Source organism: Zwartia lucis (assembly GCF_965234455.1).
In the GTDB taxonomy this organism is placed as follows: domain Bacteria; phylum Pseudomonadota; class Gammaproteobacteria; order Burkholderiales; family Burkholderiaceae_B; genus Zwartia; species Zwartia lucis.
Genome location: NZ_OZ248473.1, coordinates 1 through 57,162 on the forward strand (window position 1 = coordinate 1; position 57,162 = coordinate 57,162).

General features: G+C 51.7%; 58 protein-coding genes and 1 other RNA gene (1 of these 59 only partly in view). 22 read left to right on the top strand and 37 right to left on the bottom strand.

The window, feature by feature from the left end:
* Nucleotides 1-180: 180 nt before the first annotated feature.
* Together AC8GE9_RS06385 and AC8GE9_RS06390 are read right to left on the bottom strand one after the other, a co-directional pair.
* Nucleotides 181-537 (bottom strand): DUF6641 family protein, encoded by a 357-nt coding sequence (locus AC8GE9_RS06385; protein WP_506676327.1) that lies wholly within the window; start codon nt 535-537, stop codon nt 181-183.
* A 619-nt stretch (nt 538-1,156) separates the two neighbouring features.
* A complete protein-coding gene (locus AC8GE9_RS06390) occupies nt 1,157-2,308 on the bottom strand; it encodes an IS4 family transposase (RefSeq protein ID WP_506676328.1) in 1,152 nt (383 codons plus the stop codon).
* 237 nt (nt 2,309-2,545) lie between these two features.
* On the opposite strand from AC8GE9_RS06390, the gene queF reads away from it, so the two are divergent.
* Nucleotides 2,546-3,397 (top strand): NADPH-dependent 7-cyano-7-deazaguanine reductase QueF, encoded by an 852-nt coding sequence (queF, locus tag AC8GE9_RS06395; protein WP_506676329.1) that lies wholly within the window; start codon nt 2,546-2,548, stop codon nt 3,395-3,397.
* A gap of 1 nt (nt 3,398) precedes the next feature.
* Here the strand turns inward: queF and pgsA are convergent, their stop codons facing one another.
* The 7 genes from pgsA to AC8GE9_RS06430 form a co-directional block, all read right to left on the bottom strand.
* The gene (gene pgsA, locus AC8GE9_RS06400) at nt 3,399-3,977 is read right to left on the bottom strand and encodes a CDP-diacylglycerol--glycerol-3-phosphate 3-phosphatidyltransferase (protein WP_506676330.1); all 579 of its coding nucleotides are present in this window, start codon (nt 3,975-3,977) and stop codon (nt 3,399-3,401) included.
* A 17-nt stretch (nt 3,978-3,994) separates the two neighbouring features.
* Nucleotides 3,995-5,830: an excinuclease ABC subunit UvrC gene (uvrC, locus tag AC8GE9_RS06405; protein WP_506676331.1), complete on the bottom strand. Its 1,836-nt coding sequence runs from the start codon at nt 5,828-5,830 to the stop codon at nt 3,995-3,997.
* Entirely contained in the window at nt 5,817-6,890 is a 1,074-nt protein-coding gene (gene nagZ, locus AC8GE9_RS06410; protein ID WP_506676332.1) for a beta-N-acetylhexosaminidase, read from the bottom strand. Before nagZ ends, uvrC begins: the two co-directional genes overlap by 14 nt.
* Before the next feature lie 2 nt (nt 6,891-6,892).
* Nucleotides 6,893-7,330: a holo-ACP synthase gene (acpS, locus tag AC8GE9_RS06415; protein ID WP_506676333.1), complete on the bottom strand. Its 438-nt coding sequence runs from the start codon at nt 7,328-7,330 to the stop codon at nt 6,893-6,895.
* Between the two features lie 12 nt (nt 7,331-7,342).
* Nucleotides 7,343-8,107, bottom strand: coding sequence for a pyridoxine 5'-phosphate synthase (locus AC8GE9_RS06420; RefSeq protein ID WP_506676334.1), 765 nt, complete (start codon nt 8,105-8,107; stop codon nt 7,343-7,345).
* Between the two features lie 103 nt (nt 8,108-8,210).
* The gene (locus AC8GE9_RS06425; RefSeq protein WP_506676335.1) at nt 8,211-9,212 is read right to left on the bottom strand and encodes an ABC transporter substrate-binding protein; all 1,002 of its coding nucleotides are present in this window, start codon (nt 9,210-9,212) and stop codon (nt 8,211-8,213) included.
* A gap of 17 nt (nt 9,213-9,229) precedes the next feature.
* Complete coding sequence (locus AC8GE9_RS06430) at nt 9,230-10,006, bottom strand: class I SAM-dependent methyltransferase (protein ID WP_506676336.1); 777 nt, start codon at nt 10,004-10,006, stop codon at nt 9,230-9,232.
* 152 nt (nt 10,007-10,158) lie between these two features.
* Between AC8GE9_RS06430 and AC8GE9_RS06435 the strand changes: the two genes are divergently transcribed.
* The 3 genes from AC8GE9_RS06435 to AC8GE9_RS06445 all read left to right on the top strand — a co-directional run bounded on the left by AC8GE9_RS06435 (nt 10,159) and on the right by AC8GE9_RS06445 (nt 13,687).
* A complete protein-coding gene (locus AC8GE9_RS06435; RefSeq protein ID WP_312853732.1) occupies nt 10,159-10,425 on the top strand; it encodes a type B 50S ribosomal protein L31 in 267 nt (88 codons plus the stop codon).
* Nucleotides 10,426-10,532: 107 nt separating this feature from the next.
* A complete protein-coding gene (locus AC8GE9_RS06440; protein ID WP_506676337.1) occupies nt 10,533-12,272 on the top strand; it encodes an ArnT family glycosyltransferase in 1,740 nt (579 codons plus the stop codon).
* A complete protein-coding gene (locus AC8GE9_RS06445; RefSeq protein ID WP_506676338.1) occupies nt 12,269-13,687 on the top strand; it encodes an MATE family efflux transporter in 1,419 nt (472 codons plus the stop codon). Before AC8GE9_RS06440 ends, AC8GE9_RS06445 begins: the two co-directional genes overlap by 4 nt.
* Here the strand turns inward: AC8GE9_RS06445 and orn are convergent.
* The gene (orn, locus tag AC8GE9_RS06450) at nt 13,674-14,222 is read right to left on the bottom strand and encodes an oligoribonuclease (RefSeq protein ID WP_506677126.1); all 549 of its coding nucleotides are present in this window, start codon (nt 14,220-14,222) and stop codon (nt 13,674-13,676) included. The genes AC8GE9_RS06445 and orn overlap by 14 nt on opposite strands.
* A 104-nt stretch (nt 14,223-14,326) precedes the next feature.
* Between orn and AC8GE9_RS06455 the strand changes: the two genes are divergently transcribed.
* Together AC8GE9_RS06455 and rsgA are read left to right on the top strand one after the other, a co-directional pair.
* Entirely contained in the window at nt 14,327-15,571 is a 1,245-nt protein-coding gene (locus AC8GE9_RS06455; protein WP_506676339.1) for a M48 family metallopeptidase, read from the top strand.
* Entirely contained in the window at nt 15,568-16,467 is a 900-nt protein-coding gene (gene rsgA, locus AC8GE9_RS06460) for a ribosome small subunit-dependent GTPase A (RefSeq protein WP_506676340.1), read from the top strand. Before AC8GE9_RS06455 ends, rsgA begins: the two co-directional genes overlap by 4 nt.
* 13 nt (nt 16,468-16,480) lie before the next feature.
* Here rsgA and AC8GE9_RS06465 read toward each other — a convergent pair whose 3' ends face one another.
* Nucleotides 16,481-17,221 (bottom strand): CoA pyrophosphatase, encoded by a 741-nt coding sequence (locus tag AC8GE9_RS06465; RefSeq protein ID WP_506676341.1) that lies wholly within the window; start codon nt 17,219-17,221, stop codon nt 16,481-16,483.
* Nucleotides 17,222-17,340: 119 nt separating this feature from the next.
* On the bottom strand, nt 17,341-17,718 hold the full coding sequence (gene rplS / locus AC8GE9_RS06470) for a 50S ribosomal protein L19 (RefSeq protein ID WP_506676342.1): 378 nt from the start codon (nt 17,716-17,718) through the stop codon (nt 17,341-17,343).
* A gap of 228 nt (nt 17,719-17,946) precedes the next feature.
* On the opposite strand from rplS, the gene AC8GE9_RS06475 reads away from it, so the two are divergent.
* Nucleotides 17,947-18,819, top strand: coding sequence for an EamA family transporter (locus tag AC8GE9_RS06475; RefSeq protein WP_506676343.1), 873 nt, complete (start codon nt 17,947-17,949; stop codon nt 18,817-18,819).
* Here AC8GE9_RS06475 and AC8GE9_RS06480 read toward each other — a convergent pair.
* Entirely contained in the window at nt 18,816-18,980 is a 165-nt protein-coding gene (locus tag AC8GE9_RS06480) for a hypothetical protein (protein WP_506676344.1), read from the bottom strand. The genes AC8GE9_RS06475 and AC8GE9_RS06480 overlap by 4 nt on opposite strands.
* A gap of 182 nt (nt 18,981-19,162) precedes the next feature.
* Between AC8GE9_RS06480 and AC8GE9_RS06485 the strand changes: the two genes are divergently transcribed.
* Complete coding sequence (locus AC8GE9_RS06485; protein ID WP_506676345.1) at nt 19,163-20,794, top strand: thiamine pyrophosphate-dependent enzyme; 1,632 nt, start codon at nt 19,163-19,165, stop codon at nt 20,792-20,794.
* A 10-nt stretch (nt 20,795-20,804) separates the two neighbouring features.
* On the opposite strand, the gene AC8GE9_RS06490 is transcribed toward AC8GE9_RS06485, so the two are convergent.
* The 3 genes from AC8GE9_RS06490 to AC8GE9_RS06500 all read right to left on the bottom strand — a co-directional run bounded on the left by AC8GE9_RS06490 (nt 20,805) and on the right by AC8GE9_RS06500 (nt 24,457).
* The gene (locus AC8GE9_RS06490; protein ID WP_506676346.1) at nt 20,805-22,646 is read right to left on the bottom strand and encodes an acyl-CoA dehydrogenase family protein; all 1,842 of its coding nucleotides are present in this window, start codon (nt 22,644-22,646) and stop codon (nt 20,805-20,807) included.
* A 132-nt stretch (nt 22,647-22,778) separates the two neighbouring features.
* A complete protein-coding gene (locus tag AC8GE9_RS06495) occupies nt 22,779-23,705 on the bottom strand; it encodes an electron transfer flavoprotein subunit alpha/FixB family protein (protein ID WP_506676347.1) in 927 nt (308 codons plus the stop codon).
* A 2-nt stretch (nt 23,706-23,707) separates the two neighbouring features.
* On the bottom strand, nt 23,708-24,457 hold the full coding sequence (locus AC8GE9_RS06500) for an electron transfer flavoprotein subunit beta/FixA family protein (RefSeq protein WP_506676348.1): 750 nt from the start codon (nt 24,455-24,457) through the stop codon (nt 23,708-23,710).
* A 192-nt stretch (nt 24,458-24,649) separates the two neighbouring features.
* Between AC8GE9_RS06500 and mltB the strand changes: the two genes are divergently transcribed.
* Nucleotides 24,650-25,795: a lytic murein transglycosylase B gene (gene mltB / locus AC8GE9_RS06505; protein WP_506676349.1), complete on the top strand. Its 1,146-nt coding sequence runs from the start codon at nt 24,650-24,652 to the stop codon at nt 25,793-25,795.
* A gap of 33 nt (nt 25,796-25,828) precedes the next feature.
* Here the strand turns inward: mltB and cysM are convergent, their stop codons facing one another.
* From cysM to gyrA, 15 genes are all read right to left on the bottom strand, one after another.
* Nucleotides 25,829-26,743, bottom strand: a complete 915-nt coding sequence (gene cysM, locus AC8GE9_RS06510; protein ID WP_506676350.1) for a cysteine synthase CysM — start codon at nt 26,741-26,743, stop codon at nt 25,829-25,831.
* A 57-nt stretch (nt 26,744-26,800) separates the two neighbouring features.
* Nucleotides 26,801-27,292, bottom strand: a complete 492-nt coding sequence (locus tag AC8GE9_RS06515) for a ComEA family DNA-binding protein (protein WP_506676351.1) — start codon at nt 27,290-27,292, stop codon at nt 26,801-26,803.
* A gap of 159 nt (nt 27,293-27,451) precedes the next feature.
* Nucleotides 27,452-28,444 (bottom strand): ADP-glyceromanno-heptose 6-epimerase, encoded by a 993-nt coding sequence (rfaD, locus tag AC8GE9_RS06520; RefSeq protein ID WP_506676352.1) that lies wholly within the window; start codon nt 28,442-28,444, stop codon nt 27,452-27,454.
* The gene (rfaE1, locus tag AC8GE9_RS06525) at nt 28,441-29,370 is read right to left on the bottom strand and encodes a D-glycero-beta-D-manno-heptose-7-phosphate kinase (protein WP_506676353.1); all 930 of its coding nucleotides are present in this window, start codon (nt 29,368-29,370) and stop codon (nt 28,441-28,443) included. The genes rfaD and rfaE1 overlap by 4 nt, the downstream gene beginning before the upstream one ends.
* Nucleotides 29,367-30,590 (bottom strand): lipopolysaccharide assembly protein LapB, encoded by a 1,224-nt coding sequence (gene lapB / locus AC8GE9_RS06530; protein ID WP_506676354.1) that lies wholly within the window; start codon nt 30,588-30,590, stop codon nt 29,367-29,369. Before lapB ends, rfaE1 begins: the two co-directional genes overlap by 4 nt.
* Nucleotides 30,591-30,643: 53 nt before the next feature.
* Nucleotides 30,644-30,961, bottom strand: coding sequence for a LapA family protein (locus tag AC8GE9_RS06535; RefSeq protein WP_506676355.1), 318 nt, complete (start codon nt 30,959-30,961; stop codon nt 30,644-30,646).
* 86 nt (nt 30,962-31,047) lie between these two features.
* Nucleotides 31,048-31,356, bottom strand: coding sequence for an integration host factor subunit beta (locus AC8GE9_RS06540; protein ID WP_506676356.1), 309 nt, complete (start codon nt 31,354-31,356; stop codon nt 31,048-31,050).
* 5 nt (nt 31,357-31,361) lie between these two features.
* Nucleotides 31,362-33,074 (bottom strand): 30S ribosomal protein S1, encoded by a 1,713-nt coding sequence (rpsA, locus tag AC8GE9_RS06545; RefSeq protein ID WP_506676357.1) that lies wholly within the window; start codon nt 33,072-33,074, stop codon nt 31,362-31,364.
* Between the two features lie 59 nt (nt 33,075-33,133).
* On the bottom strand, nt 33,134-33,793 hold the full coding sequence (gene cmk, locus AC8GE9_RS06550; protein ID WP_506676358.1) for a (d)CMP kinase: 660 nt from the start codon (nt 33,791-33,793) through the stop codon (nt 33,134-33,136).
* Nucleotides 33,790-35,106 carry a 3-phosphoshikimate 1-carboxyvinyltransferase gene (gene aroA / locus AC8GE9_RS06555; protein WP_506676359.1) on the bottom strand — a complete coding sequence of 439 codons (1,317 nt, stop codon included), beginning with the start codon at nt 35,104-35,106 and terminating at the stop codon, nt 33,790-33,792. Before aroA ends, cmk begins: the two co-directional genes overlap by 4 nt.
* Nucleotides 35,103-35,978 carry a prephenate dehydrogenase gene (locus AC8GE9_RS06560; RefSeq protein ID WP_506676360.1) on the bottom strand — a complete coding sequence of 292 codons (876 nt, stop codon included), beginning with the start codon at nt 35,976-35,978 and terminating at the stop codon, nt 35,103-35,105. Before AC8GE9_RS06560 ends, aroA begins: the two co-directional genes overlap by 4 nt.
* Nucleotides 35,975-37,105 (bottom strand): histidinol-phosphate transaminase, encoded by a 1,131-nt coding sequence (gene hisC / locus AC8GE9_RS06565; protein WP_506676361.1) that lies wholly within the window; start codon nt 37,103-37,105, stop codon nt 35,975-35,977. The genes AC8GE9_RS06560 and hisC overlap by 4 nt, the downstream gene beginning before the upstream one ends.
* Nucleotides 37,106-37,194: 89 nt before the next feature.
* Nucleotides 37,195-38,280 (bottom strand): prephenate dehydratase, encoded by a 1,086-nt coding sequence (pheA, locus tag AC8GE9_RS06570; RefSeq protein ID WP_506676363.1) that lies wholly within the window; start codon nt 38,278-38,280, stop codon nt 37,195-37,197.
* Nucleotides 38,273-39,403, bottom strand: coding sequence for a 3-phosphoserine/phosphohydroxythreonine transaminase (serC, locus tag AC8GE9_RS06575; RefSeq protein ID WP_506676364.1), 1,131 nt, complete (start codon nt 39,401-39,403; stop codon nt 38,273-38,275). The genes pheA and serC overlap by 8 nt, the downstream gene beginning before the upstream one ends.
* Nucleotide 39,404: 1 nt before the next feature.
* Entirely contained in the window at nt 39,405-42,068 is a 2,664-nt protein-coding gene (gyrA, locus tag AC8GE9_RS06580; RefSeq protein WP_506676365.1) for a DNA gyrase subunit A, read from the bottom strand.
* Between the two features lie 619 nt (nt 42,069-42,687).
* Between gyrA and ompA the strand changes: the two genes are divergently transcribed.
* The 6 genes from ompA (at nt 42,688) to AC8GE9_RS06610 (ending at nt 46,508) form a co-directional block, all read left to right on the top strand.
* A complete protein-coding gene (gene ompA, locus AC8GE9_RS06585) occupies nt 42,688-43,251 on the top strand; it encodes an outer membrane protein OmpA (RefSeq protein WP_506676366.1) in 564 nt (187 codons plus the stop codon).
* 189 nt (nt 43,252-43,440) lie between these two features.
* A complete protein-coding gene (ubiG, locus tag AC8GE9_RS06590) occupies nt 43,441-44,169 on the top strand; it encodes a bifunctional 2-polyprenyl-6-hydroxyphenol methylase/3-demethylubiquinol 3-O-methyltransferase UbiG (RefSeq protein ID WP_506676367.1) in 729 nt (242 codons plus the stop codon).
* Nucleotides 44,170-44,835, top strand: a complete 666-nt coding sequence (gene gph / locus AC8GE9_RS06595) for a phosphoglycolate phosphatase (protein ID WP_506676368.1) — start codon at nt 44,170-44,172, stop codon at nt 44,833-44,835.
* Nucleotides 44,836-44,915: 80 nt separating this feature from the next.
* Nucleotides 44,916-45,278, top strand: a transfer-messenger RNA (tmRNA) gene (gene ssrA, locus AC8GE9_RS06600).
* A gap of 390 nt (nt 45,279-45,668) precedes the next feature.
* Entirely contained in the window at nt 45,669-46,049 is a 381-nt protein-coding gene (locus tag AC8GE9_RS06605) for a dihydroneopterin aldolase (RefSeq protein ID WP_506676369.1), read from the top strand.
* Between the two features lie 39 nt (nt 46,050-46,088).
* Nucleotides 46,089-46,508 carry a phosphate-starvation-inducible protein PsiE gene (locus AC8GE9_RS06610; RefSeq protein ID WP_482294748.1) on the top strand — a complete coding sequence of 140 codons (420 nt, stop codon included), beginning with the start codon at nt 46,089-46,091 and terminating at the stop codon, nt 46,506-46,508.
* On the opposite strand, the gene AC8GE9_RS06615 is transcribed toward AC8GE9_RS06610, so the two are convergent.
* The 4 genes from AC8GE9_RS06615 to AC8GE9_RS06630 form a co-directional block, all read right to left on the bottom strand.
* Nucleotides 46,509-46,658 (bottom strand): hypothetical protein, encoded by a 150-nt coding sequence (locus AC8GE9_RS06615; protein ID WP_506676370.1) that lies wholly within the window; start codon nt 46,656-46,658, stop codon nt 46,509-46,511.
* Nucleotides 46,659-47,340: 682 nt separating this feature from the next.
* Complete coding sequence (locus tag AC8GE9_RS06620) at nt 47,341-47,778, bottom strand: LacI family transcriptional regulator (RefSeq protein WP_506676371.1); 438 nt, start codon at nt 47,776-47,778, stop codon at nt 47,341-47,343.
* Entirely contained in the window at nt 47,775-48,107 is a 333-nt protein-coding gene (locus AC8GE9_RS06625) for a hypothetical protein (protein ID WP_506676372.1), read from the bottom strand. The genes AC8GE9_RS06620 and AC8GE9_RS06625 overlap by 4 nt, the downstream gene beginning before the upstream one ends.
* A gap of 233 nt (nt 48,108-48,340) precedes the next feature.
* On the bottom strand, nt 48,341-50,011 hold the full coding sequence (locus AC8GE9_RS06630) for a di-heme-cytochrome C peroxidase (protein WP_506676373.1): 1,671 nt from the start codon (nt 50,009-50,011) through the stop codon (nt 48,341-48,343).
* 575 nt (nt 50,012-50,586) lie between these two features.
* On the opposite strand from AC8GE9_RS06630, the gene AC8GE9_RS06635 reads away from it, so the two are divergent.
* The 5 genes from AC8GE9_RS06635 (at nt 50,587) to AC8GE9_RS06655 (ending at nt 53,956) form a co-directional block, all read left to right on the top strand.
* Nucleotides 50,587-50,925: a type II toxin-antitoxin system RelE/ParE family toxin gene (locus AC8GE9_RS06635; protein WP_506676374.1), complete on the top strand. Its 339-nt coding sequence runs from the start codon at nt 50,587-50,589 to the stop codon at nt 50,923-50,925.
* On the top strand, nt 50,915-51,238 hold the full coding sequence (locus AC8GE9_RS06640) for a helix-turn-helix domain-containing protein (RefSeq protein WP_506676375.1): 324 nt from the start codon (nt 50,915-50,917) through the stop codon (nt 51,236-51,238). The genes AC8GE9_RS06635 and AC8GE9_RS06640 overlap by 11 nt, the downstream gene beginning before the upstream one ends.
* 116 nt (nt 51,239-51,354) lie before the next feature.
* Nucleotides 51,355-52,011, top strand: a complete 657-nt coding sequence (locus AC8GE9_RS06645; RefSeq protein ID WP_506676376.1) for a 2-hydroxychromene-2-carboxylate isomerase — start codon at nt 51,355-51,357, stop codon at nt 52,009-52,011.
* Between the two features lie 155 nt (nt 52,012-52,166).
* Complete coding sequence (locus tag AC8GE9_RS06650; protein WP_506676377.1) at nt 52,167-53,216, top strand: Fic family protein; 1,050 nt, start codon at nt 52,167-52,169, stop codon at nt 53,214-53,216.
* Nucleotides 53,217-53,608: 392 nt separating this feature from the next.
* Complete coding sequence (locus AC8GE9_RS06655; protein ID WP_506676378.1) at nt 53,609-53,956, top strand: DsbA family protein; 348 nt, start codon at nt 53,609-53,611, stop codon at nt 53,954-53,956.
* Here AC8GE9_RS06655 and AC8GE9_RS06660 read toward each other — a convergent pair.
* Nucleotides 53,946-54,710 (bottom strand): enoyl-CoA hydratase/isomerase family protein, encoded by a 765-nt coding sequence (locus AC8GE9_RS06660; protein ID WP_506676379.1) that lies wholly within the window; start codon nt 54,708-54,710, stop codon nt 53,946-53,948. The two genes, AC8GE9_RS06655 and AC8GE9_RS06660, sit on opposite strands and share 11 nt — an antisense overlap.
* 96 nt (nt 54,711-54,806) lie before the next feature.
* Between AC8GE9_RS06660 and AC8GE9_RS06665 the strand changes: the two genes are divergently transcribed.
* Together AC8GE9_RS06665 and AC8GE9_RS06670 are read left to right on the top strand one after the other, a co-directional pair.
* Complete coding sequence (locus AC8GE9_RS06665) at nt 54,807-56,009, top strand: CaiB/BaiF CoA transferase family protein (protein WP_506676380.1); 1,203 nt, start codon at nt 54,807-54,809, stop codon at nt 56,007-56,009.
* Between the two features lie 26 nt (nt 56,010-56,035).
* The gene (locus tag AC8GE9_RS06670) at nt 56,036-56,500 is read left to right on the top strand and encodes a MaoC family dehydratase (RefSeq protein ID WP_506676381.1); all 465 of its coding nucleotides are present in this window, start codon (nt 56,036-56,038) and stop codon (nt 56,498-56,500) included.
* A gap of 63 nt (nt 56,501-56,563) precedes the next feature.
* Here AC8GE9_RS06670 and AC8GE9_RS06675 read toward each other — a convergent pair whose 3' ends face one another.
* A protein-coding gene (locus AC8GE9_RS06675) for an acetolactate decarboxylase (protein WP_506676382.1) crosses the window boundary here: on the bottom strand, nt 56,564-57,162 show its 3' portion. It continues 178 nt past the right edge of the window; the window shows 599 of its 777 coding nt (coding positions 179-777); its start codon lies beyond the right edge, outside the window; it ends in the stop codon at nt 56,564-56,566.

The following is a 57,162-nucleotide window of genomic DNA, read 5'->3' on the forward strand; positions in this document are numbered from 1 at the left end:
AACATATGGGTTTAATTATTCAAGACTTTAGGGCGAGACCTAATGTCAGTTTATGAACCAGCATTGCGATCTCCTTTCGTGTATTTAACAAGATCTCAATGCCCACTGCTGGCTTTCAGTGGTGTCCTTTCGAAAGGACAAAACCGGATGAGTGAGCGTCCCGTTACAGGACGCTTGCACTCAACGCTTAAAGCCCGATCGTAGTGCGCCGCTGGCAGCTTCGATTTGCGCATCAAGTTCGCCGGCTTCCACAGCTTGCTTGATCACTTGCAAAGTGCCTACAAGATGATCTGCAGCACCAACTTCCACGGTGCTTTTGCCCTTAGCTAATTCAAACTGTTTTGCACCATAGCGAACTGTTAGGCAAATCCTCCCATCTACATTCGTCCACCACATGGGGCGTACACGCCGTTGAATCTCAACGGTCTTGCGACTGCCATCTTCACTGGCAACAGTTTTGAAACGGTTGGTCGTGTATTGCTCAACTTCAAGTTTGCGAGTGCGCTCATTTTGATCTCCTGTAGGTGGATGGGGCACGCACAAACTGTATTTTCTGATGGTGATGAAGGTCGATCAATTTTGCCAAAATGCCATAGAAAACTAAGAAATCAGGCTGGATTTTGTACAGAAATATTTGGTCAGGGATAAATAATTGCGAGTTGCTTAGTGAGTTGCATTAGGTTGCTTGAAGAAAGAAGTTGCTTGTTGAAGGTTACTTGTTACATGTTGCTTGTTACTGCTTTGGGACAAATGAGTAGCTCTGACCGCAACACAGCGAATCCTGTAACCCCCGTAACCCAGATACTCAGTGACAGGCAACCAGCTACAAGCGACTTCTTTTGATCTCTGTGACTTCTCGCAACTAATGCAACTACTGCGACCCATCCATATTCTTAAAGGAGAAACTAAATGGAAAAGGAAATTGCAGTTCGCTTGTTCGAAAAAAAAAGTTAGGTACCACATACGATCGAGGTCTTTATCGCACAGCTGTCTTCAATGCCAGTGCTGAAATAAAAGATCCACACGTGAAATATTTATTGGATTTCTATCAATATGATCGCTGGGAGCACACAGCCAACACGGATCAACAAATCGCCATGCTGAATCAAGTCGCTGGGTACTGTTCGGCAGACGACCTGACCAGTTGGGTCACACGCTACGATCTTGTAAGCAAAACAAAAACACATGTACAAGGTGTAGCCATACTGGATGAGAAATCCAATACTCTTAGGATTTCGTAAAGCGAATATTTCAAATTCAATCGCTTCTTCATAATTGCAATCGAGACGTAGGTCGCAATCGCGATCCATATTTGCGTCTTCACGGCATTTTCCGTGTTGCCATAAAAGGCTTTGATTCGAAGGTGCTGTTTGATCCATTTGAAGAACAATTCGACTTGCCAACGCTGTTTGTAAAGTTCGCAAATAGTGTTGGCTGGCAGGGTGAGATTGTTTGTCAGAAACTCGAAGGTATTGCCTGTTTCGCGGTCGAAGAACGTTACAAGTCGAATTGGCTCTGGATACCGCGCAGCGGTCAGCACCCCAGCCAATCGAACATGATGATCGCTGATCAAACCAGTATTTGTCGCGACGGGAAACGATTGCACCATCGCGACTTGCATGTTTGTCTTGGCACGAGTCACGAAGAACGCTTTGGCCATGTGCAATGTGTAAAGTCGCGCGAAGTCGACATACGCTTTGTCCATCACGTAAAACGCGCCAGCCTCGATATAACCTTGCTCGCAAAGGATATCGAGCACTTTTATATCGTGCATTTTTCCATCGCTGATATGAATAAAACTCGGGATCGATCCCTTCAAATCTATCAGGGTATGAAGCTTGATCGCTGCCTTCGTAGTTCGAAACGGTGCCCAATTGAAGATGCTCAAACACAAGTCGATCGTAGTCGAATCCAACGCGTAAACGGTCGCACCCATCAGCGACACCAACTCCGAGCTCGACGGTTCGTTGGCGTAAAGCGTACGCGCCGTTCTGATCAAATGATGTGCCAAATCTGCAAAGACTTCCCACGGCCTGACTCGGTTTGCGTTGGCCAAGGTATTGCGAGAAACCGTTTTGCAGCGCAACCCCATGTGATAAAAATGTTTGCGTTGCGCTCGCAAATTGATCTCGATATCGCGCAGCGATTCGCGCGTAGTGAGCTGTGCAAAGGCAAGAACCAAGAACTGATCCAAACAACTGAAATCCTGAACCTTGTGTTGCGCTCGACGAGCTGCAACCATTCGACTGAATGCTTTGAGCGGCAGATAAGCCATGACTTGCGCGAATACCAATTGTCCAGTGTGCATGATCATCCCAGGCAGATAACATCTGCAAATGATGACTCAAGTTGGAAATCGGATTCAAATCGTGGACACCAAAAAATGGGGATTTATCTATGAATATCAATTATTTACAGCGTTTTTATTCTGAAACGTTGGGACACTAGTGAACCTTCATGAATAAATTCTAGGTGTTGTAGGTGTATCTCCGCTTTGATTTAAATCAACTAGGTAAAATTGAGTTTATTTTCTTGTTGCGATTCGATGAAACTTCCCGCGCTTGATCTTCCTCTTGGCAAAGAGGTTGCCTATCCAACTTCCTATGACCCGAGTTTGCTGTTTCCCATTGCGCGTGCACTGGGACGCGAACAGTTCGCTTCTCTAATGTCTCCGCCTTCACTGCCTTTTTCAGGCTGGGATCTCTGGAATGCCTACGAAATGTCGTGGCTGAGCCCGCAAGGCATGCCGCAAGTCGCGATATTGCGTTTCATCGTTGACTGCACCAGCCCCAATATCATCGAATCCAAATCCCTGAAGCTTTATCTCAACAGTTTCAATCAGACCGCCTTTGTTTCAACTGAACTCATGCTTGAAACCTTGCGCAAGGATCTCTCGGCAGCCGCTGGAGAACGAGTCTCGGTCGAGCTCATCCCGACACGTGATTTTGCGAACTTGCAGATCGAGGAATTCAACGGTTTGGACCTTGATGCACAGGTACTCACGATTGATTGTTATGAGCCCAATGCTGACCTGCTTTGTTTAGCGGCCACACAGAATGGCCACACAACAAAAGTGAGTGAGTCTCTTTTTTCGAGGCTCTTAAAATCCAACTGCCCAGTGACCTCTCAGCCCGATTGGGCCTGTGTGCAGATTGACTACACTGGTCCAAAAATCGATCCTGCCGGGCTGCTGAAATATATCGTCTCGTTTCGGATGCACAACGGCTTTCACGAGCAATGCGTTGAAACGATCTTTATGGATATTTTGACGCGGTGTCAACCACACGCCCTGTCCGTATACGCACGCTACACCCGACGTGGTGGCCTAGACATTAACCCTTGGCGTGCAACGCCAGGCATGCCAACACCCTCACTTCACAGAAGTGCGCGTCAATAAGTTAGTTTTTTGAGGTTTTTTCGCGAATGACGGGCATCGCGCGACGTAGGTAATAGAGCATCGACCAGACCGTCAGGATCGCTGCGATAACAATCAGGACTTGCCCGATTTTCGCAAAAGGGATGCCGAACAGCGTGTCGTAGTAAAGCAAGCACGGTATCGCAATCATCTGGGCGGCGGTCTTGAACTTACCGAGCCAGTGTACGGCAACGCTTGCGCTCGCGCCCATCTGCGCCATCCACTCTCGCAGGGCGGAGATCGTAATTTCACGTCCAATAATCACCAGCGCAATCATGACGTCCACACGATCGAGATTGAGCAAAACCAATAAAGCCGCGGACACCATGAGCTTGTCAGCGACGGGATCTAAAAAAGCACCAAAGGACGAAGTCTGATTCCAACGACGGGCCAGCCAACCATCAAACCAATCCGTCAATGCGGCAAAAATAAAGGCCAGACTCGCGGTCAGGTCGCGCGCAGGCACGCTCATCCACGACTCAGGCAGATAATAAAGCCCGACCAAGAGCGGGATCATGGCGATACGAAGCCATGTCAGGACGATGGGGATATTTAACGGCATACGCTATGCTAACCCAGTTAGCGTAGGGAAAAGTAAATACGCTCGGCCAATTCGGGGGAGATTCCTTCGACGGAGGTCAGGTCCTCAATACTCGCATTGGCCACGCCGCTAAAACCGCCAAAGCGTGCGAGCAAGCGTTGACGGCGTTTAGCTCCAATGCCGTCGATGTCCTCGAGACGAGAAACGTTTCTGGCTTTGGCACGCTTGGCGCGCATCCCGGTAATCGCAAAACGGTGCGCCTCGTCCCGAATTTGTGCGATCAGCATCAGCGCGGCGGAGGTTTCGCCCAAGACTAAAGGGGCTCTCTCATCAGGGAAAATCAAGGTTTCCAAACCGACCTTGCGTCGATCTCCTTTTGCCACGCCCACTAAAACCTCAGTTTCTAAGCCAAGTTCGACAAAAACTTGACGGGCGATTTCCACCTGCCCTTTGCCTCCATCAATCAGGACCAGGCCCGGCATCAGCGCCTCTCCATCTGCGACCTTTCCAAAACGTCGGGTCAGCACTTGCCTCATCGCCGCATAATCATCACCCGGAGTAATACCCGCGATGTTGTAGCGACGATACAAGGAAGGCTGCATGGCATTCTGGGCATACACCACGCAAGAAGCCTGAGTCGCCTCTCCTGCGGTATGACTAATATCGAAGCACTCGATATGCAGAGCGTCGAGAGCGACCGGGTCAGTATCAAGATCCAGGGCCTCGGCCAGCGCCAACGTTCGGGCACTTCGCGCCCCCGACTCCAGCAGCGCACTCCCCAGCGCCATTTCCGCATTGCGCGTCGCTTGCTCGAGCCAAGCGCGGCGCACCCCTTGTGGACGACTCATAAAACGTGATTTGGTGGAGGAAGATTCCGCAATCAAATCGATCAACGCAGGATCGGGTAACGCATGCGACCCTACGACAACTGCGGGCAAGGGATGATCCACATAATGCTGAGCGATAAAAATTTCGAGGACCTCTGCACTGGAGTCACCATCGGTATGCGTGGGGAAAAATGCACGGTCTCCAAGATGACGTCCTCCCCGCACCATCGCCAAATTGACACAGACCTTGCCCCCAAGGGAGGCCACCACGATGACATCGGTATCGCTTTGATCCGAATCCTCCATGGTTTGTTGATGCAATACCTTGGCAAGCGCCCCCATTTGATCGCGCAATAGCGCAGCCTGCTCAAACTCAAGGGCCTCGGCGGCACCTTGCATGCGCCGCTCAATATCGCCCATGATTTCCTGCGTTTCACCCTTCAAAAATCGGGCGGCCCGCTCGGCGTCTGCCAAATAGTCCTGCGGGGATATTTCATCGACACATGGCGCGGAACAACGACCAATCTGATGAAGCAAACAAGGTCTGGAACGATTGGCATAAACCGTATCCTCACAGGTTCGTAAACGAAAAACCTTTTGTAAAATCTGTATGGTTTCTCTGACGGCCCAAGCGCTCGGATAAGGACCGAAAAACTGACCTTTTTTTTGTGTCGAGCCACGGTAATACGCAATGCGCGGCGCCACATGGCCAGAAAGCATCAAGTAGGGATAGGACTTGTCGTCGCGAAACAGAATGTTGTAGCGCGGGCGCAGCGTTTTAATCAGGTTGTTTTCAAGAATCAGCGCCTCGGCCTCGGAGCGCGTGACCGTGACCTCGATACGGACTACGCGCGCCACCATATGACCGATACGAGGGCTCGAGGGTGTCTTTTGAAAATAAGAGGACACTCTCTTTTTTAAATCACGCGCCTTACCAACGTACAAAACCTCATCAGCCGAATCGATATGCCGATACACACCCGGCAGATGCGGCAGTTGCGCTAGAAACGCCTTAATATCAAATGCGTTTGGCTCAGACTCGCTCATGGAGTGCTTGGACCGATTTCAACGCCTCAAGATAGGCCAATTGCTTTTGTAAGGATTTCCAGTCTGGCGCAGCAGACTTGGGCATCAAACGCTCGATCCTCTCTTGGGAGCGACGCGAGGATTTCCAAGAAAGTCTCTGCAACAAATCATCCGCCAGATCTGGACGGTTGCATACCAAAGCCATATCACACCCTGCGTTGAGTGCAGCGCGTGCGCGCGCCAAGATGTCCCCTGCGACCGCGGCACCTTCCATGGTGAGATCATCGGAAAACACTACGCCGTCGTAGCTCAATTTTTTGCGCAAAATTTCCTTAATCCAAATAGGTGAAAAACCAGCAGGCAGCGCATCCACTTTCGTGTAGATGACATGGGCGGGCATGACGGATGGAATCACTTGATCACCGAGCCATTGATAAGGTGCGGCATCATGTTCAAGAATTTTTTTCAAAGATCTCGAATCGCGGGGGATCGCATGATGCGAGTCGGCCGAGACTGCGCCATGTCCGGGGAAGTGCTTGCCGCAGGCGCCCATGCCTGCTTGCGCCAGACCTTGCGCCAAGGCGCGCGCCAGCATCGCAACCACGCGAGGATCCCCATCAAAAGCGCGATCTCCGATGACACTGCTTACGCCAAAATCTAGATCTAATACAGGCGTAAAGCTGAGATCGACGCCACAAGCACGCAACTCGGCACCCAGCACAAAGCCTACGTCAGTAGCCATGCGCATCGCACGCATCGGATCTTTGTGCCACTCCGCACCTAAGCGTCGCATCGAGGGTAGCACTGTAAAGCCATCGGTCTTAAATCTTTGCACTCGACCACCTTCGTGATCGACTGCGATGAATAGGCTGGGCGAACGCAACTGGTGTATGCGCTGAGTCAGTGCAAGCAACTGTTTACGGTTGGTGAAATTACGCGCAAACAGAATCACTCCGCCGACCAACGGATGAAGTAAGCGGGCTTCTTCGGCAGGGGTCATTTTTAGACCCGCGACATCGACCATCAAAGGACCACGAGGAATCACAGGGATGGTGACTGGGGCTTGGCTCGGTTCGTGCATGATCATGCTCCTTTATTTATATGTTTAGTAGGCAATGTATCCGAGAGCGTCTCAACCACAACATACGCGGCTCCGTATTCGGATTCGTCGGTCAAGGAAACATGAGCGACACCAAAGCGCGTCTCGTACCATTGCGCCAGTGGACCCGAGAGAACCACGGTGGGACGCCCCCCTTTTAAATTGAGCGTTTGCATGCGCGTCCACCACATCGGCATCCTCATCCCCAAGCCAACCGCTTTAGAAAAGGCTTCTTTTGCGGCAAAACGTGTCGCGAGATATCGCACTCCACGTCCGCGATCGCGGGCAGCACGTGCTTTAAACACGCGCAACTCATCTTCGCCGAGAATTTTTTCCGGAAAGCGCTCAGGATGGCGTTGCCAAGCCCGATCGATGCGCTCCATGTTGACAAGGTCCATACCAATACCAGCGATCGCACCCAAGACAGCCTACCTTTAGTGTTGACGTGGTTGCAACAAGGCGCCTCGCTGCGCCTTGAGCCGGGCCTCGATCATGCAGGCTTTCATGTTACGAATGGTATTTTCCCAGCCATCAAAAATTGCTTGCGCCACGAGTGCATGCCCAATATTGAGCTCAGCGATCCCCTCGAGCGCTGCGATTGGTGCAACGTTTCCGAAATGCAAACCATGTCCGGCATTGGTGCGCAAGCCTTGAGAAACCGCAACGGCGATCGCTGTTTTCAAACGGTTTAATTCAGCGTCTGCTTGAGCTGCAGTGTTTGCTTCAGCATAAGCGCCCGTATGCAACTCAATCACGGTCGCCCCCGTATCGACCGCCGCAGCGATTTGACGCGCGTCGGGATCAATAAACAGAGACACTCGAATGCCGCTCGCCTGCAATTGCTCGACAGCGGCTTTGACCGTCGAAAAACCTCCAATCACATCCAGACCACCCTCGGTCGTGAGTTCCGTACGTTTTTCAGGCACTAAACACACGTCCTGCGGAACCACTTTACAAGCGATTGCCAACATTTCAGGGGTAATGGCACACTCAAGATTCATACGTGTGCGCAACAGAGGACGCAAGGCAAAGACATCCGCATCCTGAATATGACGCCGGTCTTCGCGCAGGTGCAAGGTGATCAGATCAGCACCCGCATCTTCTGCGAGTAATGCCGCTGCAATCGGATCAGGATAAGCCGTATGACGCTGTTGACGCAGCGTTGCGACGTGATCAATATTGACGCCAAGATCAATCATGGTGGGTGCTCTCTGTGGTGTGAATCTATTTGAAACATGGCAGCCCCCATCGCTGAGGGGTTACCTAAAAAGTGAGATTATCACGCAGTGCGTGTCAGATCCCCTATTTGACTGCAGGTTTGGCCGAAGGTTTAACGTGGATCTGTACAAGTGGACGCGCAATTTTCAAGAAGGCTGCGCTAAAAGTCACGGACTGCTTTGTCGCCGCTTGCATATTCACGTAGATAGGCGGATTGGCAATAATTTCTGGTGCAATCGTGCCAGGCTTGGCCCCTCTCAGCACTCTGAGGGTCAACCGGCCCGCTGCAGAACCGAGGTCTTGCGCAGTTAAATCAAGCGCCGCCACAGCACCCGCTCTCACATCTTTGACATCCCACCCAAGCAAAGGTATGCGGGCATCATCGGCCACCTGAACCAACGCGACATAGGATTGATTGACCGTCGGATCCAAAAACGTTTGAAAAACATCGACTTTTTCGATCAAACTCCGGGCGGCAGAGCCCACCTCGAGTGGTCTTAACACCGTCAATTCAATTGCAATAAGACCGGACCCGCTCAAACTTTCCTGAAACGCTTTGACCGCGGCCACCGAACTTGCATCTGTTGGGTTGTAAATCACGCCTACGCGTCGGGCCTGAGGGGAAATTTGTTTAATGAGTGCCACCCTTTTTTGCAAAGGTAGTGCATCGGTCACACCCGTGACATTAGAACCCGATGGCCCCCATCCCGCTAGCACCTCGCTTTCAACCGGATCTGTAATGCCCGCAAATACAACCGGAATCTGTGTCGTGTGCTTCGTCACCGCTTGGACGGCGGGCAGCGACAAAGCAATCACCACGTCCGGTTTTCCTCGGACAGTATCAAGGGCAAGCTGCTGCGCTCGCTCCGAAGAGCCTTGGGCGTCGACGAGACTCAGCTTCAGATTGCGCCCCTCACGAAATCCTGCGGTACGCAGTACCTCGCGGATCCCTTCGGTCATCTCCGCCGTGACTTCATCTTTCTGGTAAGAGAAAATAGCGACTGACTTCGTCTGCGCGGAGACCCCGGCGCTGCCGATTAGCAGTGCAAAGGCAAACAGCCACGCGCCGAATAAGTTTATTTTCATTAAAGAGTCAACACCAATCAAACAGTCAATATGCCATCGTTGGAACGCCCAATCATCGAGCGTACCCATTTTTTAGCGGGCAACCCGTATTGTGACTCAACCACCTCGGCGCGTGCGAGCAATTGCTCGATGTCAATGGCGATCGGCGGTCCTTTAAACGCCAACACAACTTGATTACCCGCATCGATCTGAGGCAAGCTCAATAATCTACCCTCGAATGCCTCGCTTAAACGCCGGATATTCTTTTCAAAACTGGCATGCGCGCCAAATAGATTGACCGTCATGACCCCGATCTCACCCAAAACGTGACGGCAGCTCTGATAGAACGCCAGTGAGTCACGAACGGGCCCGGCGGCCTCGCCGTCGTAAACATCGACCATCAAAACCGCGCATTGGTCATGCTGGCTTGGATCAGCGACCCACACCCCTGCATCCAAGTGCTCAATCTGCATTCTCTCGGGTCTGGGTAATTTGAAATACATCTCGCAGGCCGACGTCACGAGAGGATTCCACTCAATCACGCGAAGTTTGCAAGGCGTCTGTTTTAAGCAAAAACGTGCCAGCGAGCCCGCTCCTAGACCGAGCATGCCGATCGTTTGTTGACGTCCTGGCGCAAGAAAAAGAAGCCAGGCCATCATCTGGGCTGTGTACTCGAGCACGAGCTCGGCGGGCTTGGAGACCCACATCGCACCTTGAACCCATTGCGTCCCGAAATGCAGGTAACGAATACCGCCCCCCTCAGAAATTGTAGGGATTTCATGCTGCGGTCGACACGCATTTTTTTTCCAAGCCATTGTAAAAAAACACCTTTTTTGTCATTTCTTAGGTGCAGGATAGCATTGCAACATTGCGAAATCTCGCTTTTACCTGTAGAATGAAGGGCTTGACTTAGGATACGTGGCTACATTGCTGTGGCTGGCGACCCGACCAACCGAAAGGATTTAATATGAAAGCTGAGATTCATCCAAATTACCGCGACGTCGTGTTTGTTGACCTTCAGACAGGCAACAAATTCATTACGCGCTCGACACTCAATAGCCGCGAAACCATTGAAATGGATGGCAAAACATATCCATTGTTCAAATGTGACGTGACGTCTGAATCTCACCCTTTCTACACCGGCGCTCAAACACGTATCGTTGAGACAGGCCGCGTTGAAAAATTCCGTGCCCGCTTCGCACGTACGTCCGGTACCAAAAAGGCGTCTGCCTGATCAGATTGACTCAGATCAATTTGCGCGCAAAAAGGCGGCCCCCTTGGCCGCCTTTTTTTTGGTAACGTCGCCCATAGCCACCTCATTATGAAGGTTTGAGTCCGAGCGTGTCACCCTCCAACACCCAGTCCACCCCGGCAAGATTAACAGCCAACGCATCCAGCAAGCTTCCACGTCTGGTGCTGCTGGTGTTGGCTCTTGCCTATGTATCCGCAGGGCTGTTCGGCAGAGATCCTTGGAAAACAGATGATGTAGTCGGTCTGGCCACCATGCTTTCTGCCTTGCAATCTCAAGGGGTGGAGTGGCTGGTCCCACAGCTTGGCAATCTTAAGCTCACCGAGGACGGCCCGCTCGTGATGTGGCTGGGTGCCTTGCTAATACATCTTTTCGGACCTTGGATCGGAGAGGTTGCCGCTTCACGTTTGCTCAACTTGCTTTGGTTTGGCATCACGCTAGGATCAGTGTGGTACGGAACCTATTTGCTCGGACGACGAACTGAAGCTCAGCCACTGGCACTGCCCTTCGGTGGCGAGCCCACCGTCAAAGACTACGGGCGACTCCTGGCGGATGTTGCTACATTACTGTTTTTAGCCACGGGAGGCGTGCTGCTACGTTTTCATGAAACCTCAGATGTCCCGGCGAATCTCGCGTTTCAAGCACTAGGTTTTTATGCGCTTGCCCGGATGATGGACAAGCCTAAAATGGGTGCAACGATACTCGTCCTAGCCCTGGTTGGCGCCTTTTTAACCCGCGCCTTGCCGGGTGTCGTTCCCCTCTTGCTGACCTTACCCATTGCCTTTTTCAAGCGCTCAGTTCTATGGTCGGCGCGTTACTATGCCATCGGTTCGGTGTTGATAGCGGCCGTTCTGATCGCCTGCTGGTGGATCCCTACCATTGAACTTCACCCTGAGTGGATGAAGGCCTGGCTTCACTGGAATCGTCTCAGCTTTGGTCTGCCAGAATACGAACATGCCGTGCGACCTTTGCGCGATCTTCCTTGGTTTCTCTGGCCGATTTGGCCGCTAGCCCTCTTGGCCCTTTGGCAATGGCGACGTTGGACGACGGCTCCTCATATTTGGGTGCCTTTCGCCTTTGTGCTAGGCGCTCTTCTGACACTGTTTATTTCACCTCAATCCGGTGAAGCGGAGTATGTACTGCTGATTTGTCCGCTCGCGGTCTTAGCAGCTTTCGCTATTCCCACCATGCGTCGAGGCGTCATCAACACCCTCGACTGGTTTGCGCTGATGTGTTTTTCCGTCACGGCTGCTTGCGTATGGATTGGATGGTTTGCGCTTCATTTTGGGATGCCCAAGCAAATCTCACTCAATATTGCTCGCCTGACTGTGGGGTACGAGCCGACCATTGCCTGGTGGAGCGTGGCCTTAGCCTTTGTCTGCACACTCTGTTGGATCGCCATGATTGTTTGGCGAGTCAAAGCCAATCCTAACGCACTTTGGCGCGGATCTTTACTGGCCGCGGGTGGTCTCACAATTTCTTGGATCCTGCTTGTGCTGCTTTGGATGCCTGCGATCGACTACGTTCGAAGCTACCGCCCAATGTCTGCCGAAATCCGCAAAACGCTCGAGGGTTTGTCTTCAACACCAGGGGAGCTCGCTTGCCTGAGGGCTCAAGGTTTAGCTCTCGGACCACGCGCCTCCTTCTTCGTCTTTGATCATATCGAATTGGTCTACGACTCAGTCTGCCCGTTCGTGTTGCAGCAAACGACGAAAAAGAAACTGGAAAATGGCGAGGCTGGCTTTAGTGATCATGCCGAAGTCCTCTGGCAAGGTTCCCGAGGTGCGGATCGCTTCGATCGTTATAGAATTTTGCGCCTTCCCAACCGATGAATGTTGTCGATACCTCGCCTCGGTCCTTTGGCGCAACACTTCGTGCGATTTTTAAACAGTCTTGGCCTATTTTAATTAGTCAATGGGCCAGCATGGCCTTTGGCGTCTTAGACACAGCGATGACGGGACATGCGGGGCCGATCGATTTGGCCACAATGGCCTTATCGATCTCTATTTACATCACGGTGTTTATTGGTCTGACTGGGGTCATGCACGCATTGATTCCCATACAAGCACAGTACGTCGGTGCTGGTAAGCTCGAACGCGTCGGACAAACTTGGGGACAAGGCATCTGGGTCTCTCTGTTGCTCTCCGTTTTTGGCGGTGCCGTACTTCTTTTTCCCGATGTCTGGCTCAGTTTTTCGGGTGATCTCGATCCCTTGGTTCGCTCCAATGTCAAAAGCTATCTGTTCGCGTTGACTTTCGCCTTACCAGCGGCCCTCATGTTTCGGACTGTTTATTCGCTCGCGAATGCAGTGTCACGTCCCAAAATGATCATGATGATCAATCTTGTGGGCATTGTGCTCAAAATATTCTTTAATTGGCTACTTATTTTTGGAAACTGGGGACTGCCGGCTTTGGGTGCAACCGGAGCGGGCATCGCTTCTGCCATTGTCTTTTGGATCAATCTTGCCATCGGGCTCTGGATCGTCACCCGCAGCCCTTTTTACAAACAATTTCATTTAAAACTCGGTCGTCCGCAGTGGGGCGAATTGTGGAGTATCTTGCGCCTTGGTATTCCTATGGGTGGATCGTACTTAGTCGAGGTCAGTGCTTTTACATTTATGGCGTTATTAGTGGCTCAAGAGGGCACCGCCGTCATTGGCGGTCATCAAATCACTTCAAACTTGGCCGCCCTCGCCTACATGATGCCGATGGCTATTGGTGTCGCCACTGCAGCGCTCACGGCCCAAGCGATTGGGGCAGGACAACTTAACCAAGCGCATCGCACGAGCATGATGGGCTTGGTCATAGGCTTGGGTGGTGCGCTCATCACGGCCTGCGCGCTCTACTTTGGGCGAGACATTATTGTGTCGCTTTACACGAACGACCCTGCTGTGGCTCTGATCGCCTTGTCATTGCTCGCTCTCTTGCCTTTCTTTCATATTGTTGATGCCATGCAATGCATCAACAGTTACCTATTGCGGGCGCACAAAATTGCTGTCGTGCCACTCTGCCTGCAAATTTTCGCACTCATGGTGGTGGGCTTACTAGGTGGTTGGTGGCTGGGTTTTGGACCTGGTCGTGGGCTGATTGAACCGCTGCGCAATCAGCTGTTGGCAGGCTCACCCGTAGGGGCAGGAAGTATGTGGCTGATGGCCACGACCGGCCTAGCCATCTCTGCCGTGTTGCTAAACGGCTGGTACCGCCACATCATCAAGGGTCTAAAGCGCAAGGCCCTCAAACGAGCTTAATAAAGCTATCGCGGTAGTATTTGAGCTCATCAATCGACTCGTAAATATCCGCAAGGGCTTCATGCTTACTACGCTTTTCAAAGCCCTTTAAAAGCTCTGGTTTCCAGCGACGGGCAAGCTCTTTGAGCGTGCTGACATCGATCGTCCGATAGTGAAAAAACTGCTCAAGCTTAGGCATGTAATTAAACATAAAGCGTCGATCCTGACTCACCGTATTGCCACAGAGTGGCGACTTGCCCGCTGGAACGTACTTGGACAGAAATCCAATCAATTCGATTTCAGCTTGTGCCTCGGTTAGGGTCGAGGCCTTGACCTTGTCGATGAGGCCGCTTTTCCCATGGGTAGAACGATTCCAGCTGTCCATCGCGTCAAGCAAGGCATCCTCTTGATGAATCACCAACACAGGCCCTTCTGCCACGACGGTCAAATCAGGCTCAGTGACGACGACGGCCACCTCGATGATGCGTTCCTTTTGTGGGTCTAAGCCCGTCATCTCCATATCCAACCATACCAGACGGAACTCATTAGGAACTATTTTTCCATTTTGTGCAGAAGGTGCCTGAGAGGGGGTCTTGGCCATATAATCAATCCAGTTAAAACGTGATTTTCTCACATGCTGTCATAAGGCTCTTTGGACTCATGCTTACGATACTTTTTATTGCTTTCCTTCTCGCGACGATCGGAACACGTTTGTGGTTGGCGAGTCGCCAGCTTCGTCACGTAGTGAATCATCGCGAAGCCGTCCCGGCCGAGTTTGCTTCGCGCATCGGCTTAGTCAGCCACCAAAGGGCGGCTGACTATACGGCCGCTAAGGTAAGATTAGGAATGATCGAGCTCGTTTTTGACGCCGTTATTCTGGTTGGCTTGACCTTGCTTGGTGGTCTTCAACAGATCGATCTCTGGGTCAGCACGCTCACTTCTCACGACTTATTGCGCCAAGTTCTTTTAATCGTGGCTGTCATGACGCTACTCGGTGCACTTGGCATGCCCTTTTCTCTCTACCGACAGTTCAAGCTCGAGGCAAAGTTTGGTTTTAACCGGATGACGCCTAAGCTTTTTGTGACCGACACCCTCAAGGGTATTTTGATTGGTGCCGCACTCGGACTGCCGCTGATCGCTGCAGTGCTTTGGTTGATGGCCGAGGCTGGAGAATTCTGGTGGGTTTGGGCCTGGGGCTTGTGGTCTGTCTTTAATTTATTAGTACTCTTTATTTTCCCTACATGGATCGCACCACTGTTTAATAAATTCACGCCTCTCGAAGACAAAGCACTTGCTCAACAAATCCAAGAGCTTGCGCAGCGCTGTGGCTTTTCGCTCAATGGTTTGTTCGTGATGGACGGCTCAAAACGTTCAGCGCACGGTAATGCTTATTTCACTGGTTTTGGTCGGGCGCGTCGCATTGTCTTTTTTGATACCTTGCTCGCTCGTCTGAGCACAGAGGAAATCATTGCCGTGCTTGCTCATGAGTTAGGTCATTTCAAACATAACCACATCTTTAAACGCTTGGCGATGAGCTTTGCCGGTGCACTCATTTTCTTTGCAATTTTGGGTTGGCTCGCACAGCAGGTTTGGTTCTACACCGACCTTGGTGTGTTGCCACAACTCGGCGGTCGCAATGACGCTATGGCGCTGATCCTGTTTTTTATGGTGGTGCCTGTCTTTACCTTTGGCCTGACACCGCTGTTTAGCTGGTTTTCGCGCAAAGACGAATTCGAAGCCGATCGTTTCGCCAGCAATCAAAGCTCCGCGGACCAACTCGTTTCGGCCCTCGTCAAGCTCGTCGATGACAATGCCTCCACCTTGACCCCTGACCCGCTTCACTCCGCGTTTTACGATAGTCACCCTCCGGTTGCCATTCGTATTCGCCAACTTCTGGCCTCATGACCGAGCGCCTGCAAGGCCGAGTGATTGCTGCGCACGGAAGGCATTACAGCGTCGAAATTGAAGATGGTACGCTGCTTAAATGCTTTCCGAGAGGCAAAAAAAATGATGCCGCAGTAGGTGACTACGTCATCATTTCTCGACAGGGTCAAGATGAGGGTGCGCTCGAGTCCATCCTCGAGAGAAAAAATCTTTTATTTCGCTCTGACGAGTCCAAAAGTAAACAGTTCGCCGCCAACGTTGATCAACTTTTGATTGTGATTGCTGTCGAACCAGCCTTTTCAGATGACTTGTTAGGTCGCTCACTTGCGGGTGCATGGTCAGCCGACATCGCACCGACTATTTTGCTCAACAAAGTTGATCTGATCGAGGGCATGCCTGCGGCCCAAGCAAGACTCGCGCCCTTTCGCTCTTTAGGTGTACCCATCATTGAAATTTGCGCGCGCGATCCTGTCAGCGTACGCAACCAGGTCTTACCTCTACTCAAAGAGAAAACATCTCTCCTGTTAGGGCAAAGCGCGATGGGTAAATCAACCTTGCTCAATACCCTTGCCCCTTTGGCTCAAGCAGCAACGCAAGCGCATTCTGTCGCACTAGGCGCGGGACGACACACGACAACCAGTACGCGCCTTTATCATTTACCCGAGAGTGGTGGCGATCTGATTGATTCTCCAGGCTTTCAAGGCTTTGGTCTGTTGCATTTAAGCAGAGAGGAAATCGAAAGAGGCTTTCCTGAATTTAGCGCGCACCGTGAGCACTGCCGCTTTTATAACTGTACGCACCAGCATGAACCTGGTTGCGGCGTACTTGCGGCGTTAGCGCGGCAAGACATCGACCCTGCCCGCCACGCTCTCTATGTCAGGCTCATTCAGGCGAAAGACGAGCACGAGAGCTATTAGCTGGCATACGCCTTTAATCACCTCCGGCGACGGCAGCCTCGGACAAAATCTGACACATCCCCAACAACATCGCCGCCGTCGCACCCCAAATAAAAAATTGCTTCCAGGGTATGGAATAGTATTGACGGACACGTCCGTCCGCGAGCTCAGCACGATGAAAGCGATAGTTGGCGGGATCCGTTAAAAAAGACAAAGGGACTTCGAAAATTTCAGCGACCTCAAACGTATCCGGGTTGAGTGTGAAGCCTGGACGCACTAATGCCGTAATCGGACTCACCGCAAAGCCTGTGCCCGTCACATAACGCGGTAAGCCGCCTAGACACTCGATAAATGCTCTGGAGAGTCCTGTTTCCTCCTCCGTCTCTCGCAATGCTGTAGCCTGCACATCGACATCTGTGGACTCGACACGACCGCCAGGAAAACTAATCTGTCCGGCATGATCATTCAGGTGCGCAGTGCGTTGGGTCAGCAAGACCGTTAAACCTTCGGGTCTCTGCACAATGGGCACCAAGACCGCCGCCTCGACAGGCGTGCCTTCGCGCCCAGGCATTCTGATCAAAGACTCATTGGGGATGTCTAAGGGTCGCTGTATGGAACCACGCAGTACGTTGCGCAATGCAGGTGCTGTTAAACAGTGCGCGGGAACGGCACCGAACGGCAACGCAGAGGGACTCCACGGTTGCGTCATGGGATCAAAGGAGGGTCGCACAGGAGGTCGACGAGGGCGAAGGTGATCGGGGGAGTCAGAGGACATAGACAAAAGGTAAAGCATCAGGAGAGACGAAAAAGCTGTGATGACTTTTTAACACCTCATTCAACAAAAAAGCACCCCGAGGGGTGCTTTTACTTGTTGCATCGTGCATTGGCAATGCCTTATGCAGCGACTGTCTTGCGAACAAGCTTTTCCTTGATACGAGCAGACTTGCCCGAACGATCACGCAGGTAATACAGCTTTGCACGGCGGACATCGCCGCGACGCTTGACTTCGATGCCAGCGATCTGGGGCGAATACAACTGGAATGTGCGCTCAACGGCCTCGCCTGAGGAGATCTTGCGAACGATGAAGGCAGAGTTCAAACCGCGGTTGCGGCGAGCAATCACAACACCTTCAAAAGCCTGAGTACGCTTGCGGGTGCCTTCGACCACGTTGACGCTCACAACGACGGTGTCGCCAGGAGCAAACTCAGTCACAGGTTTTCCACCTGTCAAACGAGCGATTTCTTCTTGCTCAATGATTTCGATCAAATTCATAAAAACTCCAAGTCATCATGCTCTCGGTCAATATTATTAGGCTGGGTATCCGACCTATTCAGATAACCGCTACCGGGCAGAGGATGCGATAAAAAGCCCTTGATTCTACTATATTTTTAACGTTTATGTCCTCTGTTTGAGTCAATACATGTCCTCTAAGGACTGATCACGCACGTATTCAGAAAAAATGTTTCAATGTTTTAACCTTTAACCCTATTTTGCCCCTCCATGACCCTTTCCGCCTTGCTGCTTGTCATTGTTGCGGCAATGTGTCATGCCTCTTGGAATTTGCTTGCAAAACGCGCAGCGAAAGTTGGTCCAGCCTTTGTTTTCGCCTATGGCCTCTGCTCTACGATCGTGTTCGCCCCCTGGGTCATTTGGATTTTAGTGTTTGAGGAAAATGACTGGAGTTGGGCAATTTTAGGATGCATTCTCTTATCAGGGATCTTGCATTTGGCCTACAGTCTCAGTCTACAGCGTGGCTACCAAGTGGCAGATCTCTCTGTGGTCTATCCCGTTGCCCGGGGCACAGGTCCATTTTTATCTACCATCGGCGCAATTATCTTTATTAGAGAGCCTGCCACCCTGTTGGGTTTGGCTGGGATGCTGAGTGTTGTGGCAGGCGTTTTAATGATCGCCACGCAAGGACAAATCAAACGTTTACTACAACCTGAAGCGATGATCGGGGTGCGCTGGGGGGCACTCGTTGGCTTGCTGATTGCCGCATATACCTTGGTGGATGCCTATGGAGTCAAGGTCCTTGCGATCGCGCCTGTGTTATTCGACTGGGCAACCTCGGCCTCAAAAACCCTGATGCTGCTGCCCCATGCGGCTCGTCAGCCAAAACGCGCTTGGGAAGCCATGCGCGGCTACTGGCCCTTGGCCTGGGCCATTGGGGTCCTTTCGCCGCTTGGGTATATTTTGGTTTTATACGCGCTACGCGATGGTGCTCCAGTGAGTCTGGTTGCGCCTGCTCGCGAAATGTCCATGCTGTTGGTCACGCTGGGAGGTCTTTACATCCTGCGCGAACCTGTTGGCTGGGGCAGACTGGTAGGATGCGGCTTTATCGCCAGCGGTGTTGTCATGCTCGCGAGCAGTTAGAAACCTGCTGCGCTCCCGACCCACATGGATACCGGTACCATTGCAATCCAAAAAGCCAGTAACAACACATCGGACAACATATTTTTAGCTGTAGGTGTAGAGCGCTCAGAGCTGTAGGCAGCAAATGAAGGTGGGTAATTGTGGCGGACTTCTCGTGTCATGTTGTGACTCCTTGTAGTGATCTATAAACAGTACTGTACATTAAACCAGTACTGTTTGCAAGAACAGTATTTTGCAATTTTGTCTTTTTACAACACCACGCTTTATGCTAATTTCTTTTACCTTACGTCAATAAGAATAAATACTTTCTAAAAATCATAAAATTTGCTTAGTAACATCACACATGAACTCATTTACCTCTAGCCACGCACTGTTTCAAGTTTTTGCCGACAACGGCCTGGATCGTATTTTTCTTGTACCCGGAGAAAGCTATCTCGGCTTGCTCGATGCCGTCATCGACTTCCCACAAATAGATGTCGTGACATGCAGACATGAGGGTGGCGCAGGCTATATGGCGGTTGCCGACGGCCGCTTGACGGGGCGGCCTGGTGTCGCACTGGTAAGTCGTGGACCAGGCGCCTCCAACGCGGCAATTGCAGTGCATACCGCTCAGCAAGACGCAGTCCCCATGATCCTGATTGTGGGACAAATCGCCGCTCGGGATTTGCGCCGCGAAGCCTTCCAAGAAATTGATTATCAAAAAATGTACGGCTCAATCGCCAAATGGGTGTTCGAATGCCAGACCCCCGAGCAACTCGGTGAGACGGCTTTCAAAGCGATCCGGATGGCGACCTCAGGTGTTCCCGGACCTGTCGTGTTGGTCATCCCAGAGGATATTCAACAACAGACCGTCGCCAAGCCAAGTTTCAAAAACCATGCGCAGATTTTTGGACTCCCCGAACAATCCATCATGGATGAGATTGGCAAACGCCTAGCGGATGCCCAAAGACCCGTTGTGATTGCTGGTGGGATGTTTGATTGCCCTGGCGGACGCGAAGCGCTCAGCGCCTTTGTTCACCATTGGCAACTGCCTACGCTGGTGTCCTTTCGCCGTCACGACATCTTTGCCAATGACGATCCTTTTTTCGTCGGTGACCTCGGCTTGTCCAATCCGTCAGCCCAAATGGTCACACTACAAGAAAGTGACTTCATCCTAGCGCTTGGCACCCGTCTAGGAGACATCACGACTCAAAACTTCCAGTTCCCGCGCTACGCTCAAGCACCCCAAACACTGTTGCACTGCTATCCGGATTCACGCATTGTCAATTGGGACACGGTGGCCGACTATCCGCTTGTCTGTGATCCAGTCGCACTGGTGCACGCGCTCACGCAAGCCAACGCGACCCAGCCTGGCACCGCTCGACAGGAGTGGCTCAAGACACTGCGTCAACACGCACTACCCTATGCGGCATGGCCCAATCGCGAAGCCAAACAAGGCGTCAACTTTACGGATATTGTGCGGGCGGTCGCCGACAATGCGACTCGGGACACGACAGTTTGTCTAGATGCGGGGACTTTTGCAGCACCCGTTTATCGACACTTCAACTTCAAGTCTGGTCAACGCTTGATGGCGCCCTTGGCAGGAGCGATGGGTTACGGCACGCCCGCTGCGCTCGCCTGCGCCTTGCGCGACCCCACGCGCACGACCGTCTGCATGGTCGGAGATGGTGGTTTTCTCATGACAGGCAACGAAATGATTCTCGCGGTGGAGCGTAAGCTTCCCATCATTTTCATCGTCTCAAACAACAGCAGCTATGGTTCGATACGTTTGCATCAAGAGCGCGGCTATCCTGGGCGCGTGAGCGGCACCTCATTATTTAACCCCGACTTTTACACGCTCGCGACTAGCTTTGGCATGAAAGCGACGCGCCTAGAAAAGAAGTCCGAGATCGATGCAGTGATCAAGGCTGCGCTGTTATCGCGCGAACCCCTTCTCATCGAGGTCAACACAAGCCTCGATGCAATTTTGCCTTGAGTCTAAGGCCTTAAAGCATCAAGGTAGAGTGATCGACGGCTTGCGTCAACACGACACCTTGATGAATTGCATCCGCAAGCGCTTGCGTGCGAGGCAAGATGGCACCCGCATAAAAAACTGCTGTCGCAACTTTATTTTTCATGAAAGCGGGTGAAAGTCCTGTATCTCCATTTTCTGTATCAGGCTCAGCGCAGACAAGTGCCGCACGCGCCATCAACCAGCCACTCAAGACATATCCCGTGAGCATCAAATAAGGCACGCTCCCTGCATAGACAGCGCGAATATGCTTTTTGGTCTGGGCGAGCACGAAAACAATCACCGAATCATAATGCGTGACCGCACGCGAGAGATTGTCCGCAATCAATAGCATGCCTGCGCGCTCGCTCACATCAACGCGAACGGCAAGATCGCGGACAGCCGCCACGGTTTGTTTCATCTGCTGGCTCAGACGTTGCGCGGCGGCACCCCCATCACGAAGCGTCTTGCGACCAATCAGATCATTCGCCTGTATCGCTGTCGTCCCTTCATAAATCGTCAAAATACGCGCGTCGCGATAAAACTGCGCGGCACCGGTTTCTTCGATAAAGCCCATGCCGCCATGCACTTGCACGCCCAGAGAAGACACCTCAAGAGAGCATTCGGTTGAAAAGCCTTTGACAACTGGCACGAGATAGTCATAAAGCGCCTGATACTCGCGTCGCACCTCGGCATCCGAATGCTCGATACTGAGATCGTCAGCAGCCGCAGCTACGCAAGCGATCGCGCGCGCGCCCTCAGTCAACGCACGCATCGTCATCAGCATACGCTGCACATCAGGGTGCTGAATAATCGGCACAGGACCCGCAGAGCCTTCAACGGCGCGACTCTGGATACGATCACGCGCGTAAGCCGTAGCCTGTTGAGTCGCAGCCTCACTCACCCCAATACCTTGAACGCCCACGGCAAAGCGCGCAGCGTTCATCATAATGAACATGTATTCGAGACCACGATTCTCTTCTCCCACCAGAGTGCCGATCGCGCCTTGCCCAACCTCGCCCTTGTTATCACCAAACAACAACACTGCAGTCGGGCTGCCATGGATACCGAGCTTGTGTTCAAGCGAGGCACACCAGACATCGTTGCGCGCACCGAGTGAGCTGTCGGAATTCACTAAAAATTTTGGCACGACAAACAATGACAAACCTTTTACACCAGCAGGTGCATCCGCGGTGCGCGCTAAAACAAGGTGAACGATATTTTCAGCGAGATCATGTTCACCGAAGGTGATGTAGATTTTCTGACCAAACAAGCGATAGGACCCATCTGCCTGAGCGACCGCTTTAGTCGAGACAAGCGACAAATCCGACCCGGACTGAGACTCGGTCAAGTTCATTGTCCCGGTCCACTTGCCACTCACCAAGGGCTCGATATAGGTCTTTTTCTGAGCCTCTGAACCCGTTAGCAGCAAGGCCTCAATCACACCATCGGTCAACATCGAACATAAAGAAAAAGCAACGTTCGCGGCATACAAATTTTCAGTTGTCGCGGTCGCAAGCAGCTTCGGTAGCCCTTGACCCCCCCACTGCTCCGGATGACGAAGACCCTGCCAGCCACCTTCGACAAAACTTTTAAATGCTAAATGAATAGGTTCAGGCATATGCACATGACCCGCTTGGCAGACAGGAGGTTGCTGATCACTGATCCTGTTGGTCGGGGCGACCACTTCAGCTGTGAACTTTGCATTTTCCTCGAGCACGGCGTTTAACAAATCCATCTCAACCCCTGAAAAAGCGGGCAAACTCAACAGACCAGGCATATCCGCAAGATAGTTGAAGACAAATTTGAAATCATCGACAGGAGCGCTAAACGCCATAAATCACCTAAAAAAGCAAAAGAAAAACACAAGAAAAACCAAACCAGACACAAAAAACCCCCAGTCATTGGATAAAAAATCCAACGCGTGGGGGGCGGTTCTGTCGCCTGGGCGATCAATCGCCCAGCAACATTACAAGGTCGTCACGAGTTCGGGAACCGCAGTGAACAAGTCTGCCACTAAACCGTAATCCGCTACACCAAAAATTGGCGCTTCAGCGTCTTTGTTAACCGCCACGATGACCTTGGAATCCTTCATCCCTGCCAAGTGTTGGATCGCGCCGGAAATACCAATCGCCACATACAGTTGAGGCGCCACGATTTTGCCAGTCTGACCGACCTGCCAATCGTTAGGTGCATAACCCGCGTCGACAGCGGCCCGCGAGGCACCCAGCGCGGCACCAAGCTTATCGGCCAGCGGATCGAGGATCTTGAAGTTTTCAGCGCTGCCCATGCCACGACCACCTGACACGACAACCTTGGCACCCGCGAGCTCTGGACGATCGCTTTTCGCGACTTCGCGCCCAACGAAAGTAGAAAGCCCCGCAGACGCTACCGGAGTCACTGATTCGACTGCTGCACTCCCGCCCTCAGGCGCTGCGTCAAAACCGGTCGTGCGAACTGTCATCACTTTGACTGGATCAGCCGACTGAACAGTCGCCACGGCATTACCCGCATAGATCGCGCGTTCGAACGTATCAGCTGATAGGACAGATTGAATTTCAGAAATCTGCGCCACATCAAGACGGGCCGCCACGCGGGGAGACACGTTTTTGCCAGATGCTGTTGCAGCAAACAAAATATGCGTGTAGCCAGGCGCTAACGCCAAGACTTGCTCGGCGACGTTTTCTGCCAGTCCATCGGCCAATGCAGGGGACTCCGCCAACAACACTTTAGAAACGCCAGCAATCTTGGCGGCGTGCTGTGCGACAGCCGCGGCGTTTACACCAGCGACGAGGACATGAATGTCGCCACCAATTTTGGAAGCAGCGGCCACGACATTATGGGTCGCGGCTTTCAATTGGACATTATCGTGTTCAGCAATGACAAGAATAGACATGATCAAACCACCTTGGCTTCGTTCTTGAGTTTATCGACGAGTGCAGCGACATCGGGGACCTTGACGCCTGCGGAGCGCGCTGAAGGCTCTGTTACCTTGAGCGTCTTGAGGCGAGGCGTGACATCGACACCTAAATCCTGTGGCGTCACCGTATCAAGCTGCTTTTTCTTGGCCTTCATAATGTTGGGCAAAGTCACATAGCGAGGCTCGTTCAAGCGCAAATCCGTCGTCACGATCGCGGGCAATTTGAGCTCCAAGGTTTCTAGACCGCCGTCGACTTCGCGAGTGACCCGCGCGAAACCCTCACCGAGCTCGACCTTGCTGGCGAAAGTCGCCTGTGACCAGCCAAGCAAGGCCGCTAACATTTGACCTGTCTGGTTGGCATCGTCATCGATCGCCTGTTTACCAAGAATCACGAGTTGAGGCTGTTCTTTTTCAACCAGAACCTTGAGAAGCTTGGCGACAGCGAGAGGCTGAAGCTCGACATCGGTCTGTACAAGAATGCCACGATCCGCGCCAATTGCCATCGCTGTGCGAAGTGTTTCCTGACACTGTGCAACACCGCAGGACACGGCGATGATTTCAGTCGCCACACCTTTTTCTTTTAGACGCGTAGCTTCTTCGACGGCGATTTCATCAAAAGGATTCATCGACATCTTGACATTTGCGATATCGACACCCGACTGATCCGATTTGACGCGTACTTTGACGTTGTAGTCAACGACACGCTTTACAGGCACAAGCACCTTCATCCAACGATCTCCAAAGATAAATCAAGCAATTAAAGTACACATACCCAAGATTTTACCGGATATAGGGGGCCGAGCCCCCATCGCCCCCTATGCGATTGTGAAACGATGCCTATGGCATTTTGAAAGAAACACGAAATACATAAAAAAGGGATGTCTGGTTATCATAACGACTCTACCCCATAAGGAAAGTTTATGTCTGTGCCTCGCCGCATTCTGTTCATTAGCTGTCTGACCGCTTTACTAAGTGCCTGTTCAGGGACCGCAGTTTCGCCCAAAGCAGGTGCAGGGGAACGCGCAGAGGGCGCTGCGGCAAATCAGGATAAAACTCAACCGTCGGACACCGTCAAACCAGGCCAAACTCAACCCACTCCAGTTGGAGGCCATACTCCCGCCTCGCGTCGCCAGGCCTTGCAGCAGTTCGGTGTCGAACTCGCTGCTTCTAGACAGCTCCCCGAAGCGAAGGTGCTAGGACTCATCGACGAAGTCCGCTACAACCCCACGGTGGTCCGTATCGTCACGCCACCCGAGGCAGGACAGCCTCGCGTGCCGCGCAGTTGGGCGACCTACCGAGGACGCTTTGTCGAACCCATTCGTATCAATCAAGGTCGCGCATTCATGCAGCAATATGCAAGCGAACTTGATCGGGCCGCAAAGCGCTATGGCGTCCCACAAAACATCATTGCCGCCATTATTGGCGTCGAGACCCTGTATGGCAAAAGCCAGGGCAGTTTTCGCGTTTTAGATGCCTTGGCATCGTTAGGCTTTGATTATCCTGATCCAAAGCGTCCTGACCGCGCCGCCATGTTCCGTGGACAATTCGCCGACCTGATCGAGCTTGATTTGGCTGGGAAACTCGATGCGCGCAATATCAAGGGTTCTTATGCCGGGGCCATTGGCATCCCACAATTTATGCCGGGCAGCATTAAACGGTTTGCGGTGAGTGCGACAGGTTCCAACAGCATCGATCTCTCGAATAACATGTCGGATGCCATCATGTCAGTGGCAAACTTTTTAGTCGAACATGGCTGGCAAAGAGGTCTGCCAGTCTTTGCACCCGTCACGTTACCCGCCTCTGCCGACAAACTCGTTGATGGTGGACTTAAGGCCAACTTGGATTGGCCTCAGCTGAGGGCTGCAGGCGCAACGCTTATAGCAGGAGCAAAAGAAACCGCTTGGGCACGTGCACCTCTGGGCGTGATTGACTTGCCCGAGGAGGCTGCTGGTCGAGTGGAATTACGCACGGCAACCCCAAACTTTTTTGCGATTACTCAATACAACCGCAGCTATTTTTATGCCGCCTCGGTTGCTGACTTAGCGCAAGCCCTGGAAAAACGCTAAGCCCTCAGCCCTGGGGCCTAGGGCCTAGGGCGATTAAACCTGTTCGTCAAATAAGCCTGTCGATAAATAACGATCGCCGCGATCGCACACAATGAAAGCGATTGTGGCATTGCGAGCCGTCTGCGCAACACGCAACGCGGCAATCAAGGCGCCCGCTGCGGACACGCCCGCACAAATGCCTTCTTCAGCAGCGAGTCTGCGGGCCATATTTTCTGCATCCTTTTGTTCAATTTGCTCAAACTGATCCACCAGCGATGGATCATAAATCGAAGGCAAATAGGCCTCGGGCCATTTGCGGATACCCGCGATCTGCGAACCCTCCGCGGGTTGAGCCCCAACAATCGTGATCGCAGGATTACGGCTTTTTAAATAGCGCGAAACACCCATGATCGTGCCCGTTGTCCCCATCGCGCTGACAAAATGGGTGATACGGCCCGCTGTTTGCTCCCACAACTCAGGTCCTGTTGTGTTGAAATGAGCCAGTGGATTGTCAGGATTTGAAAACTGGTCGAGTACCTTACCCTCACCCTGCGCTTGCATCCTTGCGGCAAGGTCCCGAGCATGCTCCATCCCGCCTTGCGCCGCAGGCGTCAAAATCAATTTGGCGCCGTACGCAGCCATCGAGGCACGACGCTCGACAGACAAATTGTCCGGCATGATTAAAATCATCTTGTACCCGCGCATGGCAGCCGTCATGGCCAAGGCAATCCCGGTGTTACCGCTGGTCGCCTCGATCAGGGTATCGCCAGGTTTGATTTCACCGCGCGCCTCGGCCCCTAAGATCATCGATAAAGCCGGACGGTCCTTGACAGAGCCAGCGGGATTATTGCCCTCTAGCTTGCCAAGAACGATATTGCCGCGCTCATGCGCAATGGCGCCCGGCAATCTCTGCAACTGGACCAGGGCAGTGTTGCCAACCGTATTTTCAACCGTAGAATAAGTTTTCATAGGGACTGATCATACTAAAAAGTATGCAAAACCACCCTAAAAGTCACACTCGATGCACTAAAAAGATGAAGGCGAGATAATTTCCGGCTTGGCGATTAAGTCAGGACTCGTTCTGTTCGATGGACGAGTGCCGCTTGATTTTGCCTTGCTTGGGGCCGCACTCTCAACGGTGAGTGGCAATCCCGCCTTGGATGACTTGACTTCAAGACCCGCTTGGCGCAGAGCACTGACGCGCCGCTCACCCAAACCTCTTACGCGATCAGAAAGATCCTCCATCGATTCAAAAGCGCCTGCGCGACTGCGCTCATGAACAATCATTTTTGCAGTACGAGGACCAATACCCCGCAAACTCTCCAGTTGACTGACAGACGCAGTATTCACATCCAGCGCCTGACTCGGCGACACGGCAACAAGGCCCGCGGCGATCATCGCCATACCCGCACGCCGTGAAACCTTTGTAGCTCTGGATCTTTTGGCAGGTGTACGCCAACGTTCCGTGGCTTGAGCACCAAGGGGTTGCGCCACGGGGTCTTTGATAAAAGGATTCATGAAAAGTTTGCTCCAAGAGTGCGGATCGGTCAAACAGGCCCGGAATGGGTCTGTTCGCAGATCGCTATCTTGAATGTCAAACCGAATCAGTGGTCACTCAAAACAAGCCGTCATCCATGCGTACTTCACGTAACCTACATGCGAACGCAATAAAAAGACTTACGTTTGAGCGGCGTGGAGTTGCTGGACATATTCGGAAACGCCTGTTTCCACATCGCGCATCGGAGCGGCAAAGCCCGCGCGTCGCAGCGCCGACACATCGGCTTGGGTATAGCTCTGGTAGCGCCCTTTTAGATCGTCCGGAAAATTGTCATAGCGCAACAATCCCTGCTTGACCAAATCGTCGAGGGGCAAATCCGTCTTGCCCTGGATATGACGCATGGCATTGACGACGGCCGCAGCGACATCATTAAAAGGTTGAGCGCGACCTGTTCCACAGTTAAAAATGCCAGAGGTTTCAGGATGATCGAGGAAATGCAGATTGACATCTACCACATCATGAACCGAGATAAAGTCGCGCATTTGTCCGCCATCGTCATAACCATCCCAACCGCCAAACAAACGCACATATCCCTCGGTGAGGAATTGATTCATATTGTGAAAAGCGACTGAGGCCATTCGCCCCTTGTGCTGCTCTTGCGGTCCATACACATTGAAATAGCGTAAGCCAACAACTTGTGCGGTGAGCGTTTCAAAACGCGCACGAACGACCTGATCAAAAAGAAACTTGGAGTACCCGTAGACATTGAGCGGGCGTTCGTTTTCCAGACTTTCAACATAAACCGGGCCCGCACCATATACGGCCGCAGAGGAGGCATAGATAAACGGCACTTTGTGCGCCTGACAATATTCAAACAGCTCGAGAGTCACCCGGTAATTATTGTCCATCATGAAACGACCATCACGCTCGGTCGTATCGGAGCATGCGCCCTGATGAAAAATGGCACGAATATCCGGCAAACGTCCCTCTACCACCCTAAGGCGAAACTCATCCTTATGCATATAGTCGGCAATATTTCCACCCACCAGGTTCACAAACTTGTCGCCGTCCGTCAGATCATCCACCGCCAAGATATTCGTCATACCTTTGCGATTTAAACCGCGCACAATATTGCTGCCGATGAAACCCGCCGCGCCTGTGACGATGATCATGAAAGTTCTCCTGCTGTGACAATAGAGGTACCAAGTTTACCCACCACGATTCCACCAGCCCGATTGGCCCACAGCATCGCATTAGGCCAATCCACGCCCGCTGCGCGCATCACTGCCAAGGTTGCCAAAACGGTGTCGCCCGCACCTGAAACATCGAACACTTCGTGGGCCTGAGCGTCGACGTGTTCGCGGCCCTGCTCTGTAAAAAGGGTCATGCCTTGCTCTGAGCGTGTCACGAGCAAGGCTTCAAGACTCAGCTCTTGACGCAATGCCTGAGCGCGCTCATTAAGCGTCTGCTCGGAGCTCCACGCACCAACGGCTTGCTGCATCTCACTGCGATTCGGAGTGACCAGCGTCGCCCCACGATAACGCTGATACTCCGTTCCTTTTGGATCAACCAAAATAGGTAAACCTTTTTTTCGAGCAAGCTCAATCAACAACTCAACCTGCGCGAGCGCGCCCTTGGCATAGTCAGAAAGAACAACCACATCATGCATTGCTAAAATTTTTTCGACTTGATCACTCAGTGACTTTAGCAGCGAAGGTGTAGGCTTGTCCTCAAAGTCAATCCGGAGCAATTGCTGCTGCTTGCCCAGCACACGCATCTTGAGTGTAGTCGGATGCGCCGAGTCTGCAATCAAATGCGCCTCGATACCTGCCTCGGTTAAAAGCTCATGTATGCATTGAGCAGCTTCGTCTTGCCCAACCAACCCAACAAGCGTTGCCTTGGCCCCGAGCGCCACGATATTGCGTGCGACGTTCGCAGCACCACCGAGCCGATCTTCGCGCTTGACCACTCGCACGACTGGCACAGGGGCCTCTGGTGAAATACGCTCAACCTCACCAAACCAATAACGGTCCAGCATGACGTCCCCCACAACGAGGACCCGAGCGTGCGCAATAGCTTCTTTAGGAAATGGATTCATTCCAACTCTTCCAATCGGCGTGGTTTATACGTTTCCCACGCATTACAACCTGGGCATTGCCAATAATAGCGACGTGCTTGAAACCCGCATTGACTACACACATAACGATCCAGACGTTGGGTATGTCGGGTAATCAAACGACGTAACAAACTAAGATCTGCGCCGGGAATTGGACTCTCAACGTGCGTCTGATCCGCCGCAGGCTTCTGAGCAAGTTCAGCCTCAAGCAAGCGATCAAGACCTAGCAAGGAAGGGTGTGACTGCAGAGACTGTCTGGCAAAGGTCCAAGCCTGCTCAACACCTTGCTGGGCGCGCAAACCGCGGAACACGACATTAAACAAATCCAATGAAGGATGTTGTTGATAGTGCGCTTGCAAACGTGCCAAGCCCGTCACAGCTAAATCTTGGGCACTGTAGTTATTGAAAAGATCTGAAGCCACCAAGCCTGCGAACTCTGGCGCCTGATTGAGCACAGACTCAAGATAGCGTTGCTCAAGAGCAAAATCTTGCATTGAGGCTGCGATACTGCCATTGAGCATCGCGACACGAACAAAAGCAGGTGTTCCCTCCGTGAACTCAGCCGAGCCTAACGCATCCTGGGCCAAACCTAATGAAAGGCGTGCCTGTTCAATATTCGGGGGTTTCTGAGCTAAAAAAGCTTGAGCTTGTTCGCAGTGGTAGTGCACGATCTGCGGCACAGGTTCATTGACAAGCTTTCGCAATTTTTGCACCGCCTCAATCGCGCGAGGCCAATCATGCTCTGACTCATAGATGCGGACCAAGGCGCGCATGGCCGGCAAGGCAAAACTGGTGTCTTTAAGAATACTAAATGCTTCTTCGGCCCGATCTAGCATACCTGCTTTCAAGTAATCCTGAGCCAACTCATGTTGCGCATGATCACGCTGAACAATAGGCAAGTCCTCTCTAAAGAGCAAGCTTTGATGCACTCGAATTGCACGCTCCATCTCGCCCCGTCGTCTAAAAAGACTCCCTAGCGCAAAATGCAACTCAGTCGTTTCTGGATCTAGCTTAGCAACCTCGACAAAAGCATCAATCGCGCGATCCGGCTCCTCGTTTAAGAGAAAATTTAGACCACGAAAATAAGAATCAGGCAGATTACGTGTCTCGGACAGCATCTGCTTAATATCAAAGCGAGCCGCCATCCACCCTAAAGCAAACAGTAACGGCAAAAAAATCAGCCACCAAGCTTCAAAATCCACGTCTACATTCCAAAGAGATCAACACGACACGCCGCCATTCGGGCGCTAGCCATTTATAAAGGTGATAAAGGAATTAAGGCATCAGGCGATATGCCCGACTGCCCTTGAGGGTTGGCAGCCGCTTGCAACTTTTCCACTTCTTTGCGAAGCCGCGCAAGCTCCCGACGACGCCTAAACGCAGGGGGTATCGTTAATAACAGACCAAAGATCGTCCCCAATACAAACGTGGACAGCATGACCACGATCAAGGGAACATTTGGTAGCGATAAACCATCGAAAAACACCACAGATACAGGATTCGTATTTTTGAGCGCAAATAACAGCACTGCAAGAAAAACGATCAGGCGCAAGGCCCAGACTAAGTAGCGCATGGCTGATCCTCCAATGTGCAAAAGGTGATTGTAAGCGCGCGAAGTGGTTCAAACATAAAAAAACCGCCTTCAGGCGGTTTTTCGTACTAGTCGGCCACAGCTCCAACCTGGTCTTCGTTTAAATCCACACGCTCACGCAACTCCTTGCCCGCCTTGAAATGAGGAACCTGTTTGCCAGGCACCAACACTTGTTCGCCGGATTTGGGATTGCGCCCGACTCTTGGTGCACGTTCAGACAAAGAAAAGCTTCCAAAACCGCGGATCTCGATACGTTGACCTTCGGCCAAGGCCTGGGTCATCGCATCAAGAACCGTTTTGACAGCGTAATCCGTGTCACGTGCGGCCAGCTGTGAATAGCGGGCCGCCAGTGCAGCGATGAGTTCTGACTTAGTCACTGGGTTTATTCAGTGTCGCGAGCTTGATCGAGCTTGGCCTTGAGCAAAGCGCCCAAGTTCGTTGTGCCCGAAGAAGCACTCGATTCAGTCATACGCTGCATCGTGTCAGCCGTTTCAGCAGTATCACGCGCCTTGATCGACAACTGGATCGAACGTGTTTTGCGATCAACGTTGATGATCATCGCCTCGATATTGTCGCCAACTTTTAAGGCTGTTGTTGCGTCTTCGACACGGCCCGTTGCGATCTCGGAGGCGCGAAGGAAGCCCTCAACCTCATGAGACAACGTCACGGTTGCGCCCTTGGGCTCAACGGCTTTGACTGTGCCAGGCACAACAGCGCCTTTGTCGTACGTACCCACGAAGTTGTTGAACGGATCGCCTTCGAGTTGTTTAACACCCAAGGAGATACGCTCCTTGTCTGTGTCGATACCCAACACGATCGCATCAAGCTCGTCGCCCTTCTTGAAGTTGCGAACAGCTTCTTCGCCTGTCTCTGTCCATGACAAATCAGACAAGTGAACCAAACCATCAATGCCACCTGGCAAACCAACGAACACGCCGAAGTCAGTGATGGACTTGATCGCACCGCGAACCTTGTCGCCACGCTTGAAGTTAGAAGCAAACTCTTCCCATGGGTTTTGACGGCACTGCTTCATACCCAAGGAGATCCGGCGACGCTCTTCGTCGATCTCAAGAACCATGACTTCGACTTCTTCGCCTAGCGTCACAACCTTGCGTGGATCGACGTTTTTGTTTGTCCAGTCCATTTCGGACACGTGAACCAGACCTTCGATACCCGCTTCGACTTCAACGAATGAACCATAATCAGTGAGGTTAGTAACCTTGCCGAACAGACGTGTGTGCTGTGGGTAACGACGTGCCAGACCCACCCATGGATCTTCGCCAAGCTGTTTGACGCCGAGTGAAACACGGCTCTTTTCCTGATCGAACTTGAGGACTTTTGCTTCGACTTCCTGACCGACGGTCAACACCTCGGAAGGGTGACGCACACGGCGCCATGCCATGTCGGTGATGTGCAACAGACCATCGATACCGCCGAGGTCCACGAACGCGCCGTAGTCGGTGATGTTTTTGACGACGCCTTTGACAATCGAACCTTCCTGGAGATTTTCGAGGAGTTTCTGACGCTCTTCGCCCATGCTGGCTTCAAGCACGGCACGGCGTGACAACACAACGTTGTTACGCTTGCGATCAAGCTTGATGACCTTGAATTCCATGGTCTTGCCTTCGAATGGCGTTGTGTCCTTGACTGGACGCAAATCAACCAACGAACCTGGCAAGAAGGCACGGATGCCGGCAGTCATGACGGTCAAGCCGCCTTTGACTTTACCTGTGATGGTACCTGTGACCAACTCATTTTTGTCAAGCGAATGCTCGAGCGACAACCAGGCCGACAGGCGCTTAGCGCGATCACGGGACAGTACGGTATCGCCGTAGCCGTTTTCGAGCGAATCAATCGCGACCGACACGAAGTCGCCCGGTTTGACTTCGAGCTCGCCCTGATCATTGAGGAATTCTTCGAGAGGAATGAGTGCTTCTGATTTCAGACCAGCGTTGACCACGACAAAGTTGTGATCAATACGGACGACTTCGGCGGAAATGACTTCGCCGGACTTCATATCCTGTTTTTCGATACTTGCTGCAAACAGCGCGGCAAAACTTTCGCCGGCTTGGGTTGAGGTTTGTTGAGTTGACATTTAAGGAAGATCCAGATGGCCTTTGGGGCCGGTAGCACACCCTTTGGGGGTGGAGTGAGTTAAACCCTTGACCAAAGGTCAAGGATGCTTTGCACAGTTTGTTCAATCGTCAACGTTGACGAGTCAACAACATGTGCGTCCTGCGCAGGTAATAAAGGAGCGACCGCACGTTCGATATCACGAGCATCTCGCTCACGCATATCGGTAAGCAGGTCTTCTAGGTTAGCAGAAATCCCCTTTTCGATCAATTGCTTACATCTCCTCTGGGCGCGCGCACGCACATCGGCAACTAAAAAAATCTTTAAGTCCGCATCCTGAAAAACGATGGTTCCCATGTCCCGGCCATCCGCGACTAAGCCAGGAGGACGCCTAAACGCCCTCTGACGCTCGAGCAAAGCTGCCCTGAGGGCAGGATTTGGCGCCAAACGAGACGCTAAATTGCCCACTTCTTCTTGGCGGATCAGCGCAGAAACCTCTCGCCCCTCTAAAAGAATGCCATTGGCGTGAAACACCACCTCAAGCGACTCAGCAATGCGAGCCACAGCCAGAGGATCGGCCGAGTCCCCGCCACTCTGAAGCACAGACAATGCCGTCAAGCGATACAAGGCACCGCTGTCGAGAACGCCCCAGCCCAAAGCTTGTGCAACGCGATGGGCCACCGTGCCCTTGCCCGAGGCCGTTGGGCCATCGATCGTGATGACAGGGACCGCGTTTTTCATTTCAACAACCCACTCAACACATCAAAATAAGTCGGAAATGTTTTGCTCACACAACCTGGATCCATGATGCGCACCTTGGACTGTCCAAAGCTTGCAAGAGAAAAACACATCGCCACGCGATGATCATCGTAGGTATCGATCGCTGCGTCTTGCCAGAGACCAGGCAAAACGGGATAAACACGCAACCAGTCGGGACCACTCTCTACGCGGGCACCCAACTTGCGTAGTTCGGTTTCCATCGCATGAATGCGATCTGTTTCCTTGACACGCCAGCTTGCAATATTGCGCAAGGTACAGGGGCCATCTGCAAAAAGAGCAAGCGCTGCCGCCGTCATGGCGGCATCCGGAATCAAATTGAAATCCGTATCAAAAGCCTTCAACTTTTGGCCAGCAGCGACATTGAGTCCTGTGACCTCGATCGAAGCCTCCTCCCGACGAACATGCGCCCCCATCGCTTCTATCACATCCGCAAAAGCGACGTCGCCCTGGATGCTTTGGGCGCCAACGCCCATGACTTTGACCGGACCGCCACCTATCGCCCCCAACGCCAGAAAATAGGAGGCCGATGAAGCATCTCCCTCGACAAAGATCGTGCCTGGTGAGCGATATACCGCATCGGCGTGTATGACAAATTGCTGCCAACCATGGCGTTCAACTTTTACCCCAAAGCGCGCCATCAAGTTGAGGGTGATTTCAATATAAGGCTTTGAAATCAGCTCGCCAATGACTTCGACCGTGAGCGCACGTCCGGAGCGCGCCACGGCAAGCGGCGCAGCCATCAACACGGCCGTCAAAAACTGACTGGACACCGAACCCTGAACGCGCACACGGTCATTCAGATGCGCAGGAGCGGAGATTTCGATAGGAGGATAACCTTGCTGATCCAAATAACTGATCCGTGCGCCCATCTCACGCAGACCCTCAACTAAGTCACCGATCGGACGCTCATGCATGCGCGGCACGCCCGAAAGGGTGTACAGCCCCCCCATCACTGCGAGCGCAGCGGTCAAAGGACGGATCGCCGTCCCAGCATTTCCCATAAATAGCGAGGCCTGCATGACCGGAAACCGCGACACGCCTGTCACGCTGACCGACTCCGCAGAATGTATGTCAACCTGTACGCCGAGCTGCTGGAGCGCCGTCAACATCACTGCAGTGTCGTCCGACTCCAACAGACCCTCAATCCGAGTCGTCCCTTGAGCCAGCGCAGACAAAAGCAACACACGATTTGAAATGCTTTTCGACCCAGGCAGCGTCACGACACCTTGTGCGCGCTTAGCAGGAGGAAGATCCAAAAACGCCAAACGGCTCATGACCCAAGATCCTGCCAGTCACGACGTGCTTTAGACGCATGGTCGAGCATCTGCTCGAGCCAAACAGCATCATTGCCACGCAGAGCATGTTCAGCGCGCTCGAAAACAGCTTTGAGCGCCTGCAACTCCGCGAGCATGGCCGATCGATTAGCAATAAAAATATCACGCCACATTTCAGGGGAGCCTTGTGCGACGCGCGTAAAGTCTTTGAAACCAGAGCCCGCGGTTTGTAATTTCAGTGCAGCATCATCACTGTGGGTGATGTACTCCATAAACAAGGCTGCGACCCAATGCGGCAGATGACTGATCGCGGCCACCACGCCATCGTGCTGCGAGGGATCAATCGACACCACATTGGCACCACACGCCAACCAAGCCGACCGAACAGTCTCGACATCCTGAGGGTGATTTTCAACCAAGGGGGTCAACATGACACGTCGTCCCACATAAAGCCGCGCATCGGCTGCCTGAGGACCTTTTTCATGCGAACCTGCCATGGGATGACCGGGAACAAACTGCGCAATGCGTGACTGCAACCCAGCGCGCGCAGCATCGATCACATTTTGCTTGGTACTTCCACCATCGGTAATAATTGTTTTGGAACTCAACCAAGGCGCGAGCTCTTTAAAAATGGCTTCAAAAGCACCCACGGGTGCCGCCACAAAAATCAAATCTGCGCGCTCTGCAGCTTGCTTGAAACTCACGATCTCGTCGATCAGCCCAAGTTTAGCGGCCTCTTGCAAGGTTTCCGGACGACGACCGGCTCCTAATACCGTTCCGACTGCTCCGGCTTGCTTAAGCGCCGCGGCAAATGAGCCTCCGATCAGGCCTACGCCGATCACGGCAATGGTATTGATCTTGAAGGTACTCATGCGCCCCACTGCTTCATAATCGCCGTCAACGCATCAATGAACTTTTGATTTTCGTGCGACAAACCAATCGAGACTCTGAGCCAGTCTGGCAAGCCATCACCTTTGACAGGACGAACGATCACGCCACGTTTGAGCAATTCGAGATTGACCTGCGCTGCATCTCCGACCTTGACTAAAACAAAATTTGAATAACTTGGGATATAGGTCAAACCAAGCTTTTCAAACGCGCTTTGCAACTGCGCCTTGCCAGTACGGTTCACCTCGAAACTTTCTTTCAAGAATGCGGTGTCTCCGAGCGCGGCAATCGCGGCAGCTTGCGCAAGTGAGTTCACGTTAAACGGCTGTCGCACTCTATTGAGCAAATCAGTCAATACGGGCTGGGCCACACCGAAACCAACACGCAAACCTGCCAAACCATAGGCTTTGGAGAAACTTCTGGACACTAATAAATTGGGATACCGTTTAACCAAACCAATACTATCGACACGCAATTCGGGCTCGAGAAACTCGTTATAGGCCTCATCAAGCACAACGGTGACACGAGCACCATGACGATGAGCGACTGCGGCAAGAAATGACTCAATCGCCTCGTTGGACAAATACGTCCCTGTTGGATTGTTCGGGTTGGCAATGAACACTAATCTTGTGTTGTCTTTGATCGCGCGCAACATGGCCGGCAAATCATGCCCGTGATCTTGTGCAGGCACGACCACGTGTTCTGCACCACGCGCCTGTGTGGCCAAGCGATAGACCACAAACGCAAACTGTGAATAAACAACCGAACTCCCCGGTTCGAGTAACGCAGAGGCGACCAACTCCAGGATATCGTTCGAGCCATTGCCCAAGGTCAACCAGTTTTGCGGCACGCCATAGCGCTCGGAAAGCGCTTTTTTCAGATCAAAACCCGCAGGATCAGGATACCGGCCCAAACCGGCTACGGCCTCGGTAATCGCGCGCCGAGCGGACTCGGGCATTCCAAGTGGATTTTCATTTGAAGCAAGCTTCACAATGCCGGCCGGATCAAGCCCAAACTCGCGAGCAAGCTCTTCGATGGGCTTGCCAGCTTGATAAGGAGCGATCGCTGCGATGTGCGGCGGCGGAATCAATACAGAGTCTTGAGCGGACATGATAAGGACACCAACAAAGCTAATTGGGGAAAACTCAGCGATCGGGATGCAGGCTCAACACTTGAACGCTCACTCGATCACCACAGGATCTACTGCGACGGATAAGAACCCAGCAACTTGAAAAATGCACACTGCGTTTCGAGCGTAGTCAATGCCTTTTTGACACGCACATCGTCGCAATGGCCTTCGATGTCGACATAAAAATAATATTCCCATTGCCCCTTGCGTGCAGGCCGAGACTCGAAACGCGTCATTGAAACGCCATTTTCGGACAAGGGGGACAACATTTGATACACAGCGCCAGCGCGATTCGGCACGGCTAGAATCAAGCTTGTTTTATCGCGTCCACTAGGAAGAATATCTAGTTTACCAATCGCCAAAAAACGCGTTTTGTTTTGAGAGTCATCTTGAATCCCGAGAGCAATGACCTCGAGGCCCCAAGTCTGCGCAGCCACATCACTGGCAATCGCCGCAACGGACGGATCAAGTGAAGCAAGTCGGGCGGCCTCGGAGTTACTCGAGACAGGCTCTCGGACAATACCGGGATACTCTCGGTTGAGCCAGTTTTGGCACTGCGCCAACGCTTGAGGATGGGCAAGGATCTTGGTGATGCCATGCATGTTGCCCGATTTGGTCAAGAGGCAATGGCGTATCAACAATGAGCGTTCGCCCAAAATCCGCAAAGAGGAACCCAACAGCAAATCAAGCGTGCGGTTGACTGCGCCCTCAGTCGAATTTTCCACGGGCACCATGCCCACCTGCGCGGCACCCGCCTCGACAGCCCTGAACACCTCATCGAAAGAGGGACAAGCCAAACTCGTCACAGAGCGACCAAAATGCTCAAGGGCGGCCTGCTCAGAAAAAGACCCCGCAGGCCCTAAAAAAGCAACGGTGAGTGATTGTTCTAGGCCACGGCAAGCAGAGATAATCTCCGTCCAAACCGAAGAGACAGCCTCAGTGGGAAAAGGCCCACGATTGAGTGCTTGCAGTTGACGAATGACTTGCGCCTCTCGCTCGGGCCTGAGCACAGGTCCTTGCGCATGATGCGCATGTTTAACCTCACCGACTTCCTGCGCTGTTTTTGCGCGCTTGTTCAGCAGATCAAGAATCTCGGCATCAATCTGATCGATTCGCTGCCGTAGCGGTAATAGCTGGGCTTGCAATGACTCATCCATGAGAGCGCTCGAAGTCCTTGAGATAGTCAATGAGTGCCACGACGCCTTGTAGCGGCATGGCGTTATAAATGGAAGCGCGCATACCGCCCACGCTCTTGTGACCTTTTAACTGCATCAAACCACGCGTTTGTGCGCCAGCTAGGAAAGCAGACTCGAGCTTGACGTCCGGCAAGAAAAAAGGCGCATTCATGCGTGAGCGCACCGAAGAATGGACGGGCACGGTATAAAAAGCGCTTTGATCAAAATAATCATACAAAAGCGATGCCTTGGCGATGTTTTGCTGCTCCATCGCAGCGAGTCCACCTTGCTCCTTGAGCCATTTGAAGACCAAACCGGCAATATAAATCGCATAGGTGGGCGGCGTGTTGAACATCGATTTTTCACGTTCAACATTCGCATAATCAAAAGCTGTGGGACAAATGGGCAAGGCATGGCCGATCAAATCTCGCCGCACAATCACAATCGTCAACCCCGCAGGACCAGCATTTTTTTGAGCACCTGCAAAAATCATCCCCGTGGTGGAGACTGGCATTGGGCGAGATAAAAAGTGCGAGGACGCATCCACGACCAATGGCACATCTGGCGCACCAAGCTCGGCCATGATGGGCCAATCCATGGTTTCAACGCCACCAATCGTTTCATTGCTACACAAATGCAAATATGCAGCATTCGAACGTACCTGCCAAGAGCGAGGCTCAGGCAACCAAGTCCCTGGCGCCTGCTTGTGACCCATCAACATCGTCTCGACCGCATTGGTCGCCGCAATCTGGGCGTCGCCGTAGCGCTGACATTCTTGGTAGGCCTTTTTTGCCCAAATACCACTGATCACATAATCAGCCTTAGGCTGCTGAACTCGACCAAGTAAGTTAAGCGGGATAATGGCATTTTCAGCAGTCGCGCCACCCTGCATGAACAGCACAGCGTAATCCTGAGAGATATCGAGCAAGTCGCGCAAATCTGACTCAGCTTGAGTGCAGATTTCCACGAATTGTTGACCGCGATGACTCATTTCCATCACGGACATGCCCGAGCCATGCCAGTCCAGCATTTCCGCCGCTGCTTGCTTGAGTACCGACTCAGGCATTGCGGACGGCCCTGCAGAAAAGTTCCAGGGACGCGCCATATTAAGACTCCGATCCGGCCTCATCTGTGGTGCCTGCTGAAGCATCTGGCTGAGCAGAGTGATCAGCTGCCGCGGTTTGATCCACATCAGCCTCATCATCCACATCGCTTTCTACGACTCTACGCACACCAGACAACTCACTGCCGTCATCCACGCTAATTAATGTGACACCCTGGGTTGCACGACCCATTTCACGAATCTCAGACACACGGGTACGCACCAACACGCCACCCGTTGTAATCAGCATGATTTCATCTGTTGCGTTGGCCAGCACCGCGCCCACAACTTTACCGTTACGCGCCGAAGTCTGGATCGCGATCATGCCCTTGGTACCGCGACCGTGACGTGTGTACTCTGTAATCGGGGTGCGCTTGCCAAAGCCATTTTGCGTTGCGGTCAACACTGTTTGTGTCTCGTCGCCCGACACCAGCATGGCGATCACCTGCTGGCCTTCCTCGAGCATCATGCCGCGCACACCGCGGGCGTTACGGCCCATCGGACGCACATCATTTTCGTCAAAGCGCACCGCCTTGCCTGAGTCGGAAAACAACATCACATCATGTTTTCCAGCAGTCAGCTCGGCACCGATCAAGAAGTCACCCTCGTCGAGATCGACAGCGATGATGCCTGCCTTGCGCGGGTTGGAGAAATCAGACAAGGGCGTCTTTTTCACCGTACCGCGCGAGGTTGCCATAAAGACCGTTTGATCTTCGCTGAATGCTTTAATCGGCAGAACCACTGTAATTTTTTCGCCATCGATCAGCGGGAACATATTGACGATTGGCTTGCCGCGCGAAATACGCGTGCCTTGTGGAACTTCCCAAACCTTGAGCCAATACACTCGACCCCGATCAGAGAAGCACAATAAATAATCATGCGTATTCGCGATAAAGAGCTGATCAATCCAATCGTTCTCTTTAGTGGCTGTCGCTTGTTTGCCACGACCACCACGTTTTTGAGCGCGGTATTCAGAAAGAGGCTGGCTCTTGATATAACCACCGTTGGACAAGGTCACCACCATATCGGCCGGTGTAATCAAATCCTCGGTATCAAGCTCAGTGGCATTTAACTCAATATCCGAACGTCGCGCATCCTTGGCATTGATGGAGAACTCAGTCTTGATCGCCTGAAGCTCGTCACTAATGATGACCGTGATGCGCTCGGGCTTTGCCAAAATATCCAACAGATCAAGAATCGTGTCCATCACGGACTTGTACTCGCTGACGATCTTGTCCTGCTCAAGTCCTGTCAAACGCTGCAAGCGCATGTTTAGGATTTCTTGGGCCTGCGTTTCGCTCAAGCGATACAGACCATCGGCTTGCAAGCCAAAGACGTCAGGTAAGTTGTCGGGGCGATAGGCCGCACGCCCTCCCACAGCTTCCGTATCCGCACGCGACAGCATCTCGCGCACTAAAGAAGAGTCCCAAGACTTGTCCATCAAGTCCTGACGCGCCACAGGCGGCGTTGGAGCGGCCTTGATGATGGCGATGAAATCATCGATATTGGCCAACGCAACCGCCAAGCCCTCAAGCACGTGACCGCGCTCGCGTGCTTTGCGCAACTGAAATACAGTGCGACGCGTCACCACCTCGCGACGGTGTGAGAGGAAATACTCCACCATCTGTTTGAGATTGAGCAAACGCGGCTGACCGTCAACCAAGGCAACCAGGTTCATACCAAAGGTATCCTGGAGCTGGGTGTGCTTGTAGAGATTATTGAGAATGACCTCGGGTACCTCACCGCGCTTGAGTTCGATGACAAGACGCATACCGTCTTTGTCAGACTCATCGCGAATATCAGAAATGCCTTCGACTTTCTTTTCGTTCACGAGCTCAGCGATGCGCTCTTGCAAAGTCTTTTTATTGACTTGATAAGGCAAGGCATCCACCACAATCGACTGACGATTGTTACCAATGTCTTCGAAGTGCGTCTTAGCGCGCATAATCACACGGCCGCGACCTGTACGATAGCCTTCACGTACGCCAACGATGCCGTAAATGATGCCGCCTGTAGGAAAGTCTGGCGCAGGGATGAGCTCGATCAGCTCATCAATGGTGCACTCTGGATTGCGCAAGCAATACAAGCAACCATCAATGACCTCTGCCAAATTATGTGGCGGGATATTGGTCGCCATGCCAACTGCAATACCGGAGCTACCGTTGACGAGCAAGTTAGGCAATCGCGAGGGCAACAGCAACGGCTCGTGCTCACTGCCGTCGTAGTTGGGCCCGAAGTCGACCGTTTCCTGATCGATGTCCGCTAAAAGCTCGTGGGCGATTTTCGCCAAACGAATTTCGGTATATCGCATCGCTGCGGCGCTGTCGCCATCAACGGAGCCAAAGTTACCCTGGCCATCTACCAACATATAGCGCAGTGAAAAATTCTGCGCCATGCGCACGATCGTGTCGTAAACAGCTTGGTCACCATGCGGGTGATATTTACCGATCACATCACCAACAATACGCGCAGATTTTTTATAAGCGCGGTTCCAGTCGTTATTGAGTTCGTGCATCGCAAACAACACGCGACGGTGCACCGGCTTGAGACCATCCCGGACATCCGGGAGGGCGCGCCCCACGATCACGCTCATTGCGTAATCGAGATAACTGCGGCGCATTTCTTCTTCGAGTGATATCGGAAGAGTTTCCTTGGCAAAGGAATCCATAAAGTTCGCAACAAATGACAGCGGTTGAAAACCCGAGACGGGGTCGAAATGGTAAAAAGTAACTATGTAAGGCTAGCCTAGGATTCTACACCGGCACTCGCCTAGGCGTCGTAGCTTGGGTTGACCTTTATATATAGTCAGAATTTCAGGCTTTTGTCCTGGCTGGATCGGTTTTTACCCTGCCCGGATCGGATACTCGCCTTAAATACTTGCTTCAGAAATAAAAAAATCAAAATTCTCTGAACTTTTCTGAAATCACACGGTCAGAATGTTCATCTTCTTTCGGGGAGGCTTTGTCCTACCCATTCAAAACTGCAGATTTTCGACATGAAAATCTTGCGAAATTGCGTCCAAACGTAATTTTTTGTTGCCAAAAACCAACAAGAAAGTCCTGTTAAGGGTATAAATACGCATATCGACACACTTAGAGCATGAGAAGAGTGACTAAACACCACTAAATGCCTTAAGATTCGATCAGCACTCAGGAAACCCAGCGGGTATTTATAAAATAGTACTTACTGTGTTGCTATACTGGACCCGTTTCCTGATGTATTTTTTTATTTGCGGCGGGGGTTCGCTGCGAGTCACTTATCCAGCTTCAAGCTCAACGAGGAGAAACATGAACAAACCCTCCAAATTCGCTCTGGCACTCGCCTTTGCTGCTTTCACAGCAACAGGCGTCGCTTCCGCGCAAACGGTAGACAATTGGAAGAACGGCTCAGGTGAGCTCATTTGGAAGAACGGTTCCAATGAACTCTGCTGGCAGGACAACTTCTGGACCCCAGCTACGGCTGCAGCCGAGTGCGTCAAAAAATCTGGCCAGCCTACAGCTGACAAGATTTCGATCAAAGCAGAAGCTTTGTTCGACTTTGACAAAGCAATCGTCAAACCAGAAGGTCAGAAGATTCTTGACCAAGTTGCTGCTCGCCAATCTCAAATCAACCTCGAAACCATCATCGCCGTCGGTCACACTGACTGGATCGGTCCTGATGCCTACAACCAAACTCTCTCGGTTCGCCGTGCTGATGCTGTGAAGGCATACTTGGTTTCAAAAGGCGTTCCAGCTAATCGCATCACTGCATCCGGTAAAGGCAAGGCTAATCCCGTCGCTGACAACCGTACAGCAGCTGGTCGTGCGCAGAACCGTCGCGTAGATGTTGAAATCATCGGCAGCAAGAAGTAATTCTTGACGCTGACTAGCTAGACTGTTTCGGCAGTCATAGTTAGATTAAAAGACCTCGTTCGCGAGGTCTTTTTTCTTTTGTGGGTTCCATTCGGTTATTGGCTAAAGTTTGTTACTGTGACTTGGTATTGCTTTGTTGTTTTCTAAACGTATCTTGGCATCTACGCCAGACTTTTAAAAAGAATTGCCATGAATGCTGACATGCCCAAGGGCTCTAGTAACGTTGATCAAGCCGAACTCGACAAATTCAGTGCCCTCGCCTCGCGCTGGTGGGATCCGAATAGTGAGTTCAAACCTCTTCATGCCATCAATCCGCTGCGCCTTGACTGGATCAAAGGGTTGACAGGCGGCCTTCAGGGCAAAAAAGTGCTGGACGTAGGCTGTGGCGGTGGTATCTTGGCTGAAAGTATGGCATTCAGTGGCGCCGCAGTGACCGGCATTGACTTGGCGGATAAATCACTTAAGGTTGCGCGCCTGCATGGACTAGAGTCCGGTGTCCCAGTGACCTACCGCAGCATCAGTGCCGAAGATATGGCGCTCGAACAGCCTGGTCAATTCGATGTCGTGACCTGCATGGAAATGCTTGAGCATGTTCCTGACCCTGGCTCAATCGTGCGCGCCTGCTCGACCTTGGTCAAACCAGGCGGCTGGGTATTTTTCTCAACGATTAATCGCAATCCAAAATCGTTTTTATTTGCGATAGTGGGTGCCGAGTATGTTTTACGTCTGTTGCCCCGCGGCACACATAGCTGGCGCAGCTTCGTTCGTCCCAGTGAACTCGCGCAAGCCGCTCGCGCCGCTCTGCTCACCACCCATCAAGTCATCGGCATGGGCTACAACCCCCTGACCGAACATTATTCGCTCAATCAAGACACGAGCGTCAACTATCTTATGGCTACACGCAAAGGCGACCTGTAAATGACTGCACTCGTATTGTTTGATTTTGATGGCACGCTTGCCGACACTGCGCCTGACTTGGCCGCTGCTGCCAACAAGCAACGACTTCGCGCAGGGCTCGAGCCTTTGCCCATCGATGTCTTGAGGCCCTATTCCTCGGCTGGTGCGCGTGGCCTCTTGCGTTGTGCGTTGAACATCACGCCCGAACACCCCGATTACGAACAGCATCGCGTGCAGTTTTTAAAAGACTACGAAGCCGCGATGCATGTCGATACCTGTTTGTTTGATGGCGTTCCTGAGTTGCTCGAGGATATCTCGCGCAAAGGTTTGACTTGGGGCATTGTGACCAATAAAGCTACTTATCTTGCACAGCCTTTGGTCGTCGCGCTGGGACTGGATAAAGACTGCGCCGTACTGGTTTGTGGTGATACGACGGCGCACTTAAAACCTCATCCCCTGCCCTTGCTACATGCAGCACAACAAGCGGGCTTTGGAACAGATCGTTGCATCTATGTAGGTGATGATATTCGAGACATTCAAGCGGCGCGTGCGGCAGGTATGGCCTCTATTGCTGCAAGCTATGGATATTGTGGCCCTGATCATCCGGTCGAAACATGGCAAGCAGACCATTGCGTGCACTCTGCCAGAGAAATGTGGCCGGCGATCAAGTCGCTTTTGATGAGTTGACTGATACTTGACCGATAGTTGAACTCTTTTACAACTTAAAGGTCTGACAAAATAGATTGTTCGTCTACAATCAAACAACTGGGGCCGATCCGGATTCGACGTGGGTCGCGAAACAGTGCAGGGCATGCCGAGCACCAGTTCGCTCGTAAATCCACTGGAAACACTATAAACGCCAACGACGAGCGTTTCGCTCTGGCCGCTTAAGCGGTGAGCCGCTGCACTGATTTGTCTTTGGGTCAGGTGGAGAAATCCACAGCAGCGTCATTTACAAAGAATCGGGGTTTGCCGGGTCACTCGTCAAATTCTTAAATCCAAGTGAATCGCCAAGGTCCGGCCTGTCGGTTGGCTAAGTCCGAGGTTAAACAAAAAGTAAATCGACTACGCATGTAGAACTGCCTGCAGAGGGCTCGCGGACGGGGGTTCAATTCCCCCCGGCTCCACCATTACCGCACATACCAACCTTTCGGGGTTGGTATTTTTTTGTGTACACGTTTGGGTTCATGCGGGTCTGTGGGGAGTGTTGCGGACTGTGGAGACGGGGGTTCGGGGCGGTGAAAGAGAAGGTTTTGTCTCTGGGGGCGGATAGTCTCTGTGAGTCTGCGCTGTGGATATGGGTCGAAGTCCGCGAGTGGTTTTTGCTAAACCTATAAAATCAATAGGTTACTTGCGGACTGATCGAGCGAGTTTTTGTGTGGCATTGGATAGCAAAGGAGACTGCACCGCGGCTGTATGGCGTCTGGTGAGACACGCAGCGGCACCCGTAAGGACAAGACGAATGTCGGCGTGCAACCGTTACAATGACATCGCCAGATAGCGAACCGGATTACTTCGTCATGACACTACAAGCATTCATCGAGCTGCAGGCAATCAAAATAGATACAAAGATTGGGAACTATGCACCGGGCTCGGCACACCCCGAGGAACACCTACTAAGCCTAGTACTCAGCATAGATCCAAAACTTGTTCTGATCGAAGAAGACTCGATGCAAAATGTATTCGACTACGATCTTCTCTTACTTGAAATTCAACGACTTGCGGCAGATCAACATTACGAAACGCAAGAGCGACTCATCACACGTATCGTCAAAGCATGTGCCGCATATGCAGAAATCATATCGCTAGAAATCACCCTAAGAAAACAACCGGTCCTAAACGACTCTGGGTCTCTTGGGGTGCGTCTATCCATGGACAGAGCTGCACTCAATCGCGTTTAGCATGCTCAATCAAGATCACTCTCACGTAGGATGATCGCGGTGAACAAACAACTAAAAGATCTAGACCAACTAGGAAATGTTTGCGTTGGTATATTCCACAGAATTGCGCTTTTCGGCATCGGGGCCGCCACGGTGTGGGCAGCTGGGTGGACGTTTCTTGAACTTTTTCAAAAACATCATGCCTCAATTCAAGATCTTTTGCTGTTATTTATATATTTAGAAATCGGCGCGATGGTTGGTATTTATTTCAAGACTAACCACATGCCCGTTAGATTCTTGTTGTACATCGCTATCACTGCACTCACCCGACACATGGTTGATATCATGAGCCACGTTCCCATTAACATTAACGAGATGCTAGCGGTCGGCGCCACAACCCTAGCGATAGCAATCGCTATCTTTATCATCCGCTATACAAGCACAAAGTTTTCTAACAATAATCAGAACGACATTAGCTGACTATTTTTTAGCAGGTAGTGCGCCCGTCAACCACCCTGCTAATCGCCAAGGCCCTAAAAGTAAACTTCGACGATCAGGTGGCAACCATTGCTCGATCAACGCTAAATGTTCCGCTTCTGTTTTTATATGCGACTGTGCAAAAGCAAGCATCTCAGTATCGCCTCGTAGGTGAGCGACAGCCACAGTTCCGTTTTATAGGCTGACCGCACCAACCTCCCCAGCATGGTCCAATCGCAGCTCGCGCTCGAAAAAAACTAAAAGCTTAGGTGCCATGTACAAATTACTTGTTTAACTCTTTAACCCTTGCGTCTCTTTGCTCATCAGTCATTTCATCGCAACGACTGCTTCGATCTGGACTGCGCAGCCAATCTTGTGTTCCGGCTCTGGGCCCATAGATGCGAGTAGATTGCTTAAATACAGCCCATGTGATGAATGCCATGCTGATCACTGCGATATGCCCGAGCATGTTGTATGGGATAGAGAGTGGATCGCCTATGTAAAGACCAAAAGCTAAACACCAAAAACAGAACAACAGAATGCTGGCGATATACCGAACATATCTATATCCCCGTTATCTTCATTTTTATCGCTTTCAAGACGTCATAGTCAAGTTACGCCCAATGTAACGCTACAAAAAGCATAACATTCGCAACCATACAAATGATTAATATTTATAAAATTTGCAGAAGTTTTTTATTATTGATGCGACTTAAGTTTCGCTTATGACAGACGTTGATTAATTGATCGGATCTACAAATTGCTGAAAGCAAAAACGATTTAAATTAAGGTAGTTCACATACTCACACAAAGACCGCATTCAGGAGCTTAAGCTTTATATCAAGCTTATCAGCAATGTTCGCTGCCCCTCCCAAAGCGCCGGCGGATCCACCGCAATATCAAACAGCGTCAGGTGGTCTGGCAACGCATCGTCCAGAATCGCTTCAACAATATCAGGTGCCAGCACCGTCAAGTTCATCATGCGACTGACGTAACTATTATCGACGCCCTCCTGGGCCGCGATCTCTCGCAAAGAACTCACCTTCCCCGACTCCAGCAGCGCAAGCCAGCGATGCCCTCTAGCCAACGCAAGTTGCAGCGCCGTGGGGGCGATACCCCAAGGCCTCGGCTCACCCGATTCACCTTTGGGCAGCGTAATCAACTTACGACCTGCGCGTCGCTTGAACTGAATTGGCACCGAGAGCGTGAGACGGCCATCGCTGGACTCAATGACTTCTGGCGTGCCATTTTTATGAATGTGTAAACCGCTCATGCTGCGACCTCCTCGTTCTTGGCCTGCAGGCGATCGACTTGCAGTTCCAGAACTATTTTCTCAAGCCCGTTGGCGCGCAGACGCACCTCCAGTTCGGTTGGTGACACAATCACTCGTTCAACCAAGAGGCGCACAATGCGCGCTTGCTCGGAAGGAAATAGCTGATCCCAAATCTCGTCAAGGCGGGTCATCACGACCGTGGCTTTAGCCTCGTCCAAGCTTGGATCCAAACTGATCGCATGTGGCAGAACCTCGGCAAGTAATTCTGGTGAGCGTAAAAGGCCTCGTAATTGCTCAAGCACTGCAGATTCAAGCTCTGCTGCCGGCATCCGTGGCAGACCTGATGCGCCCGCGTACAGGTCGTTGCTACACTTTGCGCCTCAACCCTCAATGCGGTAAGACATAATTTTTTGGGGGATGAATTAGGTTTGCATAACAAAAAAGCGCCTCGAGAAGATCATCAAAGTCGACTTGGGTTCATCGTGATCGCCCAAAACAACGCCCACCGAAGTGGGCGTGTCCACACAGCTGAAATTTCTTGAAAAAGGTGTTCGTAACTCAATTAAAGTGTTTTGAGATACTCAATTAAGGCAGTCTTTTCATCCTGCGTGAGCCAAGTGCCAAACTCATGTCCACAGCGACTATTGCCCTCCATCGTGGCGCAATCCGTGGTCACGCGCACAGTTGCCGAGCCATTGGGTTGCTCGACGGCAAGGCCAACATTAACAAGGTCATAAACAGGCCCAACCTGAAAGCTAGTTGGCCGGGCGGCAGCGGGGGTGAGCAAGGCCGCCAAGGTTGGAACAGAGCCATTGTGGAGATAGGGTGCAGCGGCCCAGACCCCTTGTAAAACTTTCGACTCAAACGAACCCACGGGGCGATCGGGAGGTTTGATACTCAAATCAATGCTGGGGTTTTTTTGCACCAAGGCAGTCTCACTTGCCGTATCCACCAAACTAATTGAAGCTGCACCAGACGCCGGTACGATATTTGTCGAAAAAGGTATGGCGAGGCCGCTCAACACACCACTACTAGTGGTGATCACCCCAAAATTTTTGTAATACGAGCTATCGGTTTGTACATTTTGAATTGGCGTTGCCCACGTGTCTGAATTGCCCGGCCGGGGCTGGCCTTGTTTAATCCCATGACACGAAGTACAGTTTTTTTCGTACAGTGCTTTCCCTTGAAAAACTAGCACATTGTCGACCGGCCACGGGTACTGTGGTGGTCCGATTTGATTCACTAAATTTTGGAAATTGAGCAGATTCGTGTAGTTGATCGAATTCTCGGTTAAAAAATCGACTCCGCCAGATACCGCGGCATTGGCTCGAGGATAGAAAGCCGCGTAGACGCCGATCACTTGCGACGCATCACGCGCTAAGGAATAAGAGCTACTACCGCCAACGCTCGAACCCGAATACTGTGTGAAGTCTTGCTTTCCTGTATTCCAAATAAAAGGATAGCGAACGGGCTGGGCGGCAACCGCTATGTTTGAGGCAATAACGTGACTGTTTGCTACCGGGCCAATATCTAAACCCGACAATCTGTTTTGAATCATCCCCAATGCGTCAGCCCTGCCAATCCCCCAAGGTGTGGAGGGCAGTGCCGCGTTCATTAAGGTGTTGAAAGGCATATACCAAGTGCTTAACTGCGTACGTAAAGTCACCGCGGGAACTTGAACCGCAGCTTGAAACGCGTCAAAGGCCTCTGCGTTTGAAAGGGTATTGCCAACGGCAAGATTAATCCCTTGGTTAAATGCATATAAATTAGAAAAGGCGGGGCCTCCATCAATGCGGTGCTTGACGCCGCCTACCTGAATCTGTCGGGTATGACAGGCGGCGCAGTTCATGGATAACTGCTGATTGTTAGTGCCTGGGTTAGCCACTAAAAATCCAACGGGCAAGCCCTCTGGGTTGCTCGGGCTCACTGCGTTTGGTATGTAGCCGTAGCTGGTGGTGAGCTGACTTAAAAACGATTCGCCGTTGGGTAATTTGAGTGCCTTGGCCCACTGATATGGAATAATCCAAGAGCCTTGATCAGTAGAATAAAAGGCCGCCTGATTAGAGGCGTTCCAGGCAGCACCCTGATTCATCGCAACAGCACCGCTCGGAGCAGAAACCGAGCCATCCCCATTGCCATCCCCACAGCTGGCTAAAATAGCAGTCAGGCCAAGGAGTGCGAGATGCCGCCAGGGCCCCCACGAACGAATATCGTGTTTAAGTTTGTTGTTCATGCGTCACCAACTTTACTGATTGAGGGAGCCTGATTCAGACCTAAGCTCGTGACCATATCAGTTCATCGTAACATTCGTGACCAGACGAATGATTAAATTTATAAAATTCACAGAAATTTTTTATCATTCGCGCGCCTTAAGTTTCGCTTATGGCAGCTATTGATTAATTGATCCAATCTACAAGAGCACGGAAAGCAAAAACGATTTAAATCAAGGTAGTTCACATACTCATACAAAGACCGCGTTCAGGGGCTTAAGCTTTATATCAAGCTTATCAACAATGTTCGCTGCCCCTCCCAAAGCGCAGGCGGTCCATCCCACAGTGTTATCAGCCGCCCTAACCTATTGAACTACCATCTTTTTTTACTCGGTACCCACCCCACCACCATTATCCGCACATACCAACCTTCGGGGTTGGTATTTTTTTGGCCGTAGGTTTGGGTTCATCCGGGTCTAGGGGGGGAGACTGCAGTTGCCACCAAATTTGTCAGAGCAATGCCCTTGACGTTTTATACCACTTAGTGGCACAATAAAACATGCGACGTATTTTTAAAACTCGCTAATTTTCTCGATGGATGCGTAAGACTGAACTCAATGACGAGGTGCTCTATTCTGCAGTAATTGAAATGACGCAAGGCTTGATCGATGCGGATCTTGGCGGCGGGATCCTCAAAAAACGAGTCGGGCTTCCCGGTCGTAGTAAACGGGGTGGGGCCAGAACCTTGGTCGCGACAAATAGAGGAAACCGATGGATTTTTGTGTACGGTTTTGAAAAGAATGACCGCGCAAATATCTCAGATGCTGAACTGGAAGCGTTGAAAGATATTGCAGTAGAACTATTGGCGAGGACTGTTAAACAACTGGACGAAGCCTTGAATGACGGATCCTTAACGGAGATATGCGATGACAACTAAATCTAAGGCCAAGAGTCTCATTTTTGAAGCTGTTCATGAAACTGCAAGCGATCTACATCGCCTCGGCTTCATTGATAAACGAAAAATGCGCAAATTTGATCTGCTTTGTCTGGATCCCATTCCCGCATACGATAGTGAAAAAATTCGTGCGCTGAGGCTCCACCTTAAACTAAGCCAAGCTGTTTTGGCTTCGGTATTGAATACCAGCCTGTCAACAGTGCGCAAGTGGGAAGTAGGCGATAAGCACCCAAGCGGTCCCTCGCTAAAGTTGCTTAACCTGTTGGATCGCAAAGGCCTAGAGGCTGTCATCTAAATCTGCAGCTAAAGCAATCGCCGCAGTTACCCCATCACCATACCGCACAAGAACATCCCTACGGAGGTGGTCTTTTTTTTGAGATACTCTTTGTTCAAGATCTCAAGGAACCATCCATGTCAAAACAATCACGCAAAAACATCACACTTTTCTGGTCCTTCAGAAGCCCTTATTCGTATCTTGCACTGCCAAGGCTTCAGGCCTTAAGCGAGTCAACGGGGGTTGCGATTGATATGCGTGTGGTGCATCCAAATATTCTGCGTAATCCACATTACTTCAAAACCATGAATGCGCTAGCTCGACCTTATTTCATGCGGGACACGGCACGCACAGCAGAGTTTCTGGGCATGCCCTTTCGACGTCCTGTTCCAGATCCCATCCAGCAAAATCCTGAAACTCTGGAAGTCTCCACCGAACAACCACTGGCACGCTGGCTAGGTCACTTAGGCATTGCCGCCACCGAAGCGGGACGCGGTTTCAATTTTTGCCTCGAAGTTTCAAGACTGCTCTGGGATGGTGTAGTCGATCAGTGGCACGAAGGTGATCATCTAAAAAATGCCTGTCGCCGAGCAGACCTAGAGTGGTCTGACCTGAGCGCTCTTGTGAGTGCTAGACCCGACTATTACGAACAGCAGCTGCAGGCCAATGCAGACGCACTGACCGCAGCAGGACACTGGGGTGTTCCGACGATGGTTTATGGACAAGAAACGTTTTTTGGGCAAGACCGCATCGATGTGCTCGCTTGGTGCATTCAGCAAGACACTTGCACTTAGGCTTGCGCTTTTTATCGTATGTTGGTTTGCCAAGGACACGGGAATGGCAATGTCGACGTGGACCAAGATCCAGAGTGAATAAAAGATAACCCATTTACACCCATTTCAAGGTTGTACGGTTTTAAATGGGTGCAAATAGGTGTATTATTGGTTGTATGCTACGTTCAGACACTCTGCAGATCACCCCCGAGATCCTGAGCCTGATTGCCCGGATCGACGAGTTCAAAGGCGCTTGGCGGGCCTTGGGCACGCTCGCGCCCGAGCGTCTCTCAGCGCTGCGGCGGGTGGCAACCATCGAAAGCATCGGATCTTCTACCCGCATCGAGGGCAGCAAGCTGACTGACCGCGAGGTAGCGCGTTTGCTTTCCAATCTAGCTATCGAGTCTTTTGACACCCGCGACGAGCAGGAAGTGGCCGGTTATGCCGAGCTGATGGATTTGGTGTTCAGCTCGTGGCAGGACATCTCCTTTAACGAGAATCACATCAAGCAGCTGCACCAGATCCTATTGCGACACAGCGAAAAAGACACGCGTCACAGAGGGCAGTACAAGACCAACTCGAATAGCGTCGCCGCCTTCGATGAAAACGGTACGCAGATTGGCATCGTCTTTGAGACGGCGACTCCGTTTGACACGCCACGACTGATGGCCGAATTGGTGTCCTGGGTGAGCGACGAGAGACAGAACGGGCATCTGCACTCTTTGTTGATTATCGCAATCTTCGTCGTAGTATTTCTGGAAATTCACCCCTTTCAGGATGGCAACGGACGCTTGAGCCGGGTGTTGACAACCCTACTGCTGATCCAGACTGGATACGCTTATGTGCCGTATAGCTCGCTGGAGAGTGTGATCGAGCTGAACAAAGAAGCCTATTACCTAGCGCTGCGCCAGACCCAGGGCACCATCCGCACGGAGGCTCCCAACTGGCAGCCATGGCTTGTGTTCTTCTTGCGCTCGCTAGCAGAGCAGGTGCGGCGTCTGGAGAAGAAGATCGAGCGCGAAAAGATTGTACTGGCGGCACTGCCCGAGCTGTCACTTCAAATCGTGGAGTGCGCGCGCGAGCATGGGCGCGTGACGATGATGGATGCCATCAAACTGACCGGAGCCAGCCGCAACACCCTAAAGCAGCACTTTCGAACCCTGACCGAACGCAGCCATCTGGAGCAGCACGGCAGCGGACGTGGTGTGTGGTACGGGTTGAAGTAACCCAATCGTTAGACTCAAATTCTGTATCGCAGACCTGCTATTCTCAAATGAAAACAGCAGGCTTACTTCAAGTTAAAGAGACTTTCTGGTGCGGGTGCGTTGAGTTGGGGAAAGCTCGACGATGTTTGTTCCATTTCGAATCTCCTGAGTCTGCGTTTGAGATTTCAAATGGGTCATGGACGAAAACCTTGTGGATGATCAAAATCTCAAAAAGCCAACCATGTCTAAACAACCTCACAAAAACATCTCCCTTTTCTGGTCCTTCAGAAGCCCCTACTCATACCTTGCGCTACCCAGGCTTCAGGCCTTAAGCGAGTCAATGGGGGTTGCGATTGATATGCGTGTGGTGCACCCAAATATCCTGCGTAATCCTAATTACTTTAAAACCATGAATGCGCTGGCTCGGTCATCTAGGCATTGCCGCCACCGAAGCGGGACGCGGTTTCAATTTTTGCCTCGAAGTTTCTCGATTGCTCTGGGACGGCGCTGTCGATCAATGGCACGTGGGCGATCATCTTAAAAATGCCTGCAGCAGAGCAGGCCTAGATTGGTCTAAGCTAAGCAATCAAGTCACTGCAAGGCCCGACTATTATGAACAGCAGTTACAAGCCAATGCAGATGCACTATCCGCAGCCGGTCACTGGGGTGTGCCGACGATGGCCTACGATCCAGAAACCTTTTTTGGGCAAGACCGTATCGATGTGCTCGCGTGGTGCATTCAGCAAGACACTACCACTTAGGTTTGCGCTTTTCAACAAATGCCTCAATCCCTTCGCGAGCCGAGTCACTCATTGCAATATTACAAAAACTATCAGCGGCAGCAGTAACCGCTTGTCTGTAACCATTGTCATTCGCTTGCATGAAGGCCGCACGACCGAAACGGATAACCTCAGGGGACTTTCCACACATCACCTGCGCCAACGCACGGGCCGCGTCCAGTTCCTGCCCCTCCTCGACAAGCTTGCTGATCAGCCCCATCCCCATCGCCTCGTCTGCATCAAACGCACGGCCGCTAAAAAGTAGCTCAAACGCACGATGACGACCAATGATGCGCGGCAAATGCGTGAAATGTATAGAAGGCAATACCCCTGCATCGATTTCAGGGTAGCCAAAAGTCGCGTTACGCGACGCAACAATCATGTCACATGAGATGGCCAGTGTCATCCCGCCGCCTCGTGCCGTACCGCCCACCGCAGCAATGGTGGGCTTTCCCATCGAAAACTGCAGATCCGTCATTTTGATATAGAGTCGATCAAGTAAGGAGCGAAATTTAGCCGGCCCTTCTGTATGCACCGCAGCCAGGTTTAAACCCGCACAAAATCTGCCTGGAATATGGCTGCCAACGATCACAGCGCGCACCGCATCATCCGCAGTCGCCAGCTCTAGATAGGCTAAGTACTCATCGAGCATCTGCTCTGAGAGCGCATTTACCGGCGGGTTGTTGAACATAATTTCGCCCACACCATTGCGGACTTCATAACTCAGAAATGACATGATTTTTCCTTGTTCTGGGTAATCATCACTTACACGCGAGGGATTTTGCATTGCATAATAGTCCGGTATAAACAAACCGGTCATATCAAAGCTTAAATGAAACCCTTAAAAAATATAAAAGTCGTCGATCTGAGCAAAGTACTGGCCGGACCGCTTTGTGCCCAGTTTCTTGGCGAACTCGGCGCCGATGTGATAAAGATTGAACCGATCGGCAGCGGCGATGACACACGTGCATGGTTACCTAAAGAAAAAGATCAATCAGCGATTTTCTTAGCTGTGAACCACAATAAACGAAGTATTGCCGTCAATCTTAAATCACCTGAAGGCCAGCAGATTATTCATGAACTCGTCGCCGAGGCCGATATTATTCTTCAGGGATTTGGTTCGGGGACAGCAAAAAAGCTAGCGGTTGATTATGAAACGATCAGCAAGATCAACCCAAAAATCATTTACCTTGAAATCTCAGGCTATGGGCGCGATGGTCCCCTTGGGAAAGAGCCTGGGTACGACGTCATGCTTCAGGCGTTTAGTGGCATGCTCAGCTCGATGGGCGATCCTAACGGTAGCTTTTCGCGCGCAAGTTTTTCACCTGTCGATCTTGGTACTGGATCTTTTGCACTCAGTGGAATATTGGCAGCATTATTAGAACGCCAACAAACCGGAAAAGGCGTGTATGTCGAAGTGTCTCTGCTAGATACTTCGATCTCGCAAATGGGATACATGGCACAAAACTATTGGCGAACAGGCTCACCCCCTCGACGCATGGGTACAGCCCATCCCGCCATGTCACCATATCAAGCTTTTGAAACAGCAGATGGCTATCTCATGCTTGGTGTGGGCAATGATGCGCAATGGAAACGTTTTTGTGTCGCGACCAAATTTGATCACCTCATGAATGACCCACGTTTTGCAACCAATGCAGAGCGCGTTTCAAATTTCAATGAGACCGTTCGCGTGGTGGCCGAAGTCATGCGTATGCGTTCAACCGATGAGTGGTTAGGCTTACTCAGAGCTGCGGGCGTACCCTGCTCTCCAATTAATACCTTGGATCAAGCGCTTGAACATCCGCAAGTTCAATCACGCGCACTCATTGTCGAAACGGAGCATCCAGTACTTGGTCCGACAAAAAATGTCGGCTATCCCGTCAAATTCAATCATGAGCCGAGAGATGCTTCTCGCCACGCGCCACTTTTAGGCGAGCACACCAAAGAAGTGCTCAAAGAAATGGGCCTATCCACTGAGCGCATTGATGCTTTATTTGAACAAGGCGTCGTTGAGCAGGCCAAAATTAGCCATTAAAGATTAGAGAAGAATAGAGACACTTTATGTTCACCTTTAAACAGTATTACTTTGACGACTTTACGCTCGGTGAAGAGTTTCCAATCCCGTCCCGCACGATGACAGAGGCGCTTTTTGCAGCGTTTCAGTTGGCGAGTGCAGACAATCATCCCAGTCATTACGATGTTGAATACTGCCGCAAACGTGGCATGCCAAACTTAGGCGCGCACGGCTTTCAAATTTTGATTCAAAGTGCTGCGGGTGCGGGATGGTTTCCCCATTACGTGGAGGACTCAATGAAAGGTTTCATCGAGCAATCCAGCAAATTTCTTAAACCCGTCTATGTCGGTGACACTCTCTATCCAAGCCTAAAAATATCCAAGCTAGACTGCGGCAAGACCACTGGCGTAGTCACCCTCGCCTCCACCATTTTGAATCAACGCGATGAGTTGGTCATGGAGGGTGAACAGAAATATCTGATTAAACGCCGCCCTAGTTGTCACGTTTCATAACCGCCAAGCCCAATGGGCGCTGGCGTGCGAGAAAGGCACACTCAGGATAACTTTCTTCGCGTACTATCCGACTTTTGGCAATAACAGCACTGATCCTGCTTTCACCGTGTATTGATCCACATGGCCAGATACTTTCAAATCATTGTCGATGTAGTGCAGATGGAATTTCTCACCAGGATGGGTAATCATCCCTTCTAGCTTGTCTCCACTGTAGACACCGACCAGTTGACCCGCCGAGAGAGGACTGCGAAAAAGCTTCATTCCCGACTGAGAATTCGCATGACCGCCATGACCGGTGTGTCCGCCACTCGTTGCACTCGCACCATGACCGTTCTTCTGAGGCGCGTCACCCGATGAACGCTCGCCGGTCACGACATGCCAAATCAAATGTGCATAATGGCCTGTGACTCTAAATATAAAGGGCTGGGTTAAATCAAGTTTTCTAGAGGTCGCTTGCTGGGTGACAAATGTTTCAAACTGCGCTTGGGTCATATCCGTCGGCACCTTGACCGAGTCCCAGTCCGTCACTTTTGTGCTAGCCCACAACACCGCTGAATCGTTAGCTTTGGGTGGCAGTAAGGCGCCTTTTGGATCCGTGCCAAGACTCACTAAAAGTTTGCCTTCAATTTGAATGATCTCTCCCTTCAGTCCCGCTAAGGCAC

Coding starts and splice junctions, on each gene's coding strand:
- AC8GE9_RS06390 (WP_506676328.1), bottom strand. CDS start 2,308: ATGCACACTGGACAATTGGTATTCGCGCAAGTCATGGCTTATCTGCCG.
- queF (WP_506676329.1), top strand. CDS start 2,546: ATGAAACTTCCCGCGCTTGATCTTCCTCTTGGCAAAGAGGTTGCCTAT.
- pgsA (WP_506676330.1), bottom strand. CDS start 3,977: ATGCCGTTAAATATCCCCATCGTCCTGACATGGCTTCGTATCGCCATG.
- uvrC (WP_506676331.1), bottom strand. CDS start 5,830: ATGAGCGAGTCTGAGCCAAACGCATTTGATATTAAGGCGTTTCTAGCG.
- nagZ (WP_506676332.1), bottom strand. CDS start 6,890: ATGCACGAACCGAGCCAAGCCCCAGTCACCATCCCTGTGATTCCTCGT.
- AC8GE9_RS06420 (WP_506676334.1), bottom strand. CDS start 8,107: ATGATTGATCTTGGCGTCAATATTGATCACGTCGCAACGCTGCGTCAA.
- AC8GE9_RS06425 (WP_506676335.1), bottom strand. CDS start 9,212: ATGAAAATAAACTTATTCGGCGCGTGGCTGTTTGCCTTTGCACTGCTA.
- AC8GE9_RS06430 (WP_506676336.1), bottom strand. CDS start 10,006: ATGGCTTGGAAAAAAAATGCGTGTCGACCGCAGCATGAAATCCCTACA.
- AC8GE9_RS06435 (WP_312853732.1), top strand. CDS start 10,159: ATGAAAGCTGAGATTCATCCAAATTACCGCGACGTCGTGTTTGTTGAC.
- AC8GE9_RS06445 (WP_506676338.1), top strand. CDS start 12,269: ATGAATGTTGTCGATACCTCGCCTCGGTCCTTTGGCGCAACACTTCGT.
- AC8GE9_RS06455 (WP_506676339.1), top strand. CDS start 14,327: ATGCTTACGATACTTTTTATTGCTTTCCTTCTCGCGACGATCGGAACA.
- rsgA (WP_506676340.1), top strand. CDS start 15,568: ATGACCGAGCGCCTGCAAGGCCGAGTGATTGCTGCGCACGGAAGGCAT.
- AC8GE9_RS06465 (WP_506676341.1), bottom strand. CDS start 17,221: ATGTCCTCTGACTCCCCCGATCACCTTCGCCCTCGTCGACCTCCTGTG.
- rplS (WP_506676342.1), bottom strand. CDS start 17,718: ATGAATTTGATCGAAATCATTGAGCAAGAAGAAATCGCTCGTTTGACA.
- AC8GE9_RS06475 (WP_506676343.1), top strand. CDS start 17,947: ATGACCCTTTCCGCCTTGCTGCTTGTCATTGTTGCGGCAATGTGTCAT.
- AC8GE9_RS06480 (WP_506676344.1), bottom strand. CDS start 18,980: ATGACACGAGAAGTCCGCCACAATTACCCACCTTCATTTGCTGCCTAC.
- AC8GE9_RS06485 (WP_506676345.1), top strand. CDS start 19,163: ATGAACTCATTTACCTCTAGCCACGCACTGTTTCAAGTTTTTGCCGAC.
- AC8GE9_RS06490 (WP_506676346.1), bottom strand. CDS start 22,646: ATGGCGTTTAGCGCTCCTGTCGATGATTTCAAATTTGTCTTCAACTAT.
- AC8GE9_RS06495 (WP_506676347.1), bottom strand. CDS start 23,705: ATGTCTATTCTTGTCATTGCTGAACACGATAATGTCCAATTGAAAGCC.
- AC8GE9_RS06500 (WP_506676348.1), bottom strand. CDS start 24,457: ATGAAGGTGCTTGTGCCTGTAAAGCGTGTCGTTGACTACAACGTCAAA.
- mltB (WP_506676349.1), top strand. CDS start 24,650: ATGTCTGTGCCTCGCCGCATTCTGTTCATTAGCTGTCTGACCGCTTTA.
- cysM (WP_506676350.1), bottom strand. CDS start 26,743: ATGAAAACTTATTCTACGGTTGAAAATACGGTTGGCAACACTGCCCTG.
- AC8GE9_RS06515 (WP_506676351.1), bottom strand. CDS start 27,292: ATGAATCCTTTTATCAAAGACCCCGTGGCGCAACCCCTTGGTGCTCAA.
- rfaD (WP_506676352.1), bottom strand. CDS start 28,444: ATGATCATCGTCACAGGCGCGGCGGGTTTCATCGGCAGCAATATTGTG.
- rfaE1 (WP_506676353.1), bottom strand. CDS start 29,370: ATGAATCCATTTCCTAAAGAAGCTATTGCGCACGCTCGGGTCCTCGTT.
- AC8GE9_RS06535 (WP_506676355.1), bottom strand. CDS start 30,961: ATGCGCTACTTAGTCTGGGCCTTGCGCCTGATCGTTTTTCTTGCAGTG.
- rpsA (WP_506676357.1), bottom strand. CDS start 33,074: ATGTCAACTCAACAAACCTCAACCCAAGCCGGCGAAAGTTTTGCCGCG.
- cmk (WP_506676358.1), bottom strand. CDS start 33,793: ATGAAAAACGCGGTCCCTGTCATCACGATCGATGGCCCAACGGCCTCG.
- aroA (WP_506676359.1), bottom strand. CDS start 35,106: ATGAGCCGTTTGGCGTTTTTGGATCTTCCTCCTGCTAAGCGCGCACAA.
- AC8GE9_RS06560 (WP_506676360.1), bottom strand. CDS start 35,978: ATGAGTACCTTCAAGATCAATACCATTGCCGTGATCGGCGTAGGCCTG.
- hisC (WP_506676361.1), bottom strand. CDS start 37,105: ATGTCCGCTCAAGACTCTGTATTGATTCCGCCGCCGCACATCGCAGCG.
- pheA (WP_506676363.1), bottom strand. CDS start 38,280: ATGGATGAGTCATTGCAAGCCCAGCTATTACCGCTACGGCAGCGAATC.
- serC (WP_506676364.1), bottom strand. CDS start 39,403: ATGGCGCGTCCCTGGAACTTTTCTGCAGGGCCGTCCGCAATGCCTGAG.
- gyrA (WP_506676365.1), bottom strand. CDS start 42,068: ATGGATTCCTTTGCCAAGGAAACTCTTCCGATATCACTCGAAGAAGAA.
- ompA (WP_506676366.1), top strand. CDS start 42,688: ATGAACAAACCCTCCAAATTCGCTCTGGCACTCGCCTTTGCTGCTTTC.
- ubiG (WP_506676367.1), top strand. CDS start 43,441: ATGAATGCTGACATGCCCAAGGGCTCTAGTAACGTTGATCAAGCCGAA.
- gph (WP_506676368.1), top strand. CDS start 44,170: ATGACTGCACTCGTATTGTTTGATTTTGATGGCACGCTTGCCGACACT.
- AC8GE9_RS06605 (WP_506676369.1), top strand. CDS start 45,669: ATGACACTACAAGCATTCATCGAGCTGCAGGCAATCAAAATAGATACA.
- AC8GE9_RS06615 (WP_506676370.1), bottom strand. CDS start 46,658: ATGCTTGCTTTTGCACAGTCGCATATAAAAACAGAAGCGGAACATTTA.
- AC8GE9_RS06620 (WP_506676371.1), bottom strand. CDS start 47,778: ATGAGCGGTTTACACATTCATAAAAATGGCACGCCAGAAGTCATTGAG.
- AC8GE9_RS06625 (WP_506676372.1), bottom strand. CDS start 48,107: ATGCCGGCAGCAGAGCTTGAATCTGCAGTGCTTGAGCAATTACGAGGC.
- AC8GE9_RS06630 (WP_506676373.1), bottom strand. CDS start 50,011: ATGAACAACAAACTTAAACACGATATTCGTTCGTGGGGGCCCTGGCGG.
- AC8GE9_RS06635 (WP_506676374.1), top strand. CDS start 50,587: ATGCGTAAGACTGAACTCAATGACGAGGTGCTCTATTCTGCAGTAATT.
- AC8GE9_RS06640 (WP_506676375.1), top strand. CDS start 50,915: ATGACAACTAAATCTAAGGCCAAGAGTCTCATTTTTGAAGCTGTTCAT.
- AC8GE9_RS06645 (WP_506676376.1), top strand. CDS start 51,355: ATGTCAAAACAATCACGCAAAAACATCACACTTTTCTGGTCCTTCAGA.
- AC8GE9_RS06650 (WP_506676377.1), top strand. CDS start 52,167: ATGCTACGTTCAGACACTCTGCAGATCACCCCCGAGATCCTGAGCCTG.
- AC8GE9_RS06655 (WP_506676378.1), top strand. CDS start 53,609: ATGCGCTGGCTCGGTCATCTAGGCATTGCCGCCACCGAAGCGGGACGC.
- AC8GE9_RS06660 (WP_506676379.1), bottom strand. CDS start 54,710: ATGTCATTTCTGAGTTATGAAGTCCGCAATGGTGTGGGCGAAATTATG.
- AC8GE9_RS06665 (WP_506676380.1), top strand. CDS start 54,807: ATGAAACCCTTAAAAAATATAAAAGTCGTCGATCTGAGCAAAGTACTG.
- AC8GE9_RS06670 (WP_506676381.1), top strand. CDS start 56,036: ATGTTCACCTTTAAACAGTATTACTTTGACGACTTTACGCTCGGTGAA.